This is a genomic window from Aurantimonas sp. A3-2-R12 (assembly GCF_036016755.1).
In the GTDB taxonomy this organism is placed as follows: domain Bacteria; phylum Pseudomonadota; class Alphaproteobacteria; order Rhizobiales; family Rhizobiaceae; genus Aurantimonas; species Aurantimonas coralicida_A.
Window position 1 is genome coordinate 55,845 of sequence record NZ_JAYXIH010000006.1, and the last position, 54,867, is coordinate 110,711.

Annotated in this window: 58 protein-coding genes (2 of these 58 running past the window's edge); 36 read left to right on the top strand and 22 right to left on the bottom strand. The window is 64.6% G+C overall.

Annotated features, from left to right (window positions below):
* The 10 genes from ftsA to VSX60_RS05005 all read left to right on the top strand — a co-directional run.
* Positions 1–1,096: the 3' portion of a cell division protein FtsA gene (ftsA, locus tag VSX60_RS04960; protein ID WP_327623043.1), read on the top strand. Its footprint begins 233 nt before the window's first position; only the last 1,096 of its 1,329 coding nucleotides appear in the window; the start codon falls outside the window, past its left edge; the stop codon is at positions 1,094–1,096.
* A 123-nt stretch (positions 1,097–1,219) separates the two neighbouring features.
* A complete protein-coding gene (ftsZ, locus tag VSX60_RS04965; RefSeq protein WP_327623044.1) occupies positions 1,220–2,761 on the top strand; it encodes a cell division protein FtsZ in 1,542 nt (513 codons plus the stop codon).
* 318 nt (positions 2,762–3,079) lie between these two features.
* Positions 3,080–4,018: a UDP-3-O-acyl-N-acetylglucosamine deacetylase gene (lpxC, locus tag VSX60_RS04970; protein ID WP_327623045.1), complete on the top strand. Its 939-nt coding sequence runs from the start codon at positions 3,080–3,082 to the stop codon at positions 4,016–4,018.
* Between the two features lie 128 nt (positions 4,019–4,146).
* On the top strand, positions 4,147–5,028 hold the full coding sequence (locus tag VSX60_RS04975; RefSeq protein ID WP_327623046.1) for an outer membrane protein assembly factor BamD: 882 nt from the start codon (positions 4,147–4,149) through the stop codon (positions 5,026–5,028).
* Between the two features lie 169 nt (positions 5,029–5,197).
* Complete coding sequence (recN, locus tag VSX60_RS04980) at positions 5,198–6,871, top strand: DNA repair protein RecN (protein ID WP_327623047.1); 1,674 nt, start codon at positions 5,198–5,200, stop codon at positions 6,869–6,871.
* Positions 6,872–6,873: 2 nt separating this feature from the next.
* Positions 6,874–7,986 carry an FAD-dependent oxidoreductase gene (locus tag VSX60_RS04985; RefSeq protein ID WP_327623048.1) on the top strand — a complete coding sequence of 371 codons (1,113 nt, stop codon included), beginning with the start codon at positions 6,874–6,876 and terminating at the stop codon, positions 7,984–7,986.
* Positions 7,987–8,023: 37 nt separating this feature from the next.
* Positions 8,024–10,159 (top strand): NAD-dependent DNA ligase LigA, encoded by a 2,136-nt coding sequence (ligA, locus tag VSX60_RS04990; RefSeq protein ID WP_327623049.1) that lies wholly within the window; start codon positions 8,024–8,026, stop codon positions 10,157–10,159.
* 135 nt (positions 10,160–10,294) lie between these two features.
* Positions 10,295–10,876: a YbjN domain-containing protein gene (locus VSX60_RS04995; protein ID WP_327623050.1), complete on the top strand. Its 582-nt coding sequence runs from the start codon at positions 10,295–10,297 to the stop codon at positions 10,874–10,876.
* 116 nt (positions 10,877–10,992) lie between these two features.
* Positions 10,993–11,706, top strand: a complete 714-nt coding sequence (locus VSX60_RS05000) for an AzlC family ABC transporter permease (RefSeq protein ID WP_327623051.1) — start codon at positions 10,993–10,995, stop codon at positions 11,704–11,706.
* Positions 11,699–11,995, top strand: coding sequence for an AzlD family protein (locus VSX60_RS05005; RefSeq protein WP_327623052.1), 297 nt, complete (start codon positions 11,699–11,701; stop codon positions 11,993–11,995). The genes VSX60_RS05000 and VSX60_RS05005 overlap by 8 nt, the downstream gene beginning before the upstream one ends.
* 16 nt (positions 11,996–12,011) lie before the next feature.
* Here the strand turns inward: VSX60_RS05005 and VSX60_RS05010 are convergent, their stop codons facing one another.
* Both VSX60_RS05010 and VSX60_RS05015 read right to left on the bottom strand, forming a co-directional pair.
* Complete coding sequence (locus tag VSX60_RS05010) at positions 12,012–13,001, bottom strand: Tim44 domain-containing protein (RefSeq protein ID WP_327623053.1); 990 nt, start codon at positions 12,999–13,001, stop codon at positions 12,012–12,014.
* An 83-nt stretch (positions 13,002–13,084) separates the two neighbouring features.
* On the bottom strand, positions 13,085–14,272 hold the full coding sequence (locus VSX60_RS05015; RefSeq protein ID WP_327623054.1) for a vWA domain-containing protein: 1,188 nt from the start codon (positions 14,270–14,272) through the stop codon (positions 13,085–13,087).
* On the opposite strand from VSX60_RS05015, the gene VSX60_RS05020 reads away from it, so the two are divergent.
* Both VSX60_RS05020 and VSX60_RS05025 read left to right on the top strand, forming a co-directional pair.
* Complete coding sequence (locus VSX60_RS05020) at positions 14,271–14,714, top strand: hypothetical protein (protein ID WP_327623055.1); 444 nt, start codon at positions 14,271–14,273, stop codon at positions 14,712–14,714. The genes VSX60_RS05015 and VSX60_RS05020 overlap by 2 nt on opposite strands.
* Before the next feature lie 3 nt (positions 14,715–14,717).
* Complete coding sequence (locus VSX60_RS05025) at positions 14,718–15,062, top strand: helix-turn-helix domain-containing protein (RefSeq protein WP_327623056.1); 345 nt, start codon at positions 14,718–14,720, stop codon at positions 15,060–15,062.
* An 86-nt stretch (positions 15,063–15,148) separates the two neighbouring features.
* Here the strand turns inward: VSX60_RS05025 and VSX60_RS05030 are convergent, their stop codons facing one another.
* The 4 genes from VSX60_RS05030 to VSX60_RS05045 all read right to left on the bottom strand — a co-directional run bounded on the left by VSX60_RS05030 (position 15,149) and on the right by VSX60_RS05045 (position 18,100).
* Complete coding sequence (locus VSX60_RS05030) at positions 15,149–15,730, bottom strand: c-type cytochrome (RefSeq protein WP_327623057.1); 582 nt, start codon at positions 15,728–15,730, stop codon at positions 15,149–15,151.
* A 252-nt stretch (positions 15,731–15,982) separates the two neighbouring features.
* Entirely contained in the window at positions 15,983–16,810 is an 828-nt protein-coding gene (locus tag VSX60_RS05035) for a PhzF family phenazine biosynthesis protein (RefSeq protein ID WP_327623058.1), read from the bottom strand.
* 7 nt (positions 16,811–16,817) lie between these two features.
* Entirely contained in the window at positions 16,818–17,258 is a 441-nt protein-coding gene (locus tag VSX60_RS05040; protein WP_327623059.1) for a GNAT family N-acetyltransferase, read from the bottom strand.
* A 2-nt stretch (positions 17,259–17,260) separates the two neighbouring features.
* Entirely contained in the window at positions 17,261–18,100 is an 840-nt protein-coding gene (locus tag VSX60_RS05045) for an AAA family ATPase (RefSeq protein WP_327623060.1), read from the bottom strand.
* 179 nt (positions 18,101–18,279) lie between these two features.
* On the opposite strand from VSX60_RS05045, the gene VSX60_RS05050 reads away from it, so the two are divergent.
* Complete coding sequence (locus tag VSX60_RS05050) at positions 18,280–19,422, top strand: MFS transporter (protein ID WP_327623061.1); 1,143 nt, start codon at positions 18,280–18,282, stop codon at positions 19,420–19,422.
* On the opposite strand, the gene VSX60_RS05055 is transcribed toward VSX60_RS05050, so the two are convergent.
* Positions 19,392–20,081: a DapH/DapD/GlmU-related protein gene (locus VSX60_RS05055; RefSeq protein WP_327623062.1), complete on the bottom strand. Its 690-nt coding sequence runs from the start codon at positions 20,079–20,081 to the stop codon at positions 19,392–19,394. The genes VSX60_RS05050 and VSX60_RS05055 overlap by 31 nt on opposite strands.
* Positions 20,082–20,293: 212 nt before the next feature.
* Here VSX60_RS05055 and VSX60_RS05060 point away from each other — a divergent pair, with 212 nt between their 5' ends.
* The 5 genes from VSX60_RS05060 (at position 20,294) to VSX60_RS05080 (ending at position 25,641) form a co-directional block, all read left to right on the top strand.
* The gene (locus VSX60_RS05060; protein ID WP_327623063.1) at positions 20,294–21,649 is read left to right on the top strand and encodes a selenium-binding family protein; all 1,356 of its coding nucleotides are present in this window, start codon (positions 20,294–20,296) and stop codon (positions 21,647–21,649) included.
* Positions 21,650–21,686: 37 nt separating this feature from the next.
* Positions 21,687–22,043, top strand: coding sequence for a 2Fe-2S iron-sulfur cluster-binding protein (locus VSX60_RS05065; RefSeq protein WP_327623064.1), 357 nt, complete (start codon positions 21,687–21,689; stop codon positions 22,041–22,043).
* A gap of 104 nt (positions 22,044–22,147) precedes the next feature.
* Positions 22,148–22,741, top strand: a complete 594-nt coding sequence (locus tag VSX60_RS05070) for an SCO family protein (RefSeq protein WP_327623065.1) — start codon at positions 22,148–22,150, stop codon at positions 22,739–22,741.
* 132 nt (positions 22,742–22,873) lie between these two features.
* Positions 22,874–24,769, top strand: coding sequence for a cation:proton antiporter (locus VSX60_RS05075; RefSeq protein WP_327623066.1), 1,896 nt, complete (start codon positions 22,874–22,876; stop codon positions 24,767–24,769).
* Positions 24,769–25,641 carry a 50S ribosomal protein L11 methyltransferase gene (locus VSX60_RS05080; RefSeq protein ID WP_327623067.1) on the top strand — a complete coding sequence of 291 codons (873 nt, stop codon included), beginning with the start codon at positions 24,769–24,771 and terminating at the stop codon, positions 25,639–25,641. Before VSX60_RS05075 ends, VSX60_RS05080 begins: the two co-directional genes overlap by 1 nt.
* A 105-nt stretch (positions 25,642–25,746) precedes the next feature.
* Here the strand turns inward: VSX60_RS05080 and VSX60_RS05085 are convergent, their stop codons facing one another.
* Positions 25,747–25,956 carry a hypothetical protein gene (locus tag VSX60_RS05085; protein WP_327623068.1) on the bottom strand — a complete coding sequence of 70 codons (210 nt, stop codon included), beginning with the start codon at positions 25,954–25,956 and terminating at the stop codon, positions 25,747–25,749.
* A gap of 240 nt (positions 25,957–26,196) precedes the next feature.
* Between VSX60_RS05085 and VSX60_RS05090 the strand changes: the two genes are divergently transcribed.
* Positions 26,197–28,026: an aminopeptidase P family protein gene (locus VSX60_RS05090; RefSeq protein WP_327623069.1), complete on the top strand. Its 1,830-nt coding sequence runs from the start codon at positions 26,197–26,199 to the stop codon at positions 28,024–28,026.
* Positions 28,027–28,129: 103 nt separating this feature from the next.
* On the opposite strand, the gene VSX60_RS05095 is transcribed toward VSX60_RS05090, so the two are convergent.
* Positions 28,130–28,609 carry a BA14K family protein gene (locus tag VSX60_RS05095; RefSeq protein WP_327623070.1) on the bottom strand — a complete coding sequence of 160 codons (480 nt, stop codon included), beginning with the start codon at positions 28,607–28,609 and terminating at the stop codon, positions 28,130–28,132.
* A 219-nt stretch (positions 28,610–28,828) separates the two neighbouring features.
* Here VSX60_RS05095 and VSX60_RS05100 point away from each other — a divergent pair, with 219 nt between their 5' ends.
* The 6 genes from VSX60_RS05100 to VSX60_RS05125 all read left to right on the top strand — a co-directional run bounded on the left by VSX60_RS05100 (position 28,829) and on the right by VSX60_RS05125 (position 34,648).
* Positions 28,829–29,494, top strand: a complete 666-nt coding sequence (locus VSX60_RS05100; RefSeq protein WP_327623071.1) for a DsbA family protein — start codon at positions 28,829–28,831, stop codon at positions 29,492–29,494.
* A gap of 257 nt (positions 29,495–29,751) precedes the next feature.
* The gene (locus VSX60_RS05105) at positions 29,752–32,235 is read left to right on the top strand and encodes an HWE histidine kinase domain-containing protein (RefSeq protein WP_327623072.1); all 2,484 of its coding nucleotides are present in this window, start codon (positions 29,752–29,754) and stop codon (positions 32,233–32,235) included.
* 204 nt (positions 32,236–32,439) lie between these two features.
* Positions 32,440–32,688, top strand: a complete 249-nt coding sequence (locus VSX60_RS05110; RefSeq protein ID WP_327623073.1) for an accessory factor UbiK family protein — start codon at positions 32,440–32,442, stop codon at positions 32,686–32,688.
* Positions 32,689–32,965: 277 nt separating this feature from the next.
* The gene (locus VSX60_RS05115) at positions 32,966–33,466 is read left to right on the top strand and encodes a YbjN domain-containing protein (RefSeq protein ID WP_206454212.1); all 501 of its coding nucleotides are present in this window, start codon (positions 32,966–32,968) and stop codon (positions 33,464–33,466) included.
* Between the two features lie 2 nt (positions 33,467–33,468).
* Positions 33,469–34,284: a pyrroline-5-carboxylate reductase gene (proC, locus tag VSX60_RS05120; protein WP_327623074.1), complete on the top strand. Its 816-nt coding sequence runs from the start codon at positions 33,469–33,471 to the stop codon at positions 34,282–34,284.
* 4 nt (positions 34,285–34,288) lie between these two features.
* Positions 34,289–34,648 (top strand): tRNA-binding protein, encoded by a 360-nt coding sequence (locus VSX60_RS05125; protein WP_327623075.1) that lies wholly within the window; start codon positions 34,289–34,291, stop codon positions 34,646–34,648.
* A gap of 6 nt (positions 34,649–34,654) precedes the next feature.
* On the opposite strand, the gene VSX60_RS05130 is transcribed toward VSX60_RS05125, so the two are convergent.
* The 3 genes from VSX60_RS05130 to VSX60_RS05140 all read right to left on the bottom strand — a co-directional run bounded on the left by VSX60_RS05130 (position 34,655) and on the right by VSX60_RS05140 (position 37,393).
* Positions 34,655–35,950 (bottom strand): ATP-binding protein, encoded by a 1,296-nt coding sequence (locus VSX60_RS05130; RefSeq protein WP_327623133.1) that lies wholly within the window; start codon positions 35,948–35,950, stop codon positions 34,655–34,657.
* Between the two features lie 172 nt (positions 35,951–36,122).
* On the bottom strand, positions 36,123–36,848 hold the full coding sequence (locus VSX60_RS05135; protein ID WP_327623076.1) for a response regulator transcription factor: 726 nt from the start codon (positions 36,846–36,848) through the stop codon (positions 36,123–36,125).
* Positions 36,845–37,393: a MarR family winged helix-turn-helix transcriptional regulator gene (locus VSX60_RS05140; RefSeq protein ID WP_327623077.1), complete on the bottom strand. Its 549-nt coding sequence runs from the start codon at positions 37,391–37,393 to the stop codon at positions 36,845–36,847. The genes VSX60_RS05135 and VSX60_RS05140 overlap by 4 nt, the downstream gene beginning before the upstream one ends.
* Positions 37,394–37,576: 183 nt before the next feature.
* Here VSX60_RS05140 and VSX60_RS05145 point away from each other — a divergent pair, with 183 nt between their 5' ends.
* The 3 genes from VSX60_RS05145 to VSX60_RS05155 all read left to right on the top strand — a co-directional run bounded on the left by VSX60_RS05145 (position 37,577) and on the right by VSX60_RS05155 (position 39,990).
* Entirely contained in the window at positions 37,577–38,467 is an 891-nt protein-coding gene (locus tag VSX60_RS05145; RefSeq protein WP_327623078.1) for a branched-chain amino acid aminotransferase, read from the top strand.
* A 35-nt stretch (positions 38,468–38,502) separates the two neighbouring features.
* Positions 38,503–39,174, top strand: a complete 672-nt coding sequence (locus VSX60_RS05150) for a spermidine synthase (RefSeq protein ID WP_327623079.1) — start codon at positions 38,503–38,505, stop codon at positions 39,172–39,174.
* Between the two features lie 174 nt (positions 39,175–39,348).
* Positions 39,349–39,990, top strand: a complete 642-nt coding sequence (locus VSX60_RS05155; RefSeq protein ID WP_327623080.1) for an MBL fold metallo-hydrolase — start codon at positions 39,349–39,351, stop codon at positions 39,988–39,990.
* Here VSX60_RS05155 and VSX60_RS05160 read toward each other — a convergent pair.
* The gene (locus tag VSX60_RS05160; RefSeq protein ID WP_327623081.1) at positions 39,923–40,819 is read right to left on the bottom strand and encodes a hypothetical protein; all 897 of its coding nucleotides are present in this window, start codon (positions 40,817–40,819) and stop codon (positions 39,923–39,925) included. The two genes, VSX60_RS05155 and VSX60_RS05160, sit on opposite strands and share 68 nt — an antisense overlap.
* Before the next feature lie 204 nt (positions 40,820–41,023).
* Complete coding sequence (locus VSX60_RS05165; protein ID WP_327623082.1) at positions 41,024–41,239, bottom strand: cold-shock protein; 216 nt, start codon at positions 41,237–41,239, stop codon at positions 41,024–41,026.
* Positions 41,240–41,536: 297 nt separating this feature from the next.
* Between VSX60_RS05165 and VSX60_RS05170 the strand changes: the two genes are divergently transcribed.
* Together VSX60_RS05170 and VSX60_RS05175 are read left to right on the top strand one after the other, a co-directional pair.
* A complete protein-coding gene (locus VSX60_RS05170; protein ID WP_327623083.1) occupies positions 41,537–42,187 on the top strand; it encodes a pyroglutamyl-peptidase I family protein in 651 nt (216 codons plus the stop codon).
* Complete coding sequence (locus VSX60_RS05175) at positions 42,184–43,005, top strand: class I SAM-dependent DNA methyltransferase (protein WP_327623084.1); 822 nt, start codon at positions 42,184–42,186, stop codon at positions 43,003–43,005. Before VSX60_RS05170 ends, VSX60_RS05175 begins: the two co-directional genes overlap by 4 nt.
* A gap of 88 nt (positions 43,006–43,093) precedes the next feature.
* On the opposite strand, the gene VSX60_RS05180 is transcribed toward VSX60_RS05175, so the two are convergent.
* Together VSX60_RS05180 and VSX60_RS05185 are read right to left on the bottom strand one after the other, a co-directional pair.
* Positions 43,094–43,936, bottom strand: a complete 843-nt coding sequence (locus VSX60_RS05180) for a fumarylacetoacetate hydrolase family protein (RefSeq protein ID WP_327623085.1) — start codon at positions 43,934–43,936, stop codon at positions 43,094–43,096.
* A 50-nt stretch (positions 43,937–43,986) separates the two neighbouring features.
* Positions 43,987–44,733, bottom strand: a complete 747-nt coding sequence (locus VSX60_RS05185; protein ID WP_327623086.1) for an SDR family NAD(P)-dependent oxidoreductase — start codon at positions 44,731–44,733, stop codon at positions 43,987–43,989.
* A gap of 183 nt (positions 44,734–44,916) precedes the next feature.
* On the opposite strand from VSX60_RS05185, the gene VSX60_RS05190 reads away from it, so the two are divergent.
* Positions 44,917–45,231, top strand: coding sequence for a hypothetical protein (locus tag VSX60_RS05190; RefSeq protein ID WP_327623087.1), 315 nt, complete (start codon positions 44,917–44,919; stop codon positions 45,229–45,231).
* 111 nt (positions 45,232–45,342) lie between these two features.
* On the opposite strand, the gene VSX60_RS05195 is transcribed toward VSX60_RS05190, so the two are convergent.
* The 5 genes from VSX60_RS05195 to VSX60_RS05215 all read right to left on the bottom strand — a co-directional run bounded on the left by VSX60_RS05195 (position 45,343) and on the right by VSX60_RS05215 (position 50,590).
* Positions 45,343–46,113, bottom strand: coding sequence for an ABC transporter ATP-binding protein (locus VSX60_RS05195; RefSeq protein WP_327623088.1), 771 nt, complete (start codon positions 46,111–46,113; stop codon positions 45,343–45,345).
* Positions 46,110–46,865, bottom strand: coding sequence for an ABC transporter ATP-binding protein (locus tag VSX60_RS05200; protein ID WP_327623089.1), 756 nt, complete (start codon positions 46,863–46,865; stop codon positions 46,110–46,112). The genes VSX60_RS05195 and VSX60_RS05200 overlap by 4 nt, the downstream gene beginning before the upstream one ends.
* A gap of 10 nt (positions 46,866–46,875) precedes the next feature.
* On the bottom strand, positions 46,876–48,015 hold the full coding sequence (locus VSX60_RS05205) for a branched-chain amino acid ABC transporter permease (protein ID WP_327623134.1): 1,140 nt from the start codon (positions 48,013–48,015) through the stop codon (positions 46,876–46,878).
* Between the two features lie 106 nt (positions 48,016–48,121).
* Positions 48,122–49,135 carry a branched-chain amino acid ABC transporter permease gene (locus tag VSX60_RS05210; protein WP_327623090.1) on the bottom strand — a complete coding sequence of 338 codons (1,014 nt, stop codon included), beginning with the start codon at positions 49,133–49,135 and terminating at the stop codon, positions 48,122–48,124.
* A gap of 90 nt (positions 49,136–49,225) precedes the next feature.
* Entirely contained in the window at positions 49,226–50,590 is a 1,365-nt protein-coding gene (locus tag VSX60_RS05215; RefSeq protein WP_327623091.1) for a substrate-binding protein, read from the bottom strand.
* A gap of 485 nt (positions 50,591–51,075) precedes the next feature.
* Here VSX60_RS05215 and VSX60_RS05220 point away from each other — a divergent pair, with 485 nt between their 5' ends.
* The 5 genes from VSX60_RS05220 to VSX60_RS05240 are packed head-to-tail and all read left to right on the top strand — an operon-like array spanning position 51,076 to position 54,727.
* The gene (locus tag VSX60_RS05220; RefSeq protein WP_327623135.1) at positions 51,076–51,834 is read left to right on the top strand and encodes an STAS domain-containing protein; all 759 of its coding nucleotides are present in this window, start codon (positions 51,076–51,078) and stop codon (positions 51,832–51,834) included.
* Positions 51,835–51,837: 3 nt separating this feature from the next.
* Positions 51,838–52,200, top strand: a complete 363-nt coding sequence (locus tag VSX60_RS05225) for an STAS domain-containing protein (protein ID WP_327623092.1) — start codon at positions 51,838–51,840, stop codon at positions 52,198–52,200.
* A gap of 15 nt (positions 52,201–52,215) precedes the next feature.
* Positions 52,216–52,620 (top strand): ATP-binding protein, encoded by a 405-nt coding sequence (locus VSX60_RS05230; RefSeq protein WP_327623093.1) that lies wholly within the window; start codon positions 52,216–52,218, stop codon positions 52,618–52,620.
* Positions 52,617–53,618, top strand: coding sequence for an ATP-binding protein (locus VSX60_RS05235; protein ID WP_327623094.1), 1,002 nt, complete (start codon positions 52,617–52,619; stop codon positions 53,616–53,618). The genes VSX60_RS05230 and VSX60_RS05235 overlap by 4 nt, the downstream gene beginning before the upstream one ends.
* Positions 53,615–54,727: a sensor histidine kinase gene (locus tag VSX60_RS05240; RefSeq protein ID WP_327623095.1), complete on the top strand. Its 1,113-nt coding sequence runs from the start codon at positions 53,615–53,617 to the stop codon at positions 54,725–54,727. Before VSX60_RS05235 ends, VSX60_RS05240 begins: the two co-directional genes overlap by 4 nt.
* Positions 54,728–54,779: 52 nt before the next feature.
* Here VSX60_RS05240 and VSX60_RS05245 read toward each other — a convergent pair whose 3' ends face one another.
* A protein-coding gene (locus tag VSX60_RS05245) for an NAD(P)-dependent alcohol dehydrogenase (RefSeq protein ID WP_327623096.1) crosses the window boundary here: on the bottom strand, positions 54,780–54,867 show its end. The gene runs 995 nt beyond the window's last position; 88 of the gene's 1,083 nt are visible here — the last part of the coding sequence; the start codon falls outside the window, past its right edge; the stop codon is at positions 54,780–54,782.

The following is a 54,867-nucleotide window of genomic DNA, read 5'->3' on the forward strand; positions in this document are numbered from 1 at the left end:
TCTCGACGCGGCGGAACAGTCGGTCCGGCACGCGGTCGACGCGGCCGAGCGGATGGCTGGACTGACCATCGAATCGCTCATCGTCTCGGTCACGGCTGGCCGGCTCAAGAGCCTGCGCGGCGCCGCCGAGATCGACATCGTCGGGGAGGTTTCCCAGACTGACGTTTCGCAGGTCCTCGGTCTCGCCGCGAAGCTGCCGCTCGAGGAGCGCCGGGTGGCGTTGCATTCGCTCGCCTTCGATCTGTCGATCGACGGCGAGAGTGGACTCGACAAGGTCGTCGGCATGAGCGGCAACCGGCTGGGCGCGGACATGCATGTGCTGACCGCCGAGGAAACGCCGTTGCGCAATCTCGAGGCGGTCATCAATCGCGCCCGACTGATGGTCGAGGCCTTTGTGGCGACGCCCTATGCCAGCGCGCTGTCGACATTGGTCGAGGACGAGGCGGCGATGGGGTCGGCCTGCATCGACATGGGGGGCGGTGCGACGACCATCGCGATCTTCCAGAATGGTCGCTTCGTCTATGCCGATCAGGTCGCACTCGGCGGCAATCACATCACCATGGATCTCGCCCGCGGCCTGTCGATCCGGCCAGCCGATGCGGAGCGGCTCAAGGTCATGCACGGCTGCACTCTGAGCGAGTTGATGCAGGACGACGACAGGGTGCCTGTCGTGCCGCTCGGGGAAGAGGGCGGACACGACTCCAAATCCACCGTCGCGCGTTCGCTGATCGCCAAGATCATCCGGCCGCGCGTCGAGGAAACCCTGGAGCTTGTCCGCGACCGTCTGGCCGCCTCAGGGCTCGGCCACGTCATCGGCAAGCGCGTGGTCTTGACCGGCGGCGCCAGCCAGCTTGCCGGCATGAGCGATACGGCGCGCAGCATCCTCCAGCGCAATGTCCGGCTCGGACGACCAGTCGGGGTTGCCGGGCTCAATCCATCCAACAAGGGGCCAGCCTTTGCGACCTCGGTCGGCCTGCTGATCTACCCGCAGGTCGCCCATCGCGAGAACACCGGCCAATCGTCGATCGCGGCTTTCGCGCTCGATCAGAACACCAGGACGGGACGTTTCGGATCCTGGCTCCGGCGGAGCCTTTGAGACAGCGCGGCCGGACTGCCGGTCGGCCGCGAAAACATACGGTGCGCGCCGCGCGCCGCAGCAACTGACAATGCGAACGGCCGCGCGGCGAAACGGCCCGAAACTGCGATAGAGGAACAGGTTATGAGCACGAACCCGAACAAGACCGACATCACCGAGCTGAAGCCCCGCATCACCGTTTTCGGCGTCGGCGGCGGCGGCTGCAACGCGGTCAACAACATGATCAATGCCGGCCTCGAAGGTGTCGAGTTCGTGATCGCCAACACCGACGCCCAGGCGCTGCGCTCGTCCAAGGCCGAGCGGATCATCCAGATGGGCGTCGCCGTCACCGAGGGGCTGGGCGCCGGTTCGCAGCCGGAAGTCGGCCGTGCCGCCGCCGAGGAATCGATCGACGAGGTCTGCGACCATCTCCTCGGCTCGCATATGTGCTTCGTCACCGCCGGCATGGGGGGCGGAACCGGCACCGGCGCCGCGCCGGTCGTTGCGCGCGCCGCACGGGAAAAGGGCATCCTCACGGTTGGCGTCGTGACCAAGCCGTTCCATTTCGAAGGCCAGCGCCGGCTGCGGATCGCCGACGAGGGTATCGAGGAACTGCAGAAGAACGTCGATACGCTGATCGTCATTCCGAACCAGAACCTGTTCCGGATCGCCAACGACAAGACCACCTTCGCCGACGCCTTCGGCATGGCTGATCAGGTGCTGTATTCGGGCGTCGCCTGCATTACCGACCTGATGGTCAAGGAAGGGCTGATCAATCTCGATTTCGCCGATGTGCGTTCGGTGATGCGCGAGATGGGCAAGGCGATGATGGGTACCGGCGAGGCCTCCGGCGAAGGCCGCGCGATGGCCGCCGCCGAAGCCGCGATCGCTAACCCGCTGCTCGACGAGACGTCGATGAAGGGCGCGCGGGGACTGTTGATCTCGATCACCGGCGGCCGCGATCTCACCCTCTTCGAGGTGGACGAAGCGGCGACCCGCATCCGCGAAGAGGTCGACCAGGACGCCAACATCATTCTTGGGGCCACTTTCGACGAAGCGCTGGAGGGGATCATCCGGGTCTCGGTGGTCGCGACCGGTATCGACAAGGTCGAGACGGTCCTCGCCGGGCGCGTCCCCGACCGCCACGCCGTGCCAGCCGCCGCCGCGCCGCGTGCCGTGCCGCAGGCTCAATCGGCGATGACCCATGTCGAAGTCGCGGAGCCGGCGCCCGTTCTCACGGCCGCAGTCGCAGCGGATGAGTTCGAGGAAGAGATCGAAGACGATTTCACCGACGCGCTCGAAGCCGAGATCGCCCAGGTCAGCTCGTTGGCTCCGACCGCCGCGCAATCGGCGCCGCGCATGCCCCGGGTGGAGGATTTTCCGCCGGTGGTCCGCGCCGAGATCGAAAGCCGCGCCGCCGAGCATCACGGGGAGGACCGCGGCCCGATGGGGCTGCTGCGCCGGCTGACGACGGGCTTGTCGCGCCGTGACGAAGAGGACGCCCATCCGGCTGAAATGCGACAGAACCCGGCCGAGAGCCGGAGTCGGGCCGTCGTCGAGCCAAATCCCTATGCGCCCCGGCGTGTGGCGGCCGAATCAGCAGCCCGACCAGCCTCCCAGCCACGTCCCATTGGTGATGAGGATCAGCTTGAGATTCCTGCGTTTTTGCGCCGACAAGCCAACTGATCCCTCACTGTTACCAGTTTGACACAAGGCCCGCCGCGGAACCGGCGGGCCTTTGTTTTTTTAACCTTTTGAAAAATATACGATTTAAGTGGTTGTTAACTGCGTCGACGGTAACAACGGGTAAGAATCCGTGATTTGGCTGGCGAACGGCTCCGTTCTAGGTGTTGCAGCGAGTTTAGACATCTCGATGGCGTGATTCTCTTGGGGAGGGGTGTCAACGGGCGTCGACGGGGCGTCTCCCGATGAGGGTGCCAATCTCCAGGAAGAGCGAATTGATATTCGTTTGATGGTTGGCGGGAAAGGTTGCCAATTGTGTTGATGTTTCAGCAGACGCTTGGTTCGCGGGTCGACTTTGATGGCGTAGGCGTCCACAGCGGTCTTCCTGTCCAGCTGAGCCTGCTCCCGGCCGAGGCCCATACCGGCATCGTCTTCCATCTGTTCGACAAATGCGACCTTCTGCACGAGATCAAGGCGATTTCGGCGAACGCCGCGCTGATGGATCTTTCCACCGTCGTCGGTGATCCGCGCGGCGCTCATGTCGCGACCATCGAGCATCTGATGGCGGCGCTCTACGCCATGGGCATCGACAATGTCGTTGTGCAGATCGATGCGCATGAGACGCCGATCATGGACGGATGCGCTGCCGCCTTCATCGCCGCGATTCGCGAGTCGGGCATCATCAGCCAGGCCGCCAGGCGGCGTTTCCTGCGCGTTTTGAAGCCCGTGACCGTCGAGATGAACGGCGCCCGCGCCGAATACCGTCCGCATAACGGCACGCGATTCGAGATCGAGATCGATTTCGATAGCCCCGTCATCGGGCGTCAGACCTATTGCGCCGATCTCACGGCCGATCGCTTCGCCGCGGATCTGTCGCGGGCCCGCACTTTCGGATTCATGAAGGATGTCGAGCGTCTCTGGGCCGCCGGCTATGCTCTCGGCTCCTCGCTCGATAACTCCGTGGTCATCGGCGACGACGGGCGGATCATCAATCCCGACGGGCTCCGCTATACGGACGAGTTCGTTCGCCATAAGGCGCTGGACGCGGTCGGTGACCAGGCCCTCGCCGGCGCGCGCGTGCTCGGCTGCTACCGCTCCTATCGCGGCGGTCACAAGCTCAACGCGCTGGCGCTGCAGGCACTGCTCGCCGACCATCGCGCCTATGAGATCGTCGAGATGCCCTCACGCCTCGTCGACCCGGTTCGCCATGCGCCGCTCGTTGCGGTGGCCGCGCCTGCCTACGGCCCGCAGACCCTTTAATATAACGTCAAGTGACGGTTCGTCCGGGTCCCCGCGTCATAAAAAAGACGGGTTGGTTCGGCTTTCAACGTTGCTGGCGTCGAGGGCACGGCGTAAACAGGCCTTCGAACGGCAGGGGATCGGCACGAATGAGCAATCCGCACAGCATTGAGATCACGCGTCGCTGGCGGACGGGGCGGCTCGGCCTCGGTCTGGCGCTTGGAATCGCGGCCCTCGGCTTGGGCGGTTGTGCGTCCTCCGGCAACAGCGATGTCGAGGCTTTGGCGCTTGCCGCGCAGACAGAGCCGCCGGACGTCCTTTACAATCAGGGCTTGGCCAATCTCGAGGGTGGTCGTCTGGGCGAGGCTGCGAAGAAATTCGAGGCCATCGATCGCCAGCATCCCTATTCGGAATGGGCCCGCAAGGCGCTGGTCATGAACGCATTCGCCAGCTACCGCAGCGGCGAGTACGAGGCCGCCATCAACTCGGCCAAGCGCTATCTGTCGCTCTACCCTGGCAGCGAGGAAGCCGCCTACGCGCAATATATCATCGGCTTGGCCTATTATAAGCAGATCCCGGACGTCACCCGCGACCAGAAGGAAGCCGCCCGCGCGGCCGCTGCGATGCGCGAGGTGATGGAGAAATATCCCGACTCCGTCTATGCCGAGGATGCTGGCAACAAGGTCCGAATCGCCCGCGATCAGCTAGCCGGCAAGGAGATGCAGGTCGGGCGCTATTACTTGGAACGCCGCGAATACGTTGCCGCGATCAACCGCTTCAAGAACGTCGTCGATGTCTATCCCGAATCGCGGCAGGTCGAAGAGGCGCTCGCGCGCCTGACCGAAGCCTATTACGCCATGGGCCTGACCCGCGAGGCGCAGGCCGCTGCCTCGGTGCTCGGCCAGAACTATCCGGACTCGCCCTGGTATCGCGACTCCTACCAGCTCCTGCAGAGCAAGGGCCTTGCGCCGCGCGAAGGCGGAGCAACGTCCTGGTTTGGCACCATCGGCCGGAAGATCGCCGGCGGCTGACCCCGGCAGTCCGGTTGCTCTGTGGGTCGACCGTTTCTAGTTTGTCGGGCGGCCGGTTGAACGACCGGTCGCCCTTTTCGTTTCCGCCGCCATCCTCTCGCTCGCCGAATGCGCTATCTCGGTAACGCGGTTGCCATTGGGGCGCCGCTTCATTACCGACGATCCGGTCATGCTGGTTCACCTTTCGATCCGCGACATCGTTCTCATCGAACGGCTCGACCTTGCCCTCGGCGAAGGCCTCTCCGTGCTCACGGGTGAGACCGGCGCCGGCAAGTCGATCCTTCTCGACGCGCTTTCGCTCGCGCTCGGGGGGCGGGGCGATGGCGGTCTGGTGCGTCATGGCGCCAAGCAGGGTGAGGTGACCGCGGTCTTCGATCTGCCGGCCGGGTTCGGCGTCCGCACGCTGCTCGACGAGAACGGCTTCGACGACGACGGCGATGTGATCCTGCGCCGCGTTCAGAGCGCCGACGGTCGCACCCGTGGCTTCATCAACGACCGTCCCGCCAGCGTCGCGCTGATGCGACAGGTCGGGCAGGCCCTCGTCGAAATCCACGGCCAGCACGACGACCGGGCGCTGGTCGACCCGGAAGCGCACCGCACCCTGCTCGATCAGTATGGTGGGCTCGAGCGCGAGGCGGCGGCGGTGGCCGGCGCGCACGCGGCCTGGCGGAGCACCGAGCAGGAGCTGCGCGCGCACCGCGCCAAGGTGGAGGCCGCGGCGCGTGAGGCCGACTATATTCGCGCCGCCGTCGAGGAACTGTCCGATCTCGCTCCGATCGCCGGCGAGGAGGACGAACTCGCCGAACGCCGCCAGATCATGATGCGCTCCGAGAAGATCGTGACGGACGTCAACGATGCCCATGAAGAACTGTCCGGGTCGGCGTCACCGATCCCGCCGCTGGCGGGTCTCCTGAAGCGTCTCGACCGCAAGCGCGATCAACTGCCGGGCCTGCTTGATCCCACCATCGAACGGCTCGATGTGGCCCTCGATGCGCTGTCGGATGCCCAGATGGCTTTGCAAGAGGCATTGCGCTCGCTCGAGTTCGATCCGCGTGCGCTGGAAGAAACCGAGGAGCGGCTGTTCGCGCTGCGGGCGGCAGGCCGCAAATTCTCGGTCCCCGTCGACGCGCTGCCCGAACTCACGGCGAAGATGATCGGTGACTTGGCCGATCTCGACGCCGGCGAGGAGCGTCTGGCCCGGCTCGAGGCCGAACTGGCCGAAAAACGGACGCTGTTCGATCGCGCCGCCGCCGCGCTGTCCGAACAGCGTCAGGAGGCCGCGCGGCTGCTCGAAGCCGCCGTGATGGCCGAGCTCCCCGACCTCAAGCTCGATCGCGCGGCGTTTCTGGTCGAGATGGCAAGCGACCCGGACCGGCCCTCGGCCGCCGGTATCGACACGGTCGAGTTCTACGTTCGCACCAATCCCGGCACCCGCGCCGGGGCGATGATGAAGGTCGCGTCCGGCGGCGAGCTGTCGCGTTTTCTGTTGGCGCTGAAAGTCGCGCTCGCCGATCGGGGATCGGCGCCGACGCTGGTCTTCGACGAGATCGACACCGGCGTCGGCGGCGCCGTCGCCGACGCCATCGGCCGGCGCCTGGCGCGGCTCGCCGGGACTGTCCAGGTGCTCGCCGTCACCCCCGCGCCGCAGGTCGCGGCCCGCGCCGCGACGCATCTTCTGAGTTCCAAGGCCGCCGCCGATGCCGGCGAGGACCGGGTTGCAACGCGCGTCGCGCCGATCGGCGCGACGGGACGGCGGGAGGAGATCGCTCGCATGCTTGCCGGCGAAACGGTGACCGACGAGGCCCGCGCCGCCGCCGAACGTCTGATCGGCGCAGGAGCTTGAAGATGGCGAGGCCCGACCGCGTTCTCATCGTCGGCGCGGGCCCGGTGGGGCTTGCCGCGGCCGTCGAGTTCCGTCGGCGTGGCCTTTATCCCCGCATCATCGACGCCGGGGAGGGGCCGACGGACGCGGCCCAGTCGCGAGCGCTTGGCATCCTGCCGACGACGCTCGACATTCTTTCCGCCTCCGGCATTACCGACCGGCTGCTCGCCGAGGGCGGCCACATCGAGAACGCCGAGATTTCTCTCGATGACAGGCGTCTGTTCAGGATTTCGACCAAGCCGGCGCGCACGCGCCACAACTTCATCCTGACGCTGCCGCAGGGGCGCACCGAGCGGCTGATGATCGAGTGGCTCGCGGCCCATGATGTCTCGGTCGAATGGAACACTGCCTTTGTCGCGCTCGCCGATACCCACGCGCCGCGGGTCAGCCTGTCGAATGGCGAGACCGTGGCGGCCGATCTGGTGCTTGGCGCCGACGGCGTTCATTCGGCGGTGCGCGAGGACGTCGGCATTCCCTGGAGCGGCGATGGCTATCCGGCCGAGTTCGCCCTGGCCGACGTGGTCTTCGAGCGGCCGGTCGAGGCATCGACGGCCAGGGCCAATCTCAGGAGCGCAAAAGGCGGCACCGGAGGAGCGGTCGCGCTGCTGCCTCTCAGTGCGACCACGGGCCGCTATGTCGGCATCGCGCCGTCCACCGATGCGCTGCTGGCCGGAATCGAGGGCATTACCTCGATTACCTGGGAATCACGCTTTTCGGTCAGCTTCCGGCATGCCGAGCGTATGGCCAAGGGTCGGGTGTTCCTGGCTGGCGATGCCGCCCATGTTCATTCGCCGGTCGGCGGCCGCGGCATGAATCTGGGCATCTGGGATGCGGGCTGGCTCGCCTATCTCGCCAGCGAGGGGCGTCAGAGCGAATACGAGATGCGCCGGCTGCCCTCGGTGCGGCGGGTGCTGAAGGATACGCGGCAAATGACCGATGTCATCGCCGCGCCGTCGGCCAATATTCTCAATCTGCTGCGCTACGCGATGCCGCTGGCGACGCAACTGCCGTGGGTGCGAAGGATGATCGCCGAGCGGCTGTTGGCGCTCGACCTGCCGCAGCCCGAATGGCTATGACGGGCGCGTATCGAACGGGCAGGGAATCACGGACGCCATGAATGACAAGCCGGTCGACGATCTCGATGAACAGGAGGCGGCGAGCGAGCTCGAACGTCTGGCGCGCGAGATCGCCGAACACGACGGGCGCTATTATCGCGAGGACGCGCCCAACGTCTCGGACGCGGAGTACGATGCGCTGCGCCGCCGCAATGATGCGATCGAGGCGCGGTTTCCCGAGCTGATCCGCTCGGACTCGCCGTCGCGGCGGATCGGGTCGGAGGTGTCGGAGAAGTTCGAGAAGATCCGCCATGCGTTGCCGATGCTGTCGCTCGACAACGCTTTTTCGGATGAGGACGTCGCCGATTTCGCCAAGCGAGTCCGCCGCTTCCTGAAGCTCGCCGAGGACTCAGCCCTGGCGATCACCGCCGAGCCCAAGATCGACGGCCTGTCGCTGTCGCTGCGCTACGAGAAGGGCGAACTCGTCTCGGCGGCGACCCGGGGCGACGGCACCACCGGCGAGGACGTGACCCGCAACGCCCGGACCATCGACGACATTCCGAACCGGCTGAAGGGCGATGCGCCTAAGATCTTCGAGGTGCGCGGCGAGGTCTATATGAGCCACGCGGCCTTCGCCGCGCTCAACGCTCGGCAGGCCGAGGAGGAAAAGCCGGTCTACGCCAATCCGCGCAACGCCGCCGCCGGCTCGCTGCGCCAGCTCGACGCTGGGATCACCCGTGGCCGCGCCTTGCGCTTTTTCGCCTATGCTTGGGGCGAGGCGAACGATGTGCCCGGCAAGACCCAAATGGAAGTCGTCGCGGCCCTCGGCCGGTTTGGTTTTACCACTACCGATTTGATGCGCCGCTTCGACACGATCGAGGGGCTGATCGAGCATTATCACCGGATCGAGGAGAGCCGCGCGAGCCTCGGCTACGACATCGACGGCGTCGTCTACAAGGTCGACGATCTGGCCTTGCAGAAGCGCCTCGGCTTCGTCTCGCGCTCGCCGCGCTGGGCGATCGCCCACAAGTTTCCGGCCGAGCAGGCGACGACGGTGTTGCGGGCGATCGAGATCCAGGTCGGCCGCACCGGCGCGCTGACGCCCGTCGCCAAGCTCGATCCGGTCACCGTCGGCGGCGTCGTCGTCTCCAACGCCACGCTGCATAATGCCGAGGAGATCGAACGGCTGGACGTTCGCGTCGGTGACATGGTGACGATCCAGCGGGCTGGCGACGTGATACCGCAGGTGCTGGGAATCGTCGCCGACAAGCGCCCCGCCGGCACCGAGCCGTTCGAATTTCCGTCGGTCTGCCCATGCGAATTGAAGACCCCCGTGGTGCGCGAGGAAACCGCCTCGGGCGCCCGGAGTGTCGTGCGCCGCTGCACCGGCGAGTTCGCCTGTCCGTTCCAGCGGCGCGAGCATCTGAAGCTGTTCGTCTCACGAAAAGCCTTCGACATCGATGGGCTCGGCGACAAGCAGATCGATTTTTTCTACGACGATCCGGATTTTCGCGTTCGCACACCCGCCGACATCTTCAAGATAGCCGAGACGAACGCCGGCGGCCTGAAGAAGCTGAAGGACAAGGAAGGCTTCGGCGAAGTCTCGGCCAACAACCTCTTCGCTGCGATCGAGGCACGCAGGGCGATTCTGCTCGACCGGCTAATCTTCTCGCTCGGCATCCGCCATGTCGGCGAGGCGACGGCGAAGACGCTGGCGCGCGCCTACGGCACCTTCGAGGCGTTCCACGACGCCGCGCTCAAGGTGGCGGCGGGTGACGAGGAAGCGGGCGCCGAGATGGACGCGCTGGAGGAGATCGGCGGGGCCGTGCTGACCGCTGTCGCGCGGTTCTTCTGCGAGGAGCACAATCTGCGTCTGGTCGAGGATCTGGTGCGGGAACTGACGATCGAACCGGCCGAACAGCCGGCCGCGTCCTCGCCCGTGTCTGGCCAGACCATCGTCTTCACCGGTTCGCTGGAGCAGATGACCCGCGACGAGGCGAAGGCAATGGCCGAGGCGCTGGGCGCCAAGGTCGCCGGATCGGTATCGAAGAAGACCGATCTGGTGGTCGCCGGTCCCGGCGCCGGCTCGAAGCTGAAGAAGGCCGCCGAACTCGGCGTCGAGGTGATCGACGAGGATGCCTGGTTCGAGCGGATCGGGCGCAGTCATGGGGCGGAGACCGGCGAGAGCGGCTGACCGGGCCTCGGCGCGACGTTACAGTCATGCACCGCTGCCACGGGCGGTCGGAGAAATCTGGGGCAATGCGTCGCCCCACCTTGCGGAGCGCCCGGCGAATGCCGAGATTGGGCGCGCTCCAGACAAGGATGATTCATGCTATTCCGCCTGCCGCGCTGCCTGCGCACCGGCCTTGCCGCCGCAATTTTCCTCGTCGGTGCGGGCTTGGCGCCTGTCGCGATCGCTGTGTCCGTCGACAATGACCTTCCCGCCACGAAGACGCCGGTGGCCGCGGACGAGCGTACCGGCTCGGCAAAGCCGGATATTTCCGAGATCGTTCAGGCCGACGACCTGTCCGCCATGGTCGGGATCGCGCTGGGCTATGGCAACGCGGAACTTTCCACCATCGAGAATGGGGACCCCGTGATCGTCGGCGAGATCAATGGCGTCGCCTATCAGCTGTTCTTTCTGAATTGCGCGGACGACCACACCGGCTGCACCATTATGAACTTCTATGCGATCTGGGATGTTCAGGACGTCGCCATTGATGCCATCAACGGATTCAACCGCACCCAGCCTTTCAACAAGGCCTATCTGACGCCGGACAATCTGCCCGTGGTCGAATTGAACCTGTCGACGGTCGGCGGCATGACGCGTGGCCAGCTCGACGACGCCTTCGAGCGCTGGACCATCGCCCTGGCGGAGTTTCCCCGCGAGGTGCTGGGGGAGACGCGGTAGCGAACGCGCCGTTCATTTCCGCCGCGCTTGCGCGGTTCGATGTGACAAAGCATAAGCAAGACTGATTAGACGGTCGCTCGGCGACCGTGTTTCCACGAATCAATCCGAGCAACCCCGTGACCGAATCCGCCCGATCGGAGATCCGCGCCGCGCTGCGCCAGCTCCTGCCCATCCTTTTCGCTGCGTTGCCCTTCGGCATGCTCTACGGTGCGATCGCCGTTGGCGAGGGTCTGACGCTATGGCAGACGATGGGCTTCTCGGCCACCGTCTATGCCGGCGCCTCGCAACTCGCCGCTCTGCAACTGATCGGCATCGGCGCGCCGGTTTGGTCCGTGCTTCTGGCGGTGGTGGCGCTCAACTTCCGGCACGTCCTCTATTCGGCATCCGTGGGCAGACACCTGACGCGTTTTTCGGCGCCCCAGAAGGCGGCGGCGTTCTTCCTTCTGGTCGACCCGATGTTCGGCGCCGCCGAGGCGCGCGCGAGCGGCCAGAAACTGACCAAGACGTTCTATTTCGCCTATGGCCTAGTGCTATATTTCGGCTGGCTCGCCGCGACACTGGTGGGGGCATTGTTCGGCGCGCTGATCGACGATCCGCTCGCATACGGCTTGGATTTCATCCTGCCGGTGTATTTCCTGACGTTGTTGATGACCTTTCGCACCCGCAGTCTGTTCTATCCGGTGGCACTGGCAAGCGCGGCGGCCTCGATCCTCGTCTATCTGACCGTCGGCCCGCCCTGGCACGTCACCATAGGCGGGGGCGCCGGGGTCTTGTTCGCCGCCGTCGCCAAACCGGCGGCGCGGCCGAGGCGCGAGGGCGTCGATGTCTGATATCTGGCTGATCATCGTCCTCGCGGGAGTGCTTACCTACCTCACGCGCGCCGGCGGGCATCTGCTGCTTGCCCGGTTCGGGTCGTTGCCGCCTCGGCTGGAAGCGGCGCTCAACGCTGTTCCGGCGGCGGTGCTGACGACGATCGTCACGCCGATCCTGGTGACCGGTGGTTGGCCGGAGCGCGTCGCGATCCTGGTCTGTCTGGTGCTGTCGTTGCGCCTGCCGCTGATCGCGGTGGTCGCCATCGGGACGGGATTGGTGGCGGCGGCGCGGGCGGCCGGCTTCTGAGCGGGCCGCGCGTCGATCAGTCGGCCTGGATCGCCGACAGTTTCCACGCGCCGCCATTTTCGCGCACGAAGGTCCACAATTCCGTGGTTTCGCTCGGATGCTCCGGATCGCCTTCGACGACGGCACCGCTCTGGCGATCACGCATGACGTCAATCGATTCAAAGCGCATGGCGACCGAGGCGTAGTCGCGCGCCTCCTCGCGCCAGGCTTCGGCCAGATCGCCTTGCAGCAAGGTGACCGCCGTCACGTCATTCTTGCGCCCAGACGTGGCGTTCTCGGAGAGCTCCTCGGCCAGATAGGACATCACTTCCGGTGTGGTGATCTGGCGCAGCGCGGCGTAGTCCTCACGTGAAAACGCCGCCTGGACCTTCTGGAGTTTCTGTTCGAAGGCATCGAGGTCCCGGTCGGTGATGCCGATCTCGTCGGCCGGGCCAGACGATGCTGCTGCCGAGCCTGCGCCGAGTCCGGCTCCTGAACCGATCGACGGGATGCGGAAGCTTCCCGGTCCTGCCGGGCGCGGTGTCTCCTCGTAGGCCCGCCGCTCCGCTGCACCGGAATTGCCGGCATAGGCGCCGCCGGCGCGGTTGCGAAACAGCCGCATCAGCAGTGCCGCGCCGAAAGCGATCAACAGCACTTGGACAAGCAGCGCCAGGAAGCCGCCCATGCCGCCGAAGCCTGTCCCCATCAGCATGCCGAACAGGCCGCCAAGCATCAGTCCGCCGAGAAGACCGCCGCCCAAGCCGCCGAAGAGACCTGGCCGACGTGTCGTCGCGCCGTTCTGAGCGGTTCCTGCGCCCGGCTGGGCAGCCTGGCCCGGCGTCATCGAGCGCTGGACCGGCGCGAAGGATTTCGGCGCCGTGGTCGTGGTCGGTGCCGACTGGAATGTGCGGAAGCCCCGGCTGCCGAAGCTGCCGCCGCGACGCGCGTCGGCATGGTCGACCGCGACGAAGGAGAAAGCGAGGAAGAAGCTTGCAAGCATTGCACCGAAGCGAAGGCGGTTGACCATGTGATGTCCCGTCAAATTGGCGTCCGGCGAGATATGGGAGGCTGAAGCGCCTCTCGCCAGCGGTCCGCGCCGAAATCTTGCGCCTAGCGCGCGAGTTCGCGCGTTGCCTCCTCGATGCCCTTCAGCGTCATCTCGAACATCCGGTCGCCGGTCGCCTCGCGGATCATCTGGATCGACTGTGTCCAGTCCCAGTGTTCGCGCTTGACCGGGTTCAGCCAGACGGTCTTCGGCCATTTGGCGGTAAAACGTTGCAGCCAGACGAAGCCCGGCTCGGGGTTCCAGTGCTCGACCGAACCGCCCGCCATGGCAACCTCGTAGGGGCTCATCGAGGCGTCGCCGACGAACACCGCCTTGTAATCCGATCCGAACGTGTGGAGCACGTCCATGGTGGAAATCGTCTCGGCATGGCGGCGGCGATTGTCCTTCCACAGCCGCTCATACGGGCAATTGTGGAAGTAGAAGAATTCGAGGTGCTTCAGCTCCGAGCGGGCGGCGGAAAACAGCTCCTCGACCGCCCGGACATGGTCGTCCATCGACCCGCCGATATCGAGAAACAGTAGCACCTTGACCGCGTTGCGCCGTTCGGGCCGGGTCTTTACGTCGAGATAGCCGTGCTCGGCGGTGGAGCGGATCGTGGCGGGAAGGTCGAATTCCTCCTCGGCCCCGTCGCGAACCCAGCGGCGTAGCCGCTTCAGCGCGACCTTGATGTTGCGCGTGCCGAGTTCGACGCTGTCGTCCAGATTGCGGAACTCGCGCCGGTCCCAGACCTTCACCGCCTTGCGGTGGCGGCTTTCCTTCTGGCCGATACGGATACCTTCCGGGTTGTATCCATAGGCGCCGAACGGTGACGTGCCGCCGGTGCCGATCCATTTCGAGCCGCCCTGATGGCGCCCTTGCTGCTCTTCCAGGCGTTGCTTCAGCGTCTCCATCAGCTTGTCGAAGCCGCCGAGGCTTTCGACGAGCTTTTTCTCCTCGTCGGTGAGGTGCTTTTCGGCCAGGCGGCGCAGCCATTCCTCGGGCAATTCGCGCATATCGACGCCGCCGGCCTCGCCCGACACCGCCTCGATGCCCTTGAAGATTTCGGAGAACACACGGTCGAAGCGATCGATGAAACGCTCGTCCTTCACTAGGCTGGCGCGAGCGAGATAATAAAAGCCCTCCACGTCGTAGGTGACGAGATCGGCCGTCACCGCATCCAGAAAGGCGAGATGCTCGCGCAGCGTGACCGGCACGCCGGCGGCCTTGAGCTTGAGGAAGAAGGTCAGGAACATGGCCGGAAGGGTAGGGCAGGGAGCGGCGCTTGTCAGCCGGCGGCGTTGTTTCGCGGAAATCGGCGATCTAAGATCGGATCGGTTGATCGCGATACGTCAGTGGCGTATATGTGGGGTGGGGATGGCGTTGGATATTGAAGTCGGTGAAACCCGACGCTTTCTCCTTGATTGCGCGATGTATGGCGTGAATGCGGAAAAGCATGAGGCTCTGCTGCGCCTTCTGAAAGGAGACCCGGTTGTCGGTCGTCAGCGACCTGGGTCACCTTCCTTGTGGGATTGGGAGTTCAGCGGCAATCGGATTACTTATGCTTTGTCAGACGATTGCTCGCGGCTGGTGCTGCTGCGACTAACTCCCGCAGAGGCGCCGAAGGCCAGCCGCCTGCTACAGATCATGAAGCTGATACGAACTATCAACGAGATCAAACGCCTGTTCGGATTGTGAGCCATGTCAAAGAAGATGAGGATCGAAACGCAGGAAGAGGCCGACGTCCATCTCGTCGAGTCCCTCGAACAGGCGTTGAAATGGTTTCAGGGCGATGATTCCGATGTCACCGTCCACACCTTCACGATCGAGGTGCCGGACGTCGCCAAGCTGCGGCGCAAGCTGAAGCTGACGCAGGCCGATTTCGCCCTGAAGATCGGGGTGCCGGTGGCCACGCTCCGCAATTGGGAGCAAGGCCGGCGCTACCCGACCGGCCCGGCGCGAGTGCTGCTCAACGTTTTGGCGCGGCGGCCCGATCTGGTGATGGAGGCGATCGAAGCCTCCCAGCCGGTCGAGGCGGCGGAATAACAGCCTCGTGACGGAGACGTGCCTAAACCGTGTGCTCCGCCCGGCCTTGCCATTGGTGGAGGTCGGGTCGAAGATGAAGGAGCGTCCTACTGGGCGAGCTTGTCGCGGAATTTCTCCGGCACTTGATCGAGCGTCAGTTTCTTCTGCTCCTCGGCGTCGTGCGCGAAGGCGACAAGATCGGCGAGTTCCTGGCCGGTCAAATCGATGACCGCGCCAAATTCCGCCTCCTGCATTGCCGTCATGGCCGATGCGCCGCGCCACATGCGGGCGGCGAATTCGAACGCGTTCATCGGCGATGGCATCTCGGCGGCGTCGAGCGAAGGGCCGACTTCGACCCCGACACCGTTGACCGAATGGCAGACGACGCAGCCCTTGTCGACAAACAGCTTGCGTCCGCGTTCGGCGTCGAGCGGGGGAAGAGCGATGCCGATGTCGCGCATCAAGCCCATCATGCGGTTGACCTGTTCGGGCGGCATCTCCTCGATCGCCTCGAAATCGTGACCGTGCTCATGGCCCTGATGCATTTCGCGCATCTGTTCGAGCGGAGCGGACGCGCCGTGATCGTCGTCTTTCGTCTCCGAGGAATGACCGGCAGCAGCCATGGCGCCGGCGGGCGCGAGTGCCATGGATACGGCCACGGCCGCCATGGCAAGGGTGACATGGGACATCGTCATAGTCCTTTCAGATTATCGCAAAAGCACCGTCTCGCGCCTTCAGGATCTGCAAAGGACGCCGTCGGTTCAGGAAACACACCATAATCTCATCCGAAAGCCGAGACCGTGGCCGCAACGATGATGTAGCGTCGAACAAATGGTAGGGCGTTGATCCACATCAATTCCGGGCTGCGCAACCCTGATGTGCCGCCTTACGAAGTTCTGGAGAACGGCGCCGTCCGGATCGGTCAGGCGGACCGGCGCGGTTCAGCTTGGCAGAGAGATCTCACCCTTGAGATAGAGCACGCCCTGGCCGGCCACGACGACGGTCTCGCCGTCCAGCCGGCAGCGCAGATCGCCGCCGCGGCTCGACACCTGCCGGACCGTGAACTGGGTTTTTCCCAGCCGCCCGGCCCAATAGGGCACCAGCGAGCAATGGGCCGAGCCGGTGACCGGATCCTCGTCGATGCCGGCCTTCGGCGCGAACATGCGCGAGACGAAGTCGACGGCGTCGCCGGGCGCCGTCGCGATGACGTTGCGCGGTGGCAAAGCCGCGATCGCTCTTATGTCCGGCGCCAGACCGACGATTTCGGCCTCGGTCTCGAAGACGGCGAGGTAGGAGGTGTCGCCGGGGACGGCGAAGGAGACCACCGCCTGCGGCCGGGCGCCGAGGGCGTCGGCCAGCCTGTCGATATCGGCCGCCTCGACGGTTCCGGCCTCGTGACGACGCGGGAAGCGCATCACATACCAGCCGTCATCGCCCCGCGTCACGCTGAGCTCGCCCGATTCCTGTGTGACGAAGGTCAGCGTCGCCGCGGTCTCCCCGAGGCATTCGGTGAGGACGAACGCGGTGGCCAGTGTCGCGTGGCCGCAGAGCGGCACCTCGATCGCCGGGGTGAACCAGCGCAGCTCCCAGCGTGCCTCGCCGGCCGGCACGAAGAAGGCGGTTTCGGCGAGGTTGTTCTCGGCCGCAATCGCCTGCATCGTTGCGTCCGGCAGCCAGGATTCGAGCGGCACCACGGCCGCCGGATTGCCGGAAAACAGCCGGTCGGTGAAGGCGTCAACCTGATAGAGGGGGAGGCGGGTTGCTGTCATGTCGGTCTCAGCGCTGATATTTGATGAACGGCGTTTTGCTCCCGACTCGATCATAGAGCTGGCGGCCCGTGTAGTTGAACTCCTGCGTCATCCAGTAGACGGCGGGACAACCGGCGTCGTCCGCCGCCGCATAGACAGCTTCGATCAGTTTTCGGCCGACGCCCAGGCCTCGTGCGGCCGGGTCGGCGAAGAGATCCTGCAGATAGACGACGTTCTCGCTGCGCCAACAATGGCGATGCTGCAAGTAGTGTACGAGACCGACAATCTGGCCGTCACGGACCGCCAGTAGGCCGCATGGGTCGTAGAGCGCCTGGCCGAGCAATCGCGCGAAGGTCGTTGCGTAGACCTCCTCGGTGATCGTGGTCCCGTAGAATTGGAGATAGGCGGTCCAGAGCCGTCGCCAGTCGGCTTCGTCCGTGGCTTCCAACGGGCGGACCGTAATGGTCATGCTCACCCCTTCCGCCGCGCCAAAAACGCCAATCGCTCGAACAGATGCACGTCCTGTTCGTTCTTCAACAGCGCGCCGGCGAGCTTCGGCAGGGCGCTGGTCGGGCTCTCCCTGAGGTCCTTGGGCTCGATGTCCTCGGCGACGAGCAGGCGAATCCAGTCCAGCGCCTCCGAGGTCGACGGCCGTTTCTTGACGCCCGGCTGCTCGCGCAGCTCGTAGAACTGGGTCAGCGCGGCGCGCACCAACTCCTTCTTGATGCCGGGATGATGCACCTCGACGATCTTCGTCAGCGTTTCGGGATCGGGGAACTGGATGTAGTGGAAGAAGCAGCGACGCAGGAACGCGTCCGGCAGCTCCTTCTCGTTGTTCGAGGTGACGACGACGATCGGCCGGTGCCTGGCCCTGACCGTCTCGTCGGTCTCGTAGACGTCGAATTCCATCTTATCGAGCTCCTGCAGGAGATCGTTGGGAAACTCGATGTCGGCCTTGTCGATCTCGTCGATCAACAGGACGACGCGCTCGTCGGAGGCAAAGGCCTCCCACAGCTTGCCGCGGCGAATATAGTTGCGGATATCGTTGACCTTCTCGTCGCCGAGCTGGCTGTCGCGCAGCCGCGAGACGGCGTCGTATTCGTAGAGGCCCTGCGCCGCCCGCGTCGTGGACTTCACCGTCCACTGGATCAGCCTGAGCCCCAGCGCCTCGGCGATCTGGAAGGCCAGTTCCGTCTTGCCGGTGCCCGGCTCGCCCTTGACCAGCAATGGACGTTCGAGGGTGATCGCGGCGTTGACCGCGACCATCAGATCCTTGCCGGCCACATAGGCGTCGGTTCCGGTAAAGCGCATGCGTGTCATCCTGTTTTGCTGTTGCCGGCAACCATAAGGTCCGGCGAGGCGGTGGCAAGCGGGGGAGGGCGTGCTTTGGCGACATGCCCCGCGGGCCGACCTTATCGAACCGCCGCTTCGCGCTATGTTGCGGCTGCGAAGCGCCTGCCCGCGTGGTGCGCCAGGAGAATTCATCGTCCATGACCCAATCGAGCTATGCCGCACAATCGGGTGCTACCGGCCAGGGCGCTCTCGGCACCGTATTGACGGTGTTGTTCGCGCTCGCCTGCGGGGCGCTCGCGGCCAACCTCTATTACGCCCAGCCGCTGGTCGCGCAGATCGGCTACGCGATCGGCCTCGTCCTCTTGGTGCCGCTCGGCGACCTGATCGAGAACCGCAAGCTGATCCTCGTGACGATGTCCGCCAATGTCGTCAGCCTCGCCGGTCTTGCCCTGGCGCCGGGCCTGACGACCTTGTTCGCCATGATGCTGGTCGTCGGCGTCACCTCGACGGCGGCGCAGATGCTGGTGCCGCTCGCCGCCAATCTCGCGCCCGCCGCCGAGCGCGGCAAAGTCGTCGGCAATGTCATGAGCGGGCTTCTCGGCGGCATATTGCTGGCCCGGCCGGTCTCCAGCTTCCTCGCCGACTATGTCGGCTGGCGCGGCGTCTTCGGCCTGTCCGCGGGGCTGATCGCGGCGCTTGGCCTGGCTGGCCTGATCCTGTTGCCGCGCCGCGAGCCCCACGGCGAACGGAGCTATGCCGTGCTGATCGGCTCGCTCGGCAAGCTGTTCATGCGCCAGCCGGTGCTGCGCCGGCGCGGGATCTACCATGCCGCGATGTTCGGGGCGTTTTCGCTGTTCTGGACCGCCGCGCCGGTGATCCTTCTGCGCGCACCCTACAATTTCACTCCGAGTGGCGTGGCGCTGTTCACGCTGGCCGGCGTCCTCGGCGTCTTCGCCGCACCCGTCGCCGGACGGCTCGCCGATCGCGGCTACACCCGCATCGGCACTATCGCGGCGATTGCGACGGTGATCGCCGCCTTCGTCGCGGCGCTGTTCGGCGGCGTATCGCTGGCTGCCCTGGTTGCCGCAGGCATCCTCATCGACCTCGGCGTGCAGGCCAATCTGGTTTTCGGTCAGCGCGAAATCTACCAGCTCGACGCGACCATCCGGAACCGGCTCAACGCCGTCTACATGACCACCTTCTTTCTCGGCGGGGCGATCGGATCGGCATTATCCAGCCCGGTTCTCGAAGCTTTCGGCTGGGTCGGCGTCTGCATCATCGGCATCGCCATGCCGGCGGCGGCGCTGGCCTATTTCCTCGTGGCCGACGAGGCGGACTGAGCGGCGATGTCGGCCGTTTCCCACTTGTCGAGGAAAGCTTCGATCGACAGCGCCTGCATGTCGGGGATCGCGTCAAATAAAACCTCCGGCGGCCAGTCCCACCAGGTGAGGCGCTGGAGCCGCTCGGCGATGTCGGCGGAAAACCGCGCGCGCAACGGCCTTGCCGGCACGCCGGCGACGATGGCGTAGGATGCGACGTCCTTGGTCACCACCGCATTCGCACCGATCACCGCGCCGACGCCGATCTGGACCCCCGGCATCACCACCGCGCCATGACCGACCCACACGTCATGGCCGATCGCGACGCGCTTCGCGCTGCGGTGTTCGCGCCAGTCGGCGTCGATCGGCAGATAGCGGAAATACTCGTTCGGCCGGTAGCTGAGCTTGTGGGTCGTCGGTCGCTCCATCGGGTGGTCCAGCGCGTTGATCCTGACATTCGCCGCGATCGAGCTGAATTTGCCGATGTCGGTGTAAATGGCCTCGCCGCCGCGCTCGAAATAGGAAAAATCGCCGACCGAGACGTCGCGCAGGAGCACCCGCGGGCCGATTTCGACGAAGCGGCCAAGGCGGCACTCTTTCAGTTCGGCGGATGGGTGGATGCGCGGCTCGGACGAGCGCAAGCGCAGGTCGTCATCATTGGCGCGTTGGTTTTCGTCCATCCCATGGGCTCCGTTCCGCGACCGCTTTCCTCGCCGCGGCGGTCCCCGTGGCTCTAAACCGCGGCGCGGCGTCGGTACAGGCCGGCCGTGCGGAAGCGGCGGGGAGACGACAGAAGGCGCATCGTCGCGGCCAGTTGGCTATGCTGCCGACTGGCGGGATCTTTCTCTATGACGTAAGGTAAATCGCGGCACCGTGGAACCGGGAGGATCCGATGGCGGAGAATGGTTGTTGCGGGCCGGGCTATGCCTCGCCCAAGGAGGCGATGCAGGCTCAGCGGGAGAAGCTGCTTTACACGGTCGCTCTGTACGTTGGCACGGGGGTGGAAAAGCCGGATTATCTGGCGACGGTCGATGTCGACCCGGATAGCCCCACCTATTCCAGCGTCGTGGCGCGCACCGAAATGCCGCAGATCGGCGACGAGCTGCACCATTCGGGCTGGAACGCCTGCTCGTCCTGTCACGACGATTCCTCGAAATCCCGCCGCTATCTGCTGATGCCGGGCGTGCGGACCTCGAACATCAACGTGATCGACACGGCCGACGCCGCGAACCCCAAGCTACACACGGTGGTATCCGGCGACGAGATCAAGGCGAAGACCAACCTGTCGGCGCCGCATACCGTGCATTGCCTCGGCTCGGACATCATTATCTCGATGCTGGGTGACGCCGATGGCAACGGGCCCGGCGGTTTTCTGCATCTCGACGAGAATTTCGACATCGTCGGCCGCTGGGAGAACGAGCTCAACGGCATGAAGTACAATTACGATTTCTGGTACCAGCCGCGCCACAACATGATGGTCAGTTCCGAATGGGCCGCGCCGAACACCTTTCTGCCGGGCTTCGAACTCGACGACGTCGCCGCCGGCAAATACGGCCAATCCGTCCATTTCTGGGACTTCAAGGGCAAGAAGGTGGCCAAATCGGTCGATCTCGGCGCGGAGGGCATGATTCCGCTGGAGGTGCGCGGCCTGCATGACCCGGAATCGCATCACGGCTATTTCGCCGCGACGCTGTCGTCCAACGTCTTCCATTGGTGGAAGGACGATGCCGGCGAACCCCAGTTGGAGAAGGTGATCGATATCCCCACGATCGATGTCGCGGGCTTCCCGGTGCCGATGCCGTCGCTGATCACCGACATCCTGATCTCGATGGACGACCGCTACATCTATTTCGCCAACTGGCTGCATGGCGATCTCAGGCAATACGACATCGCCGATCGCTCGAATCCGAAGCTGACCGGCCAGGTCTGGCTCGGCGGCATGCTCGGCAAGGCGCCGGAGGTCAACGGCGTCACGGTGCAGGGCGCGCCGCAGATGATCCAGCTGTCGCTGGACGGTAAGCGGCTCTACGTCACGACGTCGCTGTTCTCCACCTGGGACAATCAGTTCTACCCGGGCATGAAGGAGAAGGGCGCGCAGATGTTCATGATCGACTGCGACACCGAGAAGGGTGGCATGTCGATCAATCCCGACTTCGTCGTCGATTTCGGCAAGGAGCCGAACGGTCCGGCGCGCTGCCATGAGATGCGCTATCCGGGCGGCGACGTGACCAGCGACATCTGGATGTGACGCGGGTCGGCGGCCGGTCCCTCGACGGACGGCGCGGGTGGTGAAAACCCATCGGGTCAAGCTGGTGAATCGAAACGGCCGCGTCCTCGATGTTAGTGAGGATCAGCCGATCCTTGACGCCGCCGAGGCGGCCGGGCTGGTCCTGCCCGTCGCCTGCCGCTATGGCGGCTGCATCACCTGTGCGGCGCGACTGATCTCGGGCAAGGTGCGCCAGCCAAAGGGGACGGCGCTGAACCGCCGGCAGAGCGCGGCCGGCTATATCCTCTTGTGTGTTGCCCGGCCTCGTTCCGATTGCGTCATCGGGGTCGGCGTCGAGAGCCATGGCGATCTGTATCGCAATCCGTTCAGCGTCCCGCAAATCCCGAGGGCAGGCTCGCCGGGCCAAGGGTCATAAACCCTCGCCTCGTGCGGTCGGGCCGTGCTATTTGCGTCCGGAAATCAAATCTGACGCGCCGGAGAGGTGGGCGGGGTCTTCGCGATTCCCGCACCAAGAACGATATGAACTCAGTTTCGATCCTACGCGCGGCTCTATGGGCACTGGTGGCACTGCTGGCGGGCGCGGTGGTGGCGCTGGTTTTCCTTTATGGGCAGGGCAGCCCCACGGTAGCCGGCGAGCCATACGGGACCCCCTTTGCGCTCGTGGATCAGAACGGCGCGCCGATCACCGAAGCCGTTCTGACCGGCCAGCCCTCGGCCGTGTTCTTCGGCTTTACCCATTGCCCTGAAGTTTGCCCGACGACGCTCTACGAGCTTGCCGGTCATCAGAAGCGACTGAAGGAGGAGGGAAAATCCCTGCGCGTCGTCTTCGTGACCGTCGATCCCGAGCGCGATACGCCGGAAATCCTCAAGGACTATGTCGCCGCCGTTGGTCCGGACATCACCGCGATCACCGGTGCGCCGGACAAGATCTCCGCCATGCTGAAAGGCTGGGGCGTCTATTCGGCGAAGGTGGGCGACGGCTCGGACTATTCCATGGACCATACGGCGACGACATTCCTGTTGGACGCCGATGGCGCGCTGGCCGGCACGCTGGCCTACGGTGAAAAGTCCGACACCGCGCGCGCCAAGCTGGATCGGCTCGTCGGGCTTTGACACAAGGGCGGAAGCAAGCATTCGGCGCGGCGCGGGCAAAGACCCTTGTCGCCGCTCGGCAAATCGCGCCACCCATTTCCTTCGTGCCGTTCGGGCCTAGTTGGGCGACGTCGCTCGCAAGGATAATCGCATATGGATGATCTCGCCGCCCAGATCGCCCTCATCGGCGCCGCGGGCATCGCCTCGCAGTGGCTGGCCTGGCGCCTGCAGATCCCGGCGATCGTGCTCCTGCTCGCCGTCGGTCTCTTTTTCGGTCCGTTCACCGGCTTCATGAATCCGCGCGCGGATTTCGGCGAACTCTATACGCCGCTGGTGTCGACCGCGGTCGCGATCGTGCTGTTCGAGGGCGGGCTGACGCTGAATTTCCGGGAGATCCGGGAAACGTCGAAGGCGGTGCGGCGCATCGTCATCGTGTCCGGACCGCTGGTCTGGATCATGACCGCGCTCGCCGCCCACTATGTCGGCAATTTGTCCTGGCCGACCGCGATCATCCTCGGCGCGGTCCTGGTGGTCACCGGGCCGACGGTGATCATGCCGCTCCTGCGCCACGCCAAACTGAAGACCCGGCCGGCGTCGATCCTCAGATGGGAGGCGATCGTCAACGACCCGCTCGGCGCGTTGTTCGCGGTCATCTCCTTCGAAACCTTCCTCGTGCTCACAGGGGCGCACGAGGCCGAGAACCTGATCCTCAACGTTATCCTGGCGATCGTTATCGCGATTCCCGGCGGTATTGCGGCGGGGCGCGCGCTCAGCTGGCTGTTCAGCCGTGGGCATGCTCCCGAATATCTGAAGGCACCGATCCTCTTCGCCGCCGTCGTCGCGATGAATTCGATCACCAATCTGGTGCTTGAGGAGGCCGGGCTGCTCACCGTCACCGTGATGGGCATCACCATGGCCAATGCCCGGATCGCCAGCATCACCGAGCTCCGGCGGTTCAAGGAGACGATCACCACGCTGCTCGTCTCGGGCCTGTTCATCGTACTGACCGCCTCGCTGCAGATGGACGTGATCCGCAGCCTCGAATGGCGCGTCGTCGGCTTTCTGGCCCTCGTGCTGTTCCTGGTGCGGCCGCTGGCCGTCTTCGTCGCGACGATCGGCGCCGGGCTCAGCTGGAAGGAGCGGCTGCTTGTCGGCTGGATCGCACCGCGCGGTATCGTCGCGGTTGCCGTCGCCGGCCTGTTCGGCGCGACGCTTACGCGGATCGGGGTGACCGATGGCGACCGGATGATCGCCTATACGTTCGCGCTGGTCGCCGCCACGATCGTCCTGCACGGCTTTTCGCTGGGGCCGCTGGCACGCCTTCTCGATCTGCGATCGGCGGATCGGCCGGGCGTCCTCTTCGTCGGCGCGTCCCGCTTCACCATCGCCTTCGCCCGCCGCCTGAAGGCGCAGGAGGTTCCGGTTCTCATCGCCGACGGCAATTGGTCGCGCGCCTCCGAAGCGCGGCTGGCCGAAGTTGAGGTCTGGTATGGCGAGATTCTGTCGGAGCAGGCCCACCACTCACTTAATCTATCGCGCTTCGACCACATGGTGGCGGCGACCGACAACGACGCCTACAACGCCTTGATCTGCACGGATTTCGCGCCGGAGATCGGCCGTTCCGATGTATTCCAGATCGGCGATCTGGGCGTTTCCGATCGCCAGTCGATGAATTTCACTATCGGCGGCCTGCCCTTGTTCAAGCCCGGCAAGAGCTATGCCGAGCTGCGCGACCTCATCGTCGACGGCTGGACCTTCCAGGCGACGCGGCTGACCGACGAATTTGGTTACGAGCGCTTCGCCGAGACGCGGCCGGAGGAAACCCACGTCCTGTTGTGGATCAAGCCATCGGAAAGCCTCGTCTTCGCGGCGTCCGAAGGATCGGGCGAACCCGACGAAGGCGACACGATCATTTCCTTCGGCCCGCCCCGGCCGGAGCGCGAGCAGGATAAGATCGTGAAAGCGACGACGACCGAACGCGAGGCCCGTGCCGAAAAGGCTCGCAAGACCACCGAAGCGGCGTCTGCCAATGTCGCGGCCGCCGACTGATGAGCCAGTCGCGCTACTTCCTCCGGGCTGGCAAGGCCGAGGCCGAGGCCGTCTATGAAGCCCTGGACATGGCCTTCGAAGAACATGGCTCGCCGGTGGCGATCAGCGAAATCGACGAGGCGAGGGGGCTGTTCGAGGTCTCCGCCTATTTCGACGCCGCCGACGCCCACGCCTGGGAAGGCATCTTCGCCGAGGCGGTCGGCCCGGCTCTGGCGGGTCGAATCGAGCGCGAAGAGCTTCCCGACAAGGATTGGATGGCCGACGTACTCAAGGCATTGAAGCCGGTGCGTGCCGGCCGCTTCCTCGTCCATGGGGCTCATGATCGCGACAAGATCGCCGCCAACGACCTCTCTATCGAGATCGAGGCCGGGCAAGCCTTCGGCACCGGCCATCATGGCACGACGGCCGGTTGTTTGACGATGATCGGACAGATCGCTACGCGGCGCCGTCCGCGCAACGCGCTCGACCTCGGCACCGGAAGCGCGGTGCTGGCGATCGGCCTGGCCAAGCTCGCCCGCGTCCCGGTGCTCGCGACCGACATCGATCCCGTGGCCGTGCGCGTCGCCAAGGCCAATGTGGTCGCCAATGGCGTCGCCCCCTTCGTCACCAGCGTCACTGCGGTCGGCTTCGCCGCGCCGGGGATCCGCGCGCGCGCGCCGTTCGATCTGATCGTCGCGAATATTCTCGCCGGGCCGCTGATGCAACTGGCGCCGCAATTCGCGCGGCATCTGGCGCGGCGCGGCGACATCGTGCTGTCGGGCATTCTGGTCCGCCAGCGGGACGCGGTTCTGGCGGCCTTTCGCGTGCAAGGGCTTTTCCATCGGCGCACGCTGGTGATCGGCGACTGGGTGACGCTGCATCTGGCCCGGTGAGGAGCGCAAGCGGCGTCAAGACGCGAAAACGCCGGCGCGCAGTTTCCCGCGGCCGGCGTTTTGATTCTGTGTGACGTGCCGATGGCGCGCGAAGCGCCCGCTGGATCAGCGACGCTCGGGCGTGCGCCCCTCGAACAGCGACTCCCGCCCGCCCAGCTCGAAGCCATCGCGTCCGAGAAACGCCATGCGGTCTTCGATGTAGCGTCGGGCCTCGCGCTCGCGCGCTTCGATCATGCGGTCCAGCATGCTGCGCATGAAGCCTTTGGAGCGGCCGGCGCCGCGGTGGGACAATTCGGTGTAGGTCGTCGTGGCCATCGCAATATCTCCTGATGCGGTTTGCTGGCCTCCCCTTGCAACCAATATGCGACCTGGGGTCCGATTCAGGTAGAGTCATTCCTGCATAGGTGCCTGCCCTTTATTGCATTGCACAACGGTAGGGCGATTCATGTCTCGTTAACCTTTCGCGCCGCGCTCTGCCCGCTTATGGTCCCCGCGGTCGGCCGCGGGTCGCGCCGTTTTCATCCCGTCCTTACTCGTTTCCTGCCAGAGCCGCCGATGTTTCAGAATTTCGACCAGACCACCGATTTCTCGCGCAGTGCCGAACGGGTCCGCCAGCTCCGCGCCGGGTTCGGGGAATCCGGCATCGACGGTTTCATCGTCCCGCGCGCCGACGAGCACCAGGGCGAGTATATCCCCCCCTCGGCCGCGCGGCTCGAATGGCTGACCGGCTTTTCCGGCTCGGCGGGGGCGGCGGCCGTTCTCGCCGATCGCGCCGTGATTCTGGTCGATGGGCGATACACGTTGCAGGTCCGCTCCGAAATCGATCCCGCGGTCTTCGAGCCGTTATCGTCCGTCGAAACCTCGCTAACCGACTTTCTGACGGTCGCCGCGCCCGGCAAGCGCATCGGCTACGATCCGTGGCTGCATACGGTGGCGGAGATTCGGACGCTGGCGGACGCTATCGAGGCGGATGGCGGACAGCTCGTCGCGCTTCCGGCCAATCCGATCGACCGGATCTGGAACGATCGGCCGGCGCCGCCGAAGGCGCGGGCGGTTATCCATCCGGAGCGCTTCGCCGGACGCCCGGCGGCGGGCAAGCTGGCCGATCTGGCCAGGCGGATCGGCGACGCGAAGGCCGACGCCGCGCTTCTCACCGACCCCGCCTCGATCGCCTGGACCTTCAATATTCGCGGCGCCGACGTGCCGCACACCCCGCTGATGCTGGCCTTTGCCATCCTGCGCGCCGACGGCCGTCCGACCCTGTTCGTCGATCCGGACAAGCTCGACCCCGAGGTCAGGGACTATCTCGCGGCGCTTTGCGATCTGGCATCGCCGGACGATTTCGAGGCCGCGTTGAAGCGGGAGGCGGCCGACCGCGCGATCGGTCTCGATCCGCAATTGGGCGCCGCGCGACTGGCGACCATCGTAGAGGCGGCCGGCGGCACGCTCGTCGACATGCCGGACCCGGCGCGGCTGCCACGGGCGATCAAGAATACCGGCGAGATCGCCGGTTCGCGGACCGCTCACCGACGCGACGGCGCGGCGGTCTCGAGCTTTCTCGCCTGGCTCGATCGGCAGCCGCCGGGAAGCATCACCGAGATCACCGCAGCCCAGCGGTTAGAATCGTTGCGCGCCGAGTATGGCGAGCGGGACGGGCACCCCTTGAGGGACATTTCCTTCGATACGATCGCCGGTTCCGGTCCGAACGGCGCGATCGTGCATTATCGTGTCAACCGGGGGAGCGACCGGCCTCTCGGGGAGGGTGAACTCTTTCTGCTCGATTCCGGCGCCCAGTACGAGGACGGCACCACCGACATCACCCGCACGATTCCGATCGGCCAGCCAAGCGCCGAGATGCGGACGAAGTTCACGCTGGTGCTGAAAGGCATGATCGCCATCGCCACGGCGCGGTTTCCCAAAGGGACGCGCGGTGTCGATCTCGACCCGCTGGCCCGGATCGCCCTATGGAAGGCCGGCTGCGACTACGCCCACGGCACCGGTCATGGCGTCGGCTCCTATCTCGCCGTGCATGAGGGGCCACAAACGATCTCCAAGCGCGGCATGGCGGTGCTCGAAGCCGGCATGATCCTGTCCAACGAGCCGGGATATTACCGCGAGGGCGCCTACGGCATCCGGATCGAGAATTTGATCCTGGTCGAGCCCGCGACAGCCATTGCGGGCGGCGATCTTGCGATGCATTCCTTCGCGACACTGACGCTCGCGCCGATCGACCACCGGCTCATCGAGCCAACGCTGATGAGCCGGGAGGAAGTCGACTGGGTCGATGCCTACCACGCGGAGGTGCGAGAGACGCTCGCCCCGTTGATGCGGGCCGAGGACCGGGGCTGGCTGGAGGCGGCGACACGCTCCATCAGCACGGGCTAACTGGTTCGCCCGTTCCGCGTGGGCGATGCTTCAAGACATCGAGGCCCGTTCCTCCGGTCTCGATGTGGATTGGTGCGTGACGGGCCATCTGCGGCCCATGACGTCAGCGGCAGAGGCGGCGCCGGCCATTATAGGGCTGGAACGTGCCCGAGCGCGCGTCAAACGACCGGTATTTGGCCGCGCAATAGCGATACCACTCGCCTGACCAGGCCGCCGGCCTGCCGCGGTAGTAGCGGGGCGCGGCCCGATAATAACGCGGTGCCGGGCGGGAGTAGCGCGGTTGGCTAGCAATTGCTGCGCCGATGCCGAGGCCCACGATACCGCCGATGATCGCCGCGCCGCCGGAACCGAGGCCGCGGTGGCGACGATAGTAACGGCGGTTGCCGCGGAAGCCACGATGGCCCCCGTCATAACGACCTCCCCGGTAATATCGACCGCCGCCAAAGGAGCCGCCGCCATAGTGACCGGCCTCCGCCTGCGATATTCCGACGAGGGGTGTGTTGGCGGGCGCTGCGGCTGGTGCCACCGACAGCGCAAGCCCCAGTGCGAGGGATTTGACTGCCAACGATTTGAAGAACTTCATGTCGACCTCCTGCATTACCAATACTTTAACACTTAGGTAACGATTGGGAAGCTGAACGGCTCCTGAACAAATTGGTTGCTCACGAAAGCGTGGTTGGGAGCCCCGAACCGCCGGGACGGTGATAGCCCTCAACACGCCCCTTGCCGGTATGTCCCCGCGCGACAGGTGAAGGGCGCGGCGCTGTATCGCCACCCATGACTCGAAAGGCCGATTGCCATCATGTCCGACAACCCGTCTTCATTGCCGCAAACGCCCCATTTGATCTATTTCGCCGATCCCATGTGCTCATGGTGCTGGGGCTTCGCGCCGGTCATGGATGCGATCGCCGAACGTTATCCGGATTTAGCAGTCCGCCTCGTGCTGGGCGGCCTCAGGCCGTTTACCGACAAGCCGATGGACGCGAGCGCCAAGGCAGATATCCGCAACCATTGGGAGCACGTGCGCGACGCCTCGGGGCAACCCTTCGACTTTGCCTTTTTCGAGCGGGAGGGATTCGTCTACGACACCGAACCGGCCGCGCGGGCGGTTGTGACCGGCCGCCAGCTCGGACCCGAGAAGGCCATCGCGCTCGAACACAGGATCGCCCGAGCGTTCTATGCCGAGAATCGTGACGTCACCAACTCCGACACACTGGCCGATCTGGCGGCGGAATTGGGCTTCGATCGCACGGCATTTGTGGCGGCGTTCGCGCGCGAGGAAACCAAACAGGAAACCCTGGGTGATTTCGCGCTGTCCCAGCGCGCCGGCGTCACCGGCTTTCCAACCCTGATCGCCGGGCCGCAGGCGGATGGCAATTACGCCCTCGTCACCGCCGGCTATCAGCCGCCCGAACCGATCCTCGCCCGGATCGGGTCGTGGCTCGCACAAGTCGATCCGGCGGCATGAGGAAGCGGCCTAATCCGCCTCCGGGGCCCTGACTAGGAACGCCGTTCGGGATCGTTGGTCGTCGAGCTATTTTCGTCGAGACCGGAATGGAAATATCCGGCTGCCATTGACAATAACGGAATAGATTGCAGGTTGCGTCGTTACGCCACGCCAGGGTCGACAAAGCCTCTGCTGCGGTAGCATAACTGAACGTCTCACGGGACGGGGCGATTTGTGGCAGTGATGGGTTGGCGTAATGCCGCCCCGGGGCACGGCGGATGGATGCGATTGAGACGCCCGTAACGCATATCGGCTCGACGGTCCCCGTCTTCCTGCGCGGCGGCGGCAAGATGGGCGCGCTTATCCGGGCGCATGTGTGGCGGGATTCGCCGCTCGGCCCTCCGCAGGGCTGGTCGTTGCCATTGCTGACGACCGTGCGAACCCTGCTTGGCTCGAAAGTTCCCATGCTGGTCGCATGGGGCCCCGATCTGCGCGTCCTGTACAACGACAGCTATGCACCGCTCCTGAACGACCGGCATTGCGACGCGCTGGGCCACCCTTTGGCGCAGGTATGGGACGAGATCTGGTCGGATGTACGACCCTTCGTTGACGGCGCCCTCGCGGGTGAGACGACGGGGGCCGACAACTTGCCGATCGTCATTCCGGGAGGTGGCCTCGAGGAGCAGCGGTATTTCAGCTTCTCCTGTTCCCCGGTCTACGATCAGACCGAAACGGTCGGCGGCATTCTCGTGATCAGCGTCGAAACCACCGGCGACGTGCTGGCCGATCGACGCCTGAATTTTCGGATAGCGCTCAAGGACCGGCTCCGCGATCTGGACGATCCGCACGAGGTGATGTTCGCCGCCGCCGAAACCCTCGGCCTCCACCTGCGTGCCGATCGCGTGGGCTATGCCGAGATCGACGCCGACACCATGTTTTTCGTTGAACGCGATTGGTGCGACGCCGGCATGCCAAGTCTCGCCGGCCGTCACCGCCTCGACGATTTTGGTCCGGCGCTGATCGCCGAGTTCCGCGCCGGCAATACGGTCGCATTCGCGGATGCTCTGACGGAGCCGTTGACATCGGGCGAGGGCGTCGCCGAAGCCTTCCATTCGGTCAGCACCCGCGCGGCGATAACCATGCCGCTCGTCAAGAACGGAACCTTGGCCGGGGTCCTTTACGTACACGGCCGGGAACCCCGGCATTGGACAGAATCCGAAAAAGGACTCGTACGCGAGGTCGCCGAGAGCACTTGGGCGGAGGTCCAGCGTGCGCGGTCGGAATCGGCCCTGCGCGAAAACCACCGGCGGCAGGACCTGCTGCTGCGTTTGCTGGATGGGCAACGCAAGACGCATGACGACCAATTCATTATGCAGGCCGCTGCCGAAGCGGTTGGCCGACATCTCGTCGTCGATCGGGTCGGTTTCTTCGAGATGGCGGAAGATAACACGCTTCAGTTTCTGTCGGGGTGGACCGATGGCCGGCTGCCGCTGTTGACGGTGCCTTTGCCGTCCATCGGCATCGGCACAGGCTATTTGGCCGAGGTTCGGGCCGGCAAGACGCTGGGCATCAGCGATACGCGAGCGGATCCGCTGACCGCGGACTCGTTGTTCGGCGAGATCGGGACCGTTTCGCTGATCGGTGCGCCGATCATTCGCGAGGGCCGCTGGCAGGCCGGCCTTTACGTCAATCACGCCGAGGCGCGTGCGTGGACGGACGACGAGATTGGCCTTGTCCGGGAAGTCGCCGACCAGACCTGGGACGCCGTCGAACGCGCCCGGGCAGAGCGGGCGCTGCAGGGCAGCGATGCGCGTCTGCATCTCGCCCTCGATGCCGGTCGCATCGGGGCCTGGTCGCTCGACATCGGCCGCGACAGCGCCGATCGCACACCGCGACATGATGCGATCTTCGGCTACGAGACGCCGGTGGCAGAGTGGAGCTTCAAGCGCTTCCTCGACCATGTCCTGCCCGAGGAGCGCGACCGGGTCCAGTCATGCTTCCAGTCCGCGGTCGAAGGTCAGACCGAGTGGCACCTGGAATGTGGCATCGAGCGGGCGGACGGCGCGCGGCGACAGATCGAGGTGAGCGGTCGTCCGCAGCGCGATGGGGCGGGCACCGTCATCGGCTTCATTGGGGTGGTCATCGACATCACCGAGGAAAGGCACGCTGAGGAGCGACAGGCTCTGCTGGTTCGCGAGTTGCATCACCGCGTGAAGAACAACCTCGCCACAGTGCAGTCGATTATCAACTTCACCCTGCGCACGTCCGAGAGCATGGAAACGTTTCAGGCCGGCATCGGCAATCGGATCGGAGCTCTGGCGAGAAGCCATACACTGTTGACCGACAATGAGTGGGACGGGGCGGAATTGGAGCACATTCTCCGCGCCGAATTGGAGCCCTATGACGACGGCGGACGGCTGCAACTCGAGGGGCCGCGTTTCTTCCTGCCCGCCGATGCGGCCGTGCCACTCGCCATGGCGGTCCACGAATTGACTACGAACGCCGCCAAATATGGAGCCCTGTCGGTCGAAGAGGGTCGGTTGGACATCCGATGGATGACCGAGGCCTCGCAGGAAGGGCGCAAGCTGAGCCTGGATTGGATCGAGAGGGACGGTCCGCCGGTCTCCCTGCCTACCCGGCGAGGATTCGGGACGACTCTGCTCGAACGGCTGCTGGGGCGTCAACTCGCGGGCGGTGTCGAAATCAAATACCTGCCGCAAGGCGTTCAGGTCCGCATCAAGGCATTGATCCAGAATTCCTGAAACCGGCCGGCTTCCGGCAACGTTGCGGGGGTCGGCTCACGCCCATCTGCGGCGGCGGCGGAACCGATCGAACCGCGTTCCGGTAGGCCAGACCATTGCCATGGGGCCAAGCGCTCTCTACCTCCCAACAGAAGCAACGCCACAACACCATAGCGGAGACGATCCATGTCCACTTCAGGTCCCGGCCGGCAGGGCCCCAACCGAATGCTCGACGAGTTCGCGCGGATGATGACCGACGCCGCCGGTGCCGCCCAAGGGGTGCGCCGTGAGGTGGAGACGGTGTTCAGGGCACAGGGCGAGCGCTTCCTCAACCAGATGGATCTCGTCCAGCGCGAGGAATTTGAAGCTGTTCGCGACATGGCCGCGAAGGCGCGTATGGAGAACGAAGTTCTGAAGAAGCGGCTTGATGACCTCGAGGCACGCGTGCCCAGTGCCAAGCCGAAGGCCGGCTGACAGGTTCTCCACAGGCAATCAACAACTTTCGAACAACCTATGGTCGAACCGGATTATCCTTTGCCGAGAGTCGCTTAAGACTCCCGGCGAGGCCCTTCTCCGGGGTGCCAAAATCGATTGACGGTGAATATTTGGTTAACGCCCCTTAGCGCGAGGACTCGCGGTCTATATGCTGATTCATAAGGGTGATTCGACGCTGTGCGGTGGCGGTGTCACCCCTGCGGGGCGCCTTGGCGGCAATCGGCATCCCCGCCGAATTGGATACGGGGACGTGGACATGAGTCTGATTGAATTTGCCTCTTTGAGGCAGTCTCATCCGGTCGATATGATCGAATGGGTCGCTGCGGCTCGGGAATGGGCGTTCGAGCGCTCGGGCGACGACGAGATCGCGGTGGCGGTGGCCGGAGTCTGGACCGATTACTCGGTTTCGTTCTCCTGGCTGGAGAATATCGAGGCGCTGCATTTGGGTTGCGCCTTCGACCTCAAGATCCCCGCGCATCGTCGCTCCGAAGTGCTCCGGCTACTGGCGCTGATCAACGAGAAGCTGCTCGTCGGACATTTCGACCTCTGGCAGCAGGAAGGGGCGGTGATGTTCCGCCACGCGCTGCTGCTGTCCGGTGGCGCCGAGCCGACCAGCCAACAGGCCGAACGGATGCTGGCGACGGCGCTGGAAAGCTGCGAGCGCTTCTATCAGGCATTTCAGTTCGTCGTGTGGGCCGACAAGATGGCCGACGATGCGCTGGCTTGCGCGATTTTCGAGACCGAAGGCGAAGCGTGAGCATGGCCGGCGCGCAACAGCGCATCCTGCTTCTGGGCGGCGGCAATATGGGCGCGGCGCTGCTGGGCGGCTGGCTGGAAAGTGGGCTGGAACCATCGCGCGTGCTCGTCGTCGATCCAAGGATCGGCGATGCCCTGCGTCCGCTGATCGACCGCTACGGCGTGCGCCATGCGATAAGCGTCCCGGATGAGGCGTTCGACGTCGCGCTTTTGGCGGTGAAGCCGCAGATGATGGGCGAAGCGCTTCCGGCGTTGCGCGCCGCGCTCGAACCGGCAAGCCTCGTGGTGTCGATCGCCGCCGGCACGAGCGTCGCGGCTATCGAAGTGCAACTCGGCGAAAGGCCGGTGGTGCGGGCCATGCCGAACACGCCGGCGCTGATCGGCCGGGGCATCACCGGCGCCTACGCCAATGCGCGGGTCGAAGCCGCGGGGCGCGCCGTCGCGGACGGTCTCCTGTCGGCGAGCGGCCCGGTTGAGTGGGTCGAGAGCGAGGCCCTGATCGATGCCGTAACCGGCGTCTCGGGCAGTGGCCCAGCCTATGTGTTCTATCTCGCCGAATGCCTGGCGAAAGCCGGCGAAACGGCGGGACTGCCGGCCGATCTCGCGATGCGGCTGGCGCGGCACACGGTCGCCGGCGCGGGCGAGTTGATGATCCGGTCCGAGGACACGCCGGAAAAATTGCGCCGGAACGTCACCTCGCCGAACGGTACCACCCAGGCCGCGCTCGATGTCTTGATGGCGGACGACGGTTTGGCGCCGCTGATGCGGCGGGCCGTACAGGCAGCGCGCGACCGTGCCGAGGCATTGTCGAGGGAGTAGGCGAATGTCGGCAGGCAAGGGTCCGGCGCCGGAAATCGGCTTCGACGATTTCATGAAGGTCGATATCCGCGTCGGCACCATCGTCGAGGCGGCGCCGTTTCCCGAAGCGCGCAAGCCGGCGTTTCGCCTGACCATCGACTTTGGCGCGCCGATCGGCCGTAAGAAATCCTCCGCCCAGATCACCGCACATTACGATGCCGAGGCGCTGGTCGGCCGGCAGGTGCTCGCCGTCGTCAATTTCCCGCCCCGGCAGATCGGCCCGATGATGTCGGAGGTGCTGACCCTCGGCGTCCCGGACGCGGCCGGCGAGGTCGTGCTGTTAGCGCCGGGCCACACCGTGCCCGACGGCGGCCGGATGTTCTGAGCCGGCTTAAGCCGGCACGCGAATGAGCGCGCGCAAACCGCCGAGATCGCTGTCCGACAGGAGAATGTCGCCGCCGTGGCTGCGGGCGATATCGCGGGCGATCGCAAGGCCGAGACCGGTGCCGCCGCTGTCGATGTTGCGGGCGGTGTCGAGCCGCACAAACGGCTTGAAGACTTCCTCGCGCTGTTCGGCGGCGATCCCGGTGCCGTTGTCCTCGACGGTGATGGTCAGCCACCGCCCCTGGTGGTTGGCGCGGACGCGGATGCGGTCGCCGTGGCGCAAGGCGTTGGTGACGACGTTGGTCACCATGCGGGTGAAGGAATCCGGCCGCACCGCGAGGCGCGGATCGCCGACGATTTCGACCGAGATCTGCTTACCCTTCAATTTGGCTTCGGTCCGGAATTTGCCGAGCACCGGGACAAGGTCGAGTTCACCGACCTCCTCGGCCGCCTCGTCCTTGGCAAAGGCGAGATAACCCTCGAGCATGCGCTGCATTTCGTCGACGTCGGCGTTCAACTCGTCTTGGTCTTCGCCTTCGCCGAGCAGGGCAAGCTGCAGTCGGAAACGCGTCAGGATGGTCCGCAGATCGTGGCTGACGCCGGTCAGCATGGCCGTGCGCTGTTCCATCTGTCGCTCGATTCGGTCGCGCATCTGGATGAAGGCAAGCGAGGCGCGCCGGACCTCCGAAGCGCCGCGCGGGCGAAAGTCCGGCGGCATTGGCTGGCCGCGCCCGAAGCCCTCGGCCGCCGCGGCCAGAGCCTGGATCGGACGAATCTGGTTGCGTAGAAACAGGATGGCGATGATCATCAGCACCAGCGACGTTCCGACCATCCACACCAGGAAAATATGGGTGTTCGAAGCATAGGCGGAGTTGCGGGGCGCGAACACGCGCAAAACCTTCTCGTCCAGCTGGATGCGGACTTCGACTATCTTGGATTGGCCGACCGTATCGATCCAGAACGGTCGCCCGATCCGGGCGGTGATCTCCTCGCTGAGGATGCCATCGAGGATGTTGAAGAACGGCTTCGGACCCAGAGGGGGCAGGGGACCCGGCGGCAGTACCGAGACATTGAGACCAAGCCGGTTGCGAGCAATGCCGATGACCTGGGAATAGTCGCTGCCCGGCGACTGTGCTTCGACGAGGTCGGTAATAGCCGCGATGTCGCGCACCACGGCGGTCGACAGCCTATGGGTCACGAGTTGCCAGTGCCGCTCCATGAACACCACCGTCACCACGCCCTGTAGCAGGACCACCGGTGCGATGATGATGATCAGGGAGCGCGCATAGAGCCCCTTCGGCATGAAACGCTGGATGATGCGTGGAATGGGTCGCAAGGGCCCGCGCCAGATGTCGATCGTCGGCAGCTTGCCCCACCGCCAGCGCGGCCGCCACGCGCGGCGCCGGGTAGACGCTGCGAACCGCCACGGCCGCTTTTGGATGAGGCGTTCGATCAGGGTCACGGCCGCTCCGGCCTCAATCCGTGTTCAGGCGATAGCCGATGCCGCGCACCGTCTGTAGCCACAGGGGATTCGCCGGATCGCTCTCGATCTTGCGACGCAGGCGGTTGATCTGAACGTCGACGGTGCGCTCGCCAACCTCCGTCTCGTCGGCAAGAAGATCCTGACGCGGGATCGTCTCGCCCGGATTGCCGGCGAACTGGGACATCATCTCCTGCTCGCGTTCGGTCAAACGAATGATCTCCGGCCCGCGTTTGAGTTCGCGGCGCGACAGCGTGAAGGTGAACGGACCGAAGCGCACATGTTCCAGTTTCTGGATCGGGGCCTGGCTCCCGCGCCGCAGGATGTTGTTAATACGCAGCAGCAGTTCGCGTGGATCGAACGGCTTCGGCAGATAATCGTCGGCACCGGCTTCCAGCCCTTCAATCCGCTGCTCGGTCTCCGAACGCGCCGTCAGCATCAGCACCGGCGATTGTCGGTCGGCGCGGAACGAGCGCACCAACTCGATGCCGTTCTCCCCGGGCATCATCACATCGACGATCAGGAGATCGAAGTCGAGCCCCTCCAGGATTCGCCGGGCCTCCCTGGCGTTAGCGGCCATCGAGACGCGAAAATTCTGCTCCGACAAGAACCGCGACAGCAGCGAGCGGATGCGGCGGTCGTCGTCGACGACGAGAATGTGGGGGGCATCGTCTCCCAGCGATGTCACCTCGCCCGAGGTCTCACCGGCAAACTCGTTCATAGCGGTTCTTTCCAATTGATGCCTTGCTTCTTGAACCACTCCCGCGTCGCCGGCCGATCTGCCGCCATCTGCCTGAGAAAGGCGCCGATCGGCGCGGCGTCGGTGGGCGCGGCGTCGCTCAAGGCCGCGTCGATCCGGCGCGCCTGCTCCCGCGAAAGCTCCAGCGTCAGTTCGCGCCCCTTCACGGTCGGATAGAGGCAGCGCTGCCGGCGATCCTCCACCCCCGGCATCTGACGGATGAAGCCATCATCAATGAGTTGGCGCAACACCCGCGACAGCGATTGCTTGGTGATCTGCAAGAGGTCGAGGAGATCGGTGATGGTCATGCCGGGCGCGCGGTTGACGAAATGCAGGATACGGTGATGGGCGCGCCCGAACCCGTAGCGGGCAAGGATCGAATCGGCATCGGCGGTGAATTCGCGATAGGCGAAGAACAGCAACTCGATCATCCGGAAGTCCGGATTTCCGAAGGTCGGCAGGGGCTCCCGCACAATGGCTTCGGCGGCATTGTCCGTGCGCACGTCGGAGGTCAGGGCAGCATCCATAATTTAGGTCAGCACTATTGACGTAATTTCCTACCATTGTTACACCGGACGGCGAAGAGTGGAAACCGTCGCTGGTCCGCCATGAATGGGCCAGGGACATTGACGCGGATCCACCCCTCGGCCGACAGTCGACCGCCGCCAGATGATGATAGGGAGGACGCCGGAACAGGCGTCGCGAGCACCATGAGCAATGTTCCATTCGACCAGCTTGACGGCGAAATCTGGTTCAACGGCCAGTTCGTGCCCTGGAAGGACGCCAAGATCCACGTGCTGACGCACGGGCTGCACTATGCCAGCGCCGTCTTCGAGGGCGAGCGGGCCTACGGCGGCACGGTTTTCAAGCTGCGCGAGCACACCGAACGCTTGATCGCATCCGGTCGCATGCTCGGCTTCGCGCTGCCCTACAGCGCCGACGAGATCGACGCGGCGACGAATGAACTGCTCAATCGGCAGGGTTTCGCCGACGCCTATGTCCGGCCGATCGCCTTCCGTGGCTCGGAGATGATGGGCGTTTCGGCCCAGAAGAACCGCATCAACGTGGCCATCGCCATCTGGCAATGGCCGAGCTATTTCGATCCCGAGCAGCGCATGAAGGGCATCAGGCTGGATCTGGCGGAGTATCGCCGGCCGGACCCGCGCACGGCGCCCTCCAAGGCCAAGGCCACCGGCCTCTACATGATCTGCACGATCTCCAAGCACGCGGCGGAGGCCAAGGGCTATGCCGACGCGATGATGCTCGACTGGCGCGGCCAGGTCGCCGAGGCGACCGGCGCCAACGTCTTCTTCGTCAAGGACGGCATCCTGCACACGCCGACGCCCGACTGCTTCCTCGACGGCATTACCCGCCGCACCGTGATCGATCTCGCGCGCCGCCGCGGCATCGAGGTGAAGGAGCGGGTGATCATGCCGGAGGAACTGGCAAGCTTCGAGGAATGCTTCCTTTGTGGCACGGCGGCCGAGGTGACGCCGGTCTCCGAGATCGCCGACTGGCGGTTCACCCCCGGCGAGACGACCCGGCGGCTGGTCGACGATTACGCCGACGCCGTACAGCCGAAGCGCGCGGCGGCGGAGTAGGACGCCCGGCGGGCCGGCCGGACGGCGATGCGGCAATGATCCCCTGGCAAAAGCTCGACAGCGCGACGATTCCCGGGACGACTGGTGAACTCCGGCTGATGCGGCGCGGCACCGAGTTCTCGATCATGCTCGGCGACAACGAGCTGATGAACAGCCGGCTCTCGGGCTCGGAGGAAGCGCTCGCGCGCCTGTCCTGCGAGAGGATCGCCGACCGGGCGAAGCCGCACGTCCTCGTCGGCGGGCTCGGCATGGGGTTTACCCTCCGCGCCGTCCTCTCCCATCTCGGCGGCGACGCGAGCGTGATTGTCGCCGAGCTTGTGCCGGCGGTGGTCGCCTGGGCGAAAGGCCCGATGGCGCATCTCGTCGACGGGAGCCTCGACGACCCCCGCGTGAGCATAACGGTGACGGACGTCGCCGAGCTCATTCGCGGCGGCAAGGCAGCTTATGACGCGATCCTTCTGGACGTCGACAACGGCCCCGAGGGTCTGACGAGCCGCGCCAATGACGGTCTTTACGATCTCGGAGGACTGGAAGATGCGCGACGCGCGCTGCGTCCAGGCGGGGTGCTGGCGGTCTGGTCGCAAGGGCCGGACAGCGGCTTTACCGGACGGCTTCGCCGGGCCGGCTTCAGCGTCGACGAGGCGCGTGTGCGCGCCAGCCGCACGGGCCGTGGCGCCCGGCACGTCATCTGGATCGCGACGACATAGGTCCGCGCGTCGCGGAAACCACGTCCAAGCGTTTCGCGAAAGCTTTCCCAGAGCCAAGCAGCATTTGCGCCAAGGGGCAGCGGCGGTTATCCCGTGCTCAACATGGCGGCCGCGCGATCCTGGCTAAGGCTGGACATCAACGCCGACGCACAACTGGTTGAGGAGACTCCCGTTTTGACACAACTCAGCGCCGAGATCGTGCCGGTCACGCCGTTCCAGCAGAACTGCTGCATCCTCTATGACACCGAGGCCAAGACCGGCGTCGTGGTCGACCCCGGCGGCGATGTCGAGCGGATCGTCGCGGCGATCGAGGCCGCCGGCATTGCCATCGAGGCGATCTGGCTGACCCACGGCCATATCGACCACGCGGGCGGTGCCATGGAGCTGAAGGAGCGGCTCGGCGTCGACATCGTCGGACCCCATCGGGACGACGCGTTTTTGCTGTCAGGTCTCGAGAACCAGGCGCTGATGTTCGGCGTCGGCGGCGCGGTGCGCAATTGCACGCCGGACCGCTGGCTGGAAGAGGGCGAGACGGTCGGCTTCGCCGGGCATGTCTTCGAGGTGCTGCACACGCCGGGCCACGCGCCCGGCCATGTCGTATTCTACCATCGCCAAGCGAAGTTCCTGCATGCCGGCGACGTCCTATTCGCCGGTTCGATCGGACGTACCGACCTGCCGGGCGGCGACCATGCTGCCCTGATCCACTCGATCAAGCAGAAGGTACTGCCGCTCGGTGACGATGTCGGCTTCATCTGCGGTCATGGGCCGGGCGGACGCCTTGGTGACGAGCGCCGTACCAACCCCTTTCTGACCTGATAGCCGCGCCCCGTCGGGCCGCGATCAACCGCCAGGGCAGAACAGGGATTTGCCCGCCGCGTCCAATATAGGTGCCGAAATTCGGATCGAAGCTGGGATACGCGCGGGTGCAGGCACTCAGCCATTCCCGCGTCCACGGCTCGCCAGAGCGCGCCTTGCGCACAGGGCGCGCGCTTCGATCCAACTTTGCGGCGGCATGTCGGTCATAGTTTGGAGCGATGCGGATGATCTTCGCGCCGCCGGTCTCGATGATGTCGATGCCGGAAGTCGGCATGGGACGGCGATCCAGCCGTTCGCGCGCCACGTCGATGACTCGCGGTCCGTTCGGCATGGCGCCGAGGCCGGAATGCCGCTTCCATGCCGAGGCGCGGGAGGGCAGGGCGCGGCGATCGGAGGATCCGGTGGATATCATCGTGAAGGAACCCTGCGAGCGTGCCGAAGCCCCCTGTTTCTCGACTGCGCGCCAAGCACGATTTCGCCCACGCACGGTCAGGACGTCGAAATTCGGCTTGCGTTTGATCGACCCGCCGTCCTCCAGAAACTCCTCCCGTTCATTGGTGGAATAGATATCGGGAGCGGTTCGTATGCCGCCCCCATCCTCGATCAACTCTTCCCGCTCGTCCGTGACGTAGATATCGGGCGCAGTCCGGATGCCACCGCCATCCTCGAGAAATTCCTCGCTCTGAGCGGAAAAGTCGATGATCTGGGCGGTTCTGACGTCGCGATTACTGTTGTGGGACGTTTCGCTCGAAGCGGGCCCCGAGGCCAGCATTAGAAAGGACAGCGCAGCTGCGGTCGTGCGAATTGCCAAGCGGTTTCGGCGTTGCATGACGATCTCCCGTTTAGGCCCCTTGCGAGGCGTTCGGCAGAGCCCTTGCACGTGGCGTGCCAGACGATTCTGTTCCATCCCGGCACTCCACCACGGAGATCGGAGACAAAAAAGCCCGCCGTGCGATGCGCGGCGGGCTATCCCAAGCTATTTTGTCCCGTTACGGCACTTTCGCGCCGGTTTCATCGACGCTTCGGTCCGCCGTCAGTCGGCCGCTTCGAGGTTGACAGCCTTGGGGCCCTTGCCGCGCTTGTCGGGTTCGGTTTCGTACGAGACCTTCTGGTTCTCCTCCAGACCAGGCAGGCCGGATGCCTGCACTGCCGAGATATGAACGAAGATGTCCACGCCGCCGTCGTCCGGCTTGATGAAGCCGAAGCCTTTCTCGGTATTGAAGAATTTGACCGTCCCGGTTTGTGCCATTATCGGGGTCCTTATCCTGGCATTACGTGTCGCCGTGTGGCGGTGGCAGGCAAGTCTTGACGAGGAAGGGAACCGATACATCGTGGTATCCGGTTTCGGTATACCACCCGGAGGAGGCGCCTCCGATACGCAGTTCGTCCATTACCTTTGTTCGCGAAATTGCCCAAACATCCCTTGAATGCTATCCCGCGCCGGGCGTTGCAAGTAAAAGTTTCTTGGCAAGCTTCACGTTTCATTTTGGGACAGGCGGTCTCACCCGACCTCCCGCACCGCCCACTGTTCAGGCTCATGCGTTCCATGTCGTTACTCTTCGCCGGCTTTTCTTCCTTTCCGAGCGCGCCGCGCAATCCGACCGAGGATCTGGCGCGCGCGTTGCAGTGCGAGCGAGTCCGCTCCGATGGTCTCCACGCTGAGATTCTGCCCGTCGAGTGGGAGGGGAGCTGGTCGCGGCTTAAGGCCGCGATCGAAGCCGTGCGCCCGACGACCGTTGTGCTGTTCGGCCTCCACCAGCGCGCCGAACGCCTTCGCATCGAACTGGTCGCGCGCAACCGTCGCGAGCTCGGCCATGCCGACGCGGTCGGCGGCTTCCCATCGGGCCCGGCGGTGCTGGACGGTCCCCAGTCGCTGCCTGCAAATCTACCGTGGAACGACGTCGCCGCCGCCTTGCGCAGTGCCGGCGCCTCCTTCGAGTGGTCGACCAATGCCGGCGGCTATCTCTGCAACGATACGTTCTACCGCCTTGCCCATTATGCCACAGCGCTCGGCGTGCAGCGTTTCGGTTTCATCCATGTTCCGCTGAGCGATGAGGCGGTGGCTGACACCGTCGCGAGCGAAGCGGTGCCGGACGTGTTCTGCAGCGTGCCGGCGGCAACCATCGAACGGGCGGCGCGGGCGCTGGCGGCGGCGTTGCACGCCGGCGCGGACGCGAGCCAGGAAGCGTACCTATGAGCGGGTTCGACGAAGCGGCGTTGACGGACGCCTATGAAAGGGCGCTTTCGCTGGAAAAGGCCGGCGCGCACGCGGCCGCTGCCGAAGCCTATCGCGAGTGTCTGGTGATCGATCCCGAGGACCATGGTGGCGCGGCGGTCCGCATCGCGGCGATGGGTCTGGGCGAGGCTCCGGAATCGGCCGGCGATGCCTATGTGGCGACGCTGTTCGACCAGCATGCCGAGGCGTTCGAGGACATTCTGGTGCGCCAGCTCCGCTACGGCGTTCCAGCGCTGATGGCTGCTCGAATCGCAGAGATCGCGCCCGGTCCCTACCAGCGCGTGCTCGATCTCGGTTGCGGCACCGGGCTTGCCGGCGAGGCGCTACGGGATCGGGCGACGACACTGCTCGGCGTCGATCTGTCGGAAGGCATGATCGAGACGTGTTTCGACAAGGGTATCTACGACGATCTCTATATCGGCGAGGCAGTCGGCTTCCTCGCCGAGTTCGACGAGGAAGAACCGTTCGACCTGATCGTCGCCGCCGACGTGCTGCCTTATCTCGGCGGCCTCGACGCGCTGTTTTCCGGAGTCGCCGCACGGTTGGCGCCCGGCGGAATCTTCGGATTTTCAACCGAGACGCTGTCCGAGGCGACATTCGCCGGACGCGATTTCATGGTCGGCCCGCACCAGCGCTTCCATCACCGCGAGACGTATCTTGGGGACCGGCTCGCGGCGCATGGCTTCGATTGCCTGGAATGCGGACCGATCGTCGTCCGCCTCCAGGAGGGGCAGCCGGCCCCTGGTCATCTGGTGCTGGCGCGGCGTCGGGACTGGTGAGCCGACACTGCGTCAGATTTATACGGCGGCGGCAGGGGCGGGGGCGCTTCGCTAGCCATGCCGGTCATCCCCGCCGCTGACTGCCGAGTCAGGCCGAAACGACCGTCTGCCTCTGCTCGCCGAGGCCTTCGATCCCGAGCGTCATGACGTCGCCCACCTTGAGATACTTCGGCGGCTTCATACCCATCCCGACTCCCGGCGGCGTGCCGGTCGAGATCACGTCACCAGGCATCAACGTGAGAAACTGCGACAGGTAAGACACCATGTGCGGCACGTTGAAGATCAGCGTGTTGGTGTTGCCGGTCTGGCGGCGTTCGCCGTTGACGTCGAGCCACATGGCGAGATTGTGGACATCGCCGACTTCGTCGCGTGTCACCAACCAGGGACCGAGCGGACCGAAGGTGTCGTGGCTCTTGCCCTTGGTCCACTGGCCCATGCGCTTGGTCTGGAAGTCGCGTTCGGACACGTCGTTCATGATCGCAAAGCCTGCGACGTGGTTCATCGCGTCGGCTTCGGACACGTATTTCGCCTTGGCTCCGATGACGATCGCAAGCTCGACCTCCCAGTCGAGAGCCTGCGAGCCGCGCGGCATTTCGACGTCGTCGTTGGGACCGCACAGCGCGGACAGCGCCTTGGCGAAGAGGATCGGTTCGCTCGGCGGCTCTGCGCCGGTCTCGGCGGCGTGGTCCGAATAGTTCAGGCCAATGCACAGGATCTTCTGGATTTGCCCGACGCAGGGGCCCATGCGCGGCGTGCCGTCGACCGCGGGGAGGCTGGAAGGATCGAGAGCCTTCAGCTTGGCAAGCCCGGCGTCGGAGAGGACGTCTCCCGCGATGTCGCCGACATGGGCGCCAAGATCGCGCAGGGTGCCGTTGGCGTCGATAAGTCCCGGCTTTTCTTTGCCCGAGGGGCCATAGCGAACGAGTTTCATGGTGCGTTGTCCGTCCTTCTAACGTGATGGGCAGGAAAAGCGTCGGCGCCTCAGTAGACGGCGCGGCCGCCGGAAATGTCGAACACCGCGCCGGTCGAAAACGAGCAGTCCTCGGAGGCGAGCCAGGCGATCATTGCGGCGACCTCGGCGGGCTCGACAAAGCGATTGAGCGGGATTTTCGACAGCATGTAGTCGATGTGCTCCTGGCTCATCTGGTCGAAGATCGCAGTGCGCGCGGCGGCCGGGGTGATGCAATTGACCAGGATGCCGGTGCCGGCAAGCTCCTTGCCAAGCGATTTGGTCAGGCCGATGAGGCCGGCCTTCGAGGCCGAATAATGCGAGGCGTTGGGATTGCCTTCCTTGCCGGCGATCGAGGCGATGTTGACGATCCGGCCATAGCCCTTTTCCAGCATCAGCGGCACGACCGCACGGCTGGTCAGGAATGGCGCGACGAGATTGACCTCGATGGTCCTGCGCCAGACGTCGGGCTCCAACTCCCAGGTCTTGCCGTTGCCGCCGGTAATGCCGGCATTGTTGACGAGGATGTCGATCGCTCCGGCCTTGGCGAAGGCGTCCTTCGCGGCCGCTGCCACCGCGTTGGCGTCGGTCAGTTCGACCGTCTGGCCGCTGGCCTTCGCACCGAGCTGAGTCACCGCTTCCTCGATCGCCGCGCCATCGACATCCCACAGTACCGCCGAACCGCCGCTGGCGAGAATTCGCTCGGCGGTGGCCAGGCCGATGCCGCGCGCGCCGCCGGTGATGATCGCCGTGCGTCCCTGAAGATCGATGCGGTTCATGAGAATCCCCCAAATGGCGGCTCGCGCCGGTCCAACCTTGCGGCCTCATGACATATCGCGGAGAAGGGTGCAATGTATACGTTAGGAGGTGCGGCTCCAGTTTGTGACCTGAAGTTGGAACAGCCCCTAATCGCGCCGATCGCTCATTTTCTATATGCTTCGCGGAAAGCATGGGAGCACGAGATGTCGAAAGCGAGTCCCGCGTTGGAAGCGTTCATTGACGAAACGATCCGAAGGGGTCGTGAGAAAGGCTACGTCCCAACAATTTTTATAGGTATGCGCCAACAACTTGGAACCCGACCTGCCATAGCCAAACTTGTCCAGAGTGGTGATCTTCAGAGCGGCTTCAAGCGCCTGCACAAACTCAATCTGCTGGATTGGACAATCGAAGCCGCGGTAGAGAAGTTCCCTAACGAATTCACCGCTGACGATCTTGGATGCGCATCATTTCGGCTTCGTGAAGCGAGAAAGGGGGATGGCAATGCCGACCGGACCTAGAGACGAGAAGCGCCCCGCCGCCGTCATCGGCAATGTCGTTCGCGCCATGCGGATCGACTCCAACGAAGGCGCATGATGAAGACCTGACGGCCCCCCGGAGCTGAGGCATGGTCAGATCGCCAGGTACTGGAGACGCAATTCCTTGTTGTCGATGATCTCCTGGGCGGTGCCATCGAAAACCACTTCGCCCATTTCCAGGATGATCGCCCGGTCCGCCAGATGCAGCGCGGCGATGGCGTTTTGTTCGACCAGGATCGTGGTGATGCCCAGCTGTTTGATCTCTTCCAGAATCCGCTCGATCTCATGCACGATCACCGGCGCCAGGCCTTCATAGGGCTCGTCGAGCAGCAGCAGTTTCACCTCGCGGGCGAGGGCCCTCGCCACCGCGAGCATCTGCTGCTCGCCGCCTGACATCGTCGTGCCTTCCTGGGTGCGGCGCTCCGCCAGCCGCGGGAAGTGATCGTAGATGCGCTCCAGCGTCCAGCCGATTGGCTTTTCGATCTGGGCGAGCTTGAGGTTTTCCTCGACGGTCAGGCCCGGGATGATCCGCCGGTCCTCGGGAACGAGCTGGATACCGGCCTGGGCCGCCTGATAGCTCTGCATTTCGTGCAGCGGCTGGCCTTCCAGCCAGATCTCGCCGCGCTTGAGTTCGGGTTGCCCGGCGCGGGCGATGGTGCGCAGCGTCGAGGTCTTGCCGGCGCCGTTGCGGCCAAGCAGCGCCAGGATCTCGCCCTCGCGCACCTCGAAGGATACGCCCTGGACAATGTAGCTTTCGCCGTAATAGGCGTGCAGGTCCCGCGCGGCGAAGAACGGCGTCGCACCGGTCCCGGCCGCAGGGCGAGGGGAGGCCGGGCGTTCCGTCGTGGCGATGGTCTCGCTCATAGATGCGCTCCCCCGAGATAGGCTTCCTGCACGCGCGGATCGGTCTTGATGTCTTGCGGCGTGCCCTCGGCGATGACGGTCCCCTGCGCCATGACGCTCACGGTGTCGGCGAGCGAGAAGACCACATGCATGTCGTGTTCGATGATCACCTTGGTGATCTTGCGCTTGGCGATCTTCTTCAACAGCTCGACGGTGTTGTTGGTGTCGGCGCGCGACATCCCGGCGGTCGGCTCGTCGAGCAGCAGCAGCTTGGGTTTCTGGACCAGGCACATGGCCAGCTCCAGGCGCCGCTTGTCGCCGCGCGACATCGAATTGACGATCTGGTCGCGCTGGTCCGCTAGGTGCAGGTCTTCCAGGATTTCCTCGGCTTCCGCCTCAACCTGTCGGCGGTCCGCCGCGCGCTTCCACAGATTGATGCGGAAGGCCCCGTCCGCCGACGCGAAGGCGGGGATCATGACGTTTTCCATCACCGTCATCTCGCCGAAGACTTCCGGCGTCTGGAACACCCGTGCGATGCCGGCCTGATTGATCTGGTGCGGATGGCGGCCGAGCAGCCCATGGCCGTTGAACTCGACCGAGCCTTCATCCGGAACGATGCGCCCCACCAGACAATTGAGCAGCGTCGACTTGCCGGCGCCGTTGGGGCCGATGATGGCGTGAATCGTCCCTTCCTTGACGTTCAGATTGACGTTGTCGAGGGCCTTGAGCCCGCCGAAGCGCTTGTTGACGCCGCTGATCGCGAGAATATCCATGCCGGTTCCTCTATTCCGCGGCCGAATGGGCCGAGTGCGGCATGTCGGGCATTTGTTTATTGCCCGCCGTCTTCGGCCTGCGGACGATGCCGCCGATCCGGCGCAGTCCTTCCATGATGCCGCCCGGCAGCGCGATCACCAGGATCATGAACAGAAGGCCGAGCGTCAACAGCCAGCCTTCGCCGACGAAGGGGCTGGTGATCGCCACCATCGTCTCCTGCGCCCAGTCGGGCAGGAAGTCGAAGGTGCGATAGAGGAAGCTGTCGTTGAACGAGGAGAAGATCTGCTCGAGATATTTCATCACCGCCGCGCCGATGACCGGCCCGAGCAGCGTGCCGACGCCACCGAGGATGGTCATCAGAACGACTTCGCCCGATGCGGTCCACTGCATGCGGTCGGCGCCCGCCAGCGGGTCGGTGACGGCCAGAAGACCGCCCGCAAGGCCGGCATACATGCCCGAAATGACAAAGGCGGTGAGTAGATAGGGCCGGGTGTTGAAGCCGGTGAAGGCCATCCGGTTCTGGTTGGATTTGATGGCGAGCAACATCATGCCGAAGGTCGAATTCTTGATCCGCATCGCCAGGAAGAAGGCAAGGATCAAAAGGATCGCGCAGAAATAGAAGCCGGCCCATCCCTGCAGTTCGATTCCGAAGAAGTTTGGCGATGGCAGCGACGCGGAGGCGGTGCCGAAGGCGCGGTCGATGATCCGCGGATCGCTGCGGGAGATCTGCAGGCCCGTCTCGCCATTGGTGATCGGCGTCAGCACCGAATAGGCGAGGTTGTAGGACATCTGCGCGAAGGCCAGCGTCAGGATCGAGAAGTAGATGCCCGACCTGCGCAGGCTGACGAAGCCGATGGCCAGCGCGAACACGCCGGCGACGAGGATCGCGAAGACCAGCCCGAAGACGGCGTTCATCGACAAGAGCTTGAACATCCAGACCGCAGCATAGGAGCCCGCTCCCAGGAAGGCGGCATGGCCGAAGGACAGATAGCCGGAGAAGCCGAACAGGATGTTGAAGCCGAGCGCGAAGATCCCGAAGATCGCGAACTTCTGCAGGATGTCTGGATAACCGGCGCCGATCGGCGCCAGCCAGATCGGCATGGTCAGTATCGCCGCCGCGAAAAGCGCGACATAGACATAATCCCCCATCGGCCCCTCGAAGAAGCCGCGCTGGCGCTTGGCTGCCGGCGGAGTCGAACGATGCGGACCGGTCTCGGCGGTCGATACGGAGGGTGAAACAGCGCTGTTCATCGGATCAGACCTCCATGACGCCCTTGCGGCCCATCAAGCCGCGTGGACGGACGAGCAGGACGACGACGGCGACGAGATAAATGATGATCTGGTCGATGCCCGGAACGATGTCCTTGACCTCGGTCAGCGAGGCGAAGGACTGCAGGATTCCCAGCAAGAAGCCGGCAACCACCGCGCCGGGAAGCGATCCCATGCCCCCGACGACGACGACGACGAATGACAAGACCAGGAAATCCATCCCCAGATGGTAGTTCGGCGCGAGGATCGGCGTGTACATGACGCCGGCAAGGCCCGCGACGACCGCGGCCAGCCCGAAGACGATCGAGAACTTGCGGCCGATATTGATCCCGAGCAGGCCGACGGTCTCGCGATCCGCCATCCCGGCCCTGACGACCATGCCGAAGGTGGTCAGTTGCAAGAAGGCGAAGACGGCGGCGATGACGACGAGCGAGAACAGGAAATAGACGATCCGCCACATCGGATAGCTGATGCCCGTGACCCCGAACCATTGGCCAATGTCGGCGCTGCCGGCCAGCGCCGGGGGCGCTGTGAGCGGGATCGGGTTGGCGCCGAAATAGTGCTTGACGATCTCCTGCAACACGATCGCCAGGCCGAAGGTCACCAGAATCTGCTCGGCATGGCTGCGCTTGTAGAAGAAGCGGATGAGCCCGCGCTCCATGGCGAGGCCGATCAAGAGCATGACCGGGATCGCCACCAGGACCGACAGGGGGACAGCCCAGTCGACGATCGCGCGGCCGGTGTCTCCCCACCAGATCTCCAGATAGGGAATTTCCTTGTAGGCCTCGAAAAACGTGACGCTCTCGTCGCGGATCCGCTCGGAGATCGTCAGCAATTTGGTGAAGGCCACGGCACAGAAGGCGCCGAGCATGAACAGCGCGCCATGGGCGAAATTGACCACACCCAGGGTGCCGAAGATCAATGTCAGGCCGAGGGCGATCAGCGCGTAGGCGCCGCCCTTGTCGAGCCCGTTCAAGACCTGAAGAATAATGGCGTCCATAGGTCCCTCTGATCGATCCTATCGATCCTCGCGAAAGCTTGATGGGCCGCCGGCCCTTCGGTCGGCGGCCCTCATCATGTCAGCCCTGGATCAGGCCGCGCAACCTTTGACTTCCGAGGGGCCGAGTTCACCACCGAAGATCTCCGGATCGTAGGTGACCTCGTCGCGCGGCACGACCTTGACGATCTCCATGAGATCGAACTGGTTGGTCGGCTCCTGCTTGCCGCGCACCACCAGAACGTCCTTGAAGCACTGGTGATCGGCGCCGCGATACAGTGTCGGCCCGTTGCCGAGCCCGTCGAACTCGAAGTCCTCAAGTGCCTTGATCAATTCCGGCGGATAGAAGGTGCCGGCAGTCTCGGCGGCGTTGGCATAGAGCAGCGTCTGCGCGTAGCAGGTCTGTGCAGCCTGCGACGGTGGACGGCCGTAGGCCTCGCCGAACGACTTGGAGAAGGCCTTGGAGGCCTCGTTGTCGAGTTTCCAATCCCAGTTGGCGGTGCCGAGAATACCCTTCACGGCTTCACCGGCGCCCTGCGCCATCAACTCGGAGAACAGCGGTACGACGATCTCGAACTGTTTGCCGTTGACCTGCTTGCTCTTCATGTCGAACTGAGTGACGGCCTGACGCAGCGAATTGACCATGTCGCCGCCGTAGTGGTTGAGGATCAGGACATCGGCGCCGGAATTGAGCACCGGCGTGAGATACTGCGAGAAATCGCCGGCGCCGAGCGGCGTGCGAACGGCCTGCGCCGTTTTCCAGCCGAGCGCCTCGGTGGCGTTCTTGATCGATTCTTCCTGGGTCCAGCCCCAAGTGTAGTCGGCCGTCAGGTGGTAGGCGACACGATCCTTGCCATATTCCTCGGCGAGCACCGGTCCGAGCGCCTGTCCCGACATGTAGGCGTTGAAGAAATGGCGGAAGCCGTAGCGCCGCTTGTCCTTGCCGGTGGTGTCATTGGAGTGGGTCAGACCCGCCATGAAGATGACACCCATCTCCTGGCAGAGCGACTGCACCGCGATCGCGACGCCCGAGGACGAGCCGCCGGTGATCATGATCGCGCCGTCGGCTTCGATCATCCGCTTGGCCGAGGCCCGCGCCGCGTCGGACTTGGTCTGGGTGTCGCCGGTGACGAAGGCGACCTTCTTGCCGAGAATGCCGTTGCCCTTGAGGTTTGACGGCTTGAGCAGCGGGATCAGGCCACCGTCGCCTTCACCATTGAGGTGCTTGACGGCCAACTCGTAGGCCCGCAACTCGTCGGCGCCCTCGTCGGCATAGGGGCCGGACTGGGGGACGTTGAAACCGAGGGTGACCGTGTCGCCGTTCGGATTGTTGCAAAAAGCCTGGTCCTGCGCCCATGCGCCACGTGTGAACACGTGCGGCATGGCGAGGCCGGCGCCAACGCCGACGCCCGTCGTGAGTAACTGCCGACGGGTCCATCCGTCCTTGAAAAATGCCATTGGTGACCTCCCGAATTATTGGATTCCGGCCGAGCGCCGGACGTCGACCGTGTGGCCGCTGAACGCCGACAATCAGCTTGAACGCCTGCTATCGTTTCCGAAGTGGGAGCGTTCGCCAATAGTACTTTCGGATGACCGCCGAAGTCTGCGGTAATACTGCATTGCAGCATGTATGGTGGAGAATTCACGCGTGGATATTGCGCTGCACCCGCAGATGGCTGCCGCTTTGGTGCGAAAATATGTGCGCAGAACCTGTCCGCGATAGAGGCAAAAAGCCATTGCCAAAACTTCCAATCTGGCCAAATGCGTACAAACCGGATTGCGTCGACGGCCGCACCGGGCGATAGACGGGCAGGGACGCTGATAGTAAGGGCATGAAATGGCAGTCGAAACATCACCGACCGTGGCGCTTCTCCGCGCGGACTTCGAGAAAGTCCTCGCTGGATGGCTAAAGGCCCAGGCGCGGGAAGGCGTCAAGCGAACGGATCTCGTTTCCGCCAAGGGAAACCGAGCAGCAGAGCCGGGAGCTTCTGAGTGTCCTTACGGGGGCGATGGAAAACGCCGCCGTCGACGAGGGTTTCGATCTCGGCAAGCCAGCGTGGGATCAATTCCGCGAGACTCTGGAGGCGATCACGGAGAGCCGCACCCAGCGCGGGGTTTCCCCGAAGGAAATGGGCTGGTTCATCGCTTCGATCAAGCAGCCCTTGTTCGATCAGTTGCGGTCGATCCTCGCCGACAGCCCGCAAGCCTTCTCAAACGAGATCTGGAACACCACGCGGGTCGTCGATCAGATCGTGCTTCAGGCCGTCGAGTACCTCGTTCAGAAGCGCGAGGCGGTGATCGAACGCCAGCAGGCCGAGATGACCGAGGTCTCCGCGCCGGTGGTCAAGATCTGGGATCGGATCGTCACGGTTCCGCTGATCGGGACCCTCGACTCGTTCCGTGCCCAGGCGGTGATGGAGAATCTGCTCGACTCGATCGTGCAGTGGGAAGCCGAAGTTGCGATTATCGACATCACGGGCGTTTCGACGGTGGATACGCTGGTTGCCCAGCACCTCTTGAAGACGGCGGCGGCGGTACGATTGATGGGGGCCGAATGCGTCATCTGCGGTATCAGCCCGAAAATCGCCCAGACGATCGTCAATCTCGGCGTGGAACTGCCCAATATCGTCACGCGCGTCGATCTGCAGAGCGGCCTCGCCCATGCTTTCGAGCGCATCGGCGTCTCCGTGAAGGAGAGTTAAGGGGTGGAACCTTCCTTCGGCACCACCCCCATTGTCACGATCACCGGATGCGTGGTTGTCGCGATCCGAGATGATCTGGACGACCAAGGGGTCGTGACTCTCCAGGATCAACTCGTCGAGGAAGTGGCGCGGCACAAGGCCCGTGGTGTCGTCATCGACATCTCCAGTCTTGAGATCGTCGATACCTTCGCCGGCCGGATGCTGGGCGCCATGGCCCAGATGGCGCGCATGATGAATGCGCGCACGATCGTCGTCGGCATGCGTCCGGCCGTGGCGATGACTCTCGTCGAACTCGGCATGACGCTGGAGGGCGTCGAGACGGCACTGAACGCGGACAGGGCAATCGATCTGATCCTTCACCAATAGAGCATTGAGCGATCCGTGAGCGAGGAAGTTGTGACCGTCAGGCTCGCCCGAGCCACCGATGTGGCTTTCGCGCGCCAAGCCGCAATGAAAGCGATGGCGTCTCTGGGCGCCAGCGTGATCAAACGAACGAAGTTCGTCACGGCCGTCTCGGAGATAGCCCGCAACGCGATCGTCTACGGTGGCGGAGGTGTGATTTCATTTGCGATTATCGGGAACGGGTCGTTCCGCAAGGTCGTTGCTACATGCTCGGACCGAGGCCCCGGCATCGACGACATCAAGCAGGCTCTCACGGACGGCTTTACGACCGGAGGCGGGTTGGGGCTCGGTTTGAGCGGCGCCCGCCGTCTGGTCGACCGGCTCGAGGTTGAATCGTCCCGCGAGAGCGGGACAACCGTCATATTGGAGTCCGCTGCCCGATGATCTCGCTACAAGTCACGGAAATCAGCCAAGTCGGTGCGGCGCGCAGAAAAGCTCTCCACGAAGCCGAGACGATCGGCTTGTCCGCCGACGACCGCGACCGGCTGGCATTGGTCGTCACCGAAGCGGCAACGAATCTGGTCCGGCACGCCCGCGGGGGCGAGATCATTCTGATTCCGCGTGCGGAGGGTGAGGCGGCGCGATTCGACGTCATCGTTCTCGACGACGGACCGGGCTTGTCGGATATCCAGGCTGCAATGACCGACGGTTATACGACGGCGCAGGGGGGCGAACGAGGATTGGGCGGCGGGCTCGGCGCGATCGCGCGCATGTCGGACGCCTTTGACATCTACAGCGACCCGAAGGGCACGACGCTTGCGATCACCATTGGCAAGCTGAAGCAGGACTTGGGGAAAGCCTTGGAGGCCGTCGGCCTGATCGTCCCGAAGCCGGATTTCTCCGAGGGCGGGGACGCCTTCGATCTGCGCCTGGAGGCGCGCCATACGATGATCATGCTGATGGATGTTCTGGGTCACGGACCCGCGGCGGCGGTCGAGGCTAAAAAAGGTGTCGAGGCCTTCGAGCGGTCGACGGGAGCCTCGCTGGAGGCGACGGCGGCAGAAATTTCGGCGGCCCTGAGCGGCGGGCGCGGTGCCGCCGCTTTACTCGTCGAGCTGCCGCATACCGCCGGCAAACTACGGGCGATGTCACTCGGAAATGTTCGGGGGGAAATATTGTCCCCTGACGGCGCTCGCCACGGCATTCCATCGACGCCGGGCATCGTGGGCGCGAGCGCCAAACAGCCTCGGGTGACGGAGCACAACTGGCCGGCGGAAGGAATGCTGGTGCTTTCGACCGATGGTCTGCGGGGCAGCGAGCGTGTACCGGAACCGTCGTCGCTGTTTTTTCGCGAGCCGATGACAATTGCCGCGACGCTTTACAAGCGGAGGCGGCGGGGAACCGATGACTGCGGCGTGGTTGTCGCGCGAGCAAGGCAGTGAAGGCGGTCGTCACGTCGATTCGTGTCGAGCGGGACGCGGACGTCACGCATACACGCCGCACCGCGCGCCTTGCCGCGCAGGTCGCCGGCGCTGCTACGCGTGATCAGATTCGCTTTGCGACGGCGGTGTCGGAGATTGCCCGCAACGCGCTCCAGTATGCGGGCGGGGGAGTTGCCGAATTCGCCTTCGACCGCCCTGAAGACAGGACCCGGCTGATGGCCAGGGTGCAGGACAAGGGGCCTGGGATCGCTGCCGTCGAAACGATGCTACGGGCTCGGCATCAGGCACACACCGGGCTCGGTCTGGGCCTAAGTGGCTCGCAGAAGCTGGTCGATTATTTCGACCTGAAGACCGGCGCGGGCGGCACACTGGTGACGCTTGGGCTTCACCTGAATGGGAATCGCGACACCGACGATCTCGCAAAGGCGACTGCCGGCGCCCTCATCGACGCCGCGCAAGGCTCCCCGATCGAAGAACTCGCCGAGCAGAATCGCGCATTGCGCGATTCCCTGGCCGAACAGCAATTCCTCCTGCGCGAAATCCATCATAGGACCAAAAACAATCTGGCGATCATCCAGTCGTTGGCGCTGATGCAGGCGCGGCAGGCCAAATCGGAGGAGACGCAGGAAGCGCTCGGGATTTTGACGAACCGCATACAGGCCTTTGCCAACGCACATAATTTCCTGCATCAGGCTGAAGACGTGACCCAGGTCGATATGCGGCAGCATTTGGAGAGCCTCACCGACAGGCTCGCCTCCGCTTTCGGCTCCAGTGGCTTAACGATTGACTGCCATGCCGAGGCGATTTCTATCGGGTTCGAAGCGGCGACGGAGATCGCGCTGGTGGTCAACGAACTGGTGACCAACGCCGCGAAATACGGCGGCGAGAACGGCCATGTGGACATTCAAGCATATCAGCAGGGACCCAATTTCTGTCTTCGCGTCGGTGACGATGGGCCGGGACTGGATAATCCGGAGACGGTGCTTCGAAATTCCAAGTCGCTCGGTTGGCGGATCGTGGAAGGCTGCGCCCGCAAACTGAACGGCAGCCTCGAGGTCGAGGGGACGAAGGGGCTGTCGGTCCTGCTGACCATTCCCAACGACCGGTAAAGAACAGGCTCGGCCGCCGCCGCTTTTCCGCGAAATGCGCTTCTTGCTGGTGTCAAAGTCCCATTTGGATCTGCATCTTCACCTCGCCTTTCGGTGCGCTCGCGGCCAGTTCGAAGGCCTCGACGCTTTGCGCGAAGGGA

What these genes read in the sequence shown, in the direction of transcription:
- ftsZ (WP_327623044.1), top strand. Translation starts at nt 1,220, where the DNA reads ATGAGCACGAACCCGAACAAGACCGACATCACCGAGCTGAAGCCCCGC.
- lpxC (WP_327623045.1), top strand. Translation starts at nt 3,080, where the DNA reads ATGTTTCAGCAGACGCTTGGTTCGCGGGTCGACTTTGATGGCGTAGGC.
- VSX60_RS04975 (WP_327623046.1), top strand. Translation starts at nt 4,147, where the DNA reads ATGAGCAATCCGCACAGCATTGAGATCACGCGTCGCTGGCGGACGGGG.
- recN (WP_327623047.1), top strand. Translation starts at nt 5,198, where the DNA reads ATGCTGGTTCACCTTTCGATCCGCGACATCGTTCTCATCGAACGGCTC.
- VSX60_RS04985 (WP_327623048.1), top strand. Translation starts at nt 6,874, where the DNA reads ATGGCGAGGCCCGACCGCGTTCTCATCGTCGGCGCGGGCCCGGTGGGG.
- ligA (WP_327623049.1), top strand. Translation starts at nt 8,024, where the DNA reads ATGAATGACAAGCCGGTCGACGATCTCGATGAACAGGAGGCGGCGAGC.
- VSX60_RS04995 (WP_327623050.1), top strand. Translation starts at nt 10,295, where the DNA reads ATGCTATTCCGCCTGCCGCGCTGCCTGCGCACCGGCCTTGCCGCCGCA.
- VSX60_RS05005 (WP_327623052.1), top strand. Translation starts at nt 11,699, where the DNA reads ATGTCTGATATCTGGCTGATCATCGTCCTCGCGGGAGTGCTTACCTAC.
- VSX60_RS05010 (WP_327623053.1), bottom strand. Translation starts at nt 13,001, where the DNA reads ATGGTCAACCGCCTTCGCTTCGGTGCAATGCTTGCAAGCTTCTTCCTC.
- VSX60_RS05020 (WP_327623055.1), top strand. Translation starts at nt 14,271, where the DNA reads ATGGCCGGAAGGGTAGGGCAGGGAGCGGCGCTTGTCAGCCGGCGGCGT.
- VSX60_RS05015 (WP_327623054.1), bottom strand. Translation starts at nt 14,272, where the DNA reads ATGTTCCTGACCTTCTTCCTCAAGCTCAAGGCCGCCGGCGTGCCGGTC.
- VSX60_RS05025 (WP_327623056.1), top strand. Translation starts at nt 14,718, where the DNA reads ATGTCAAAGAAGATGAGGATCGAAACGCAGGAAGAGGCCGACGTCCAT.
- VSX60_RS05030 (WP_327623057.1), bottom strand. Translation starts at nt 15,730, where the DNA reads ATGTCCCATGTCACCCTTGCCATGGCGGCCGTGGCCGTATCCATGGCA.
- VSX60_RS05035 (WP_327623058.1), bottom strand. Translation starts at nt 16,810, where the DNA reads ATGACAGCAACCCGCCTCCCCCTCTATCAGGTTGACGCCTTCACCGAC.
- VSX60_RS05040 (WP_327623059.1), bottom strand. Translation starts at nt 17,258, where the DNA reads ATGACCATTACGGTCCGCCCGTTGGAAGCCACGGACGAAGCCGACTGG.
- VSX60_RS05045 (WP_327623060.1), bottom strand. Translation starts at nt 18,100, where the DNA reads ATGCGCTTTACCGGAACCGACGCCTATGTGGCCGGCAAGGATCTGATG.
- VSX60_RS05050 (WP_327623061.1), top strand. Translation starts at nt 18,280, where the DNA reads ATGACCCAATCGAGCTATGCCGCACAATCGGGTGCTACCGGCCAGGGC.
- VSX60_RS05055 (WP_327623062.1), bottom strand. Translation starts at nt 20,081, where the DNA reads ATGGACGAAAACCAACGCGCCAATGATGACGACCTGCGCTTGCGCTCG.
- VSX60_RS05060 (WP_327623063.1), top strand. Translation starts at nt 20,294, where the DNA reads ATGGCGGAGAATGGTTGTTGCGGGCCGGGCTATGCCTCGCCCAAGGAG.
- VSX60_RS05070 (WP_327623065.1), top strand. Translation starts at nt 22,148, where the DNA reads ATGAACTCAGTTTCGATCCTACGCGCGGCTCTATGGGCACTGGTGGCA.
- VSX60_RS05075 (WP_327623066.1), top strand. Translation starts at nt 22,874, where the DNA reads ATGGATGATCTCGCCGCCCAGATCGCCCTCATCGGCGCCGCGGGCATC.
- VSX60_RS05080 (WP_327623067.1), top strand. Translation starts at nt 24,769, where the DNA reads ATGAGCCAGTCGCGCTACTTCCTCCGGGCTGGCAAGGCCGAGGCCGAG.
- VSX60_RS05085 (WP_327623068.1), bottom strand. Translation starts at nt 25,956, where the DNA reads ATGGCCACGACGACCTACACCGAATTGTCCCACCGCGGCGCCGGCCGC.
- VSX60_RS05090 (WP_327623069.1), top strand. Translation starts at nt 26,197, where the DNA reads ATGTTTCAGAATTTCGACCAGACCACCGATTTCTCGCGCAGTGCCGAA.
- VSX60_RS05095 (WP_327623070.1), bottom strand. Translation starts at nt 28,609, where the DNA reads ATGAAGTTCTTCAAATCGTTGGCAGTCAAATCCCTCGCACTGGGGCTT.
- VSX60_RS05100 (WP_327623071.1), top strand. Translation starts at nt 28,829, where the DNA reads ATGTCCGACAACCCGTCTTCATTGCCGCAAACGCCCCATTTGATCTAT.
- VSX60_RS05105 (WP_327623072.1), top strand. Translation starts at nt 29,752, where the DNA reads ATGGATGCGATTGAGACGCCCGTAACGCATATCGGCTCGACGGTCCCC.
- VSX60_RS05110 (WP_327623073.1), top strand. Translation starts at nt 32,440, where the DNA reads ATGCTCGACGAGTTCGCGCGGATGATGACCGACGCCGCCGGTGCCGCC.
- VSX60_RS05115 (WP_206454212.1), top strand. Translation starts at nt 32,966, where the DNA reads ATGAGTCTGATTGAATTTGCCTCTTTGAGGCAGTCTCATCCGGTCGAT.
- proC (WP_327623074.1), top strand. Translation starts at nt 33,469, where the DNA reads ATGGCCGGCGCGCAACAGCGCATCCTGCTTCTGGGCGGCGGCAATATG.
- VSX60_RS05125 (WP_327623075.1), top strand. Translation starts at nt 34,289, where the DNA reads ATGTCGGCAGGCAAGGGTCCGGCGCCGGAAATCGGCTTCGACGATTTC.
- VSX60_RS05130 (WP_327623133.1), bottom strand. Translation starts at nt 35,950, where the DNA reads ATGCCGAAGGGGCTCTATGCGCGCTCCCTGATCATCATCATCGCACCG.
- VSX60_RS05135 (WP_327623076.1), bottom strand. Translation starts at nt 36,848, where the DNA reads ATGAACGAGTTTGCCGGTGAGACCTCGGGCGAGGTGACATCGCTGGGA.
- VSX60_RS05140 (WP_327623077.1), bottom strand. Translation starts at nt 37,393, where the DNA reads ATGGATGCTGCCCTGACCTCCGACGTGCGCACGGACAATGCCGCCGAA.
- VSX60_RS05145 (WP_327623078.1), top strand. Translation starts at nt 37,577, where the DNA reads ATGAGCAATGTTCCATTCGACCAGCTTGACGGCGAAATCTGGTTCAAC.
- VSX60_RS05150 (WP_327623079.1), top strand. Translation starts at nt 38,503, where the DNA reads ATGATCCCCTGGCAAAAGCTCGACAGCGCGACGATTCCCGGGACGACT.
- VSX60_RS05160 (WP_327623081.1), bottom strand. Translation starts at nt 40,819, where the DNA reads ATGCAACGCCGAAACCGCTTGGCAATTCGCACGACCGCAGCTGCGCTG.
- VSX60_RS05165 (WP_327623082.1), bottom strand. Translation starts at nt 41,239, where the DNA reads ATGGCACAAACCGGGACGGTCAAATTCTTCAATACCGAGAAAGGCTTC.
- VSX60_RS05170 (WP_327623083.1), top strand. Translation starts at nt 41,537, where the DNA reads ATGTCGTTACTCTTCGCCGGCTTTTCTTCCTTTCCGAGCGCGCCGCGC.
- VSX60_RS05175 (WP_327623084.1), top strand. Translation starts at nt 42,184, where the DNA reads ATGAGCGGGTTCGACGAAGCGGCGTTGACGGACGCCTATGAAAGGGCG.
- VSX60_RS05180 (WP_327623085.1), bottom strand. Translation starts at nt 43,936, where the DNA reads ATGAAACTCGTTCGCTATGGCCCCTCGGGCAAAGAAAAGCCGGGACTT.
- VSX60_RS05185 (WP_327623086.1), bottom strand. Translation starts at nt 44,733, where the DNA reads ATGAACCGCATCGATCTTCAGGGACGCACGGCGATCATCACCGGCGGC.
- VSX60_RS05190 (WP_327623087.1), top strand. Translation starts at nt 44,917, where the DNA reads ATGTCGAAAGCGAGTCCCGCGTTGGAAGCGTTCATTGACGAAACGATC.
- VSX60_RS05195 (WP_327623088.1), bottom strand. Translation starts at nt 46,113, where the DNA reads ATGAGCGAGACCATCGCCACGACGGAACGCCCGGCCTCCCCTCGCCCT.
- VSX60_RS05200 (WP_327623089.1), bottom strand. Translation starts at nt 46,865, where the DNA reads ATGGATATTCTCGCGATCAGCGGCGTCAACAAGCGCTTCGGCGGGCTC.
- VSX60_RS05205 (WP_327623134.1), bottom strand. Translation starts at nt 48,015, where the DNA reads ATGGGGGATTATGTCTATGTCGCGCTTTTCGCGGCGGCGATACTGACC.
- VSX60_RS05210 (WP_327623090.1), bottom strand. Translation starts at nt 49,135, where the DNA reads ATGGACGCCATTATTCTTCAGGTCTTGAACGGGCTCGACAAGGGCGGC.
- VSX60_RS05215 (WP_327623091.1), bottom strand. Translation starts at nt 50,590, where the DNA reads ATGGCATTTTTCAAGGACGGATGGACCCGTCGGCAGTTACTCACGACG.
- VSX60_RS05235 (WP_327623094.1), top strand. Translation starts at nt 52,617, where the DNA reads ATGATCTCGCTACAAGTCACGGAAATCAGCCAAGTCGGTGCGGCGCGC.